Consider the following 57,671-nt stretch of genomic DNA (forward strand, 5'->3'; position numbering starts at 1 on the left):
CACCCCGTAGAACCTGAACTCTTGCTGATCGTTTGCTCAGCCACAAATTGGCCAATCTGAACCGAGACCTGACCTTCCGAACTCAGCCCGTGCTCATCGGTCACGCGATAGGTGAAACTGTCTTCGCCAACATAGCCATCACCCGCCGTGAAGCTGTAACTGCCATCCGCATTCACCGTCACCGCACCATTGGCAGGGCCTTCAACAAGCTCGAAGCTCAGTCCGTCTCCATCGACGTCAACGCCATGCAATTGATGTGTGATCGTGCCAGCTTCCGGAAGCGTGATGCGACCATCGCGAATGATTGGCGCATTGTTTTCGGTCCCGTCGAGCGAGATATCGCCATCGGCGAAGGATGCCGTTTCCATATCGACAAGGGTGTCGCTGCCATCGTCGCCGTCCTCGGCATTGATATCACGGATGATCCAACTGCCGTCTTCTCGCTGGGTGACATCGTAATCGGCAAGGTTACCGGCATAGAGCGCTGTATCATTGCCCGCTCCGCCAACAAGGCGGTCGTATCCGCCATTGCCTGTCAGGGTATCATTACCATCACCACCGGTCAGGGTGTTGGCGACTGTGTCACCAATGAGGGTATCGTTATGAGATGATCCCAGAATATCTTCGATAGAATCATAGCTATCACCTTCTGCATCGCCGTCTGATCCTGTGCCTGCTTCAAGATCGGCGATGACGCCAAGCTGAGAATTTTCATACGAAGCCGTATCCCGATCAGCGCCACCTGCCAGGTGATCAGCCCCAGCACCACCTGACAGAGTATCGCGCCCTTTGCCACCGGTCAGAGTATTGTCGTTTTCATCACCGGTAAGCTTGTCATTGAAATCCGAACCAATCAGGTTCTCGATATCAATGAGTTCATCGCCCTCCGCATGACCATCCACAGCAAGACCGGCCGCGAGATCAATCGTCACCGATTTGGTTGAGGTCGCATAACTGACAGTATCTTCACCCTCTCCGCCATCAAGGCGGTCTGCCCCCGCCGCACCGTCAAGTGTATCGCTGCCGGCGCCGCCAATCAGGGTGTTTTCGCCAACATCACCGCGCAGATTGTCATCATGATCGCTGCCAATGACATTTTCGATATTGCTGAGCGTATCATTGGTGATGACATCGTCCGCCCCATCGGTTCCCGCAACGGTATGCGATGCATGACCGCCACTGGCCTCATCATTGGTCAGATCAACGTCAACCGCGGCATCACTGCCACTATAATCAACCGTATCAGATCCACTGCCGCCATCAATGGCATCTGCGCCCACACCACCGATCAGGGTGTCATCACCTGCGCCACCACTGAGGACATGATCGCCATCTGTTGCGCGCAAGATGTCATTGCCTGCCCCACCGTCAAATTCAGTTTGCGCACCATAGCGAATGGTTTGCGTCGCCGTGACCGAATTGCCCGCCGCATCCGTTACAGTAAAGTCAAAGCTGTCTTCACCGTCATAAGCCGGATCAGTCGCGACATAGCTGAAGCTGCCATCGGCATTGAAGGTTACTGTTCCGTGCGCGGGTTCGGCTTCAAGGAGATAACTGATCGCATCCTGATCAATGTCAACTGCGCGCACCTGTCCTGTGATGGTGCCGTCCTCAAGCAGATCGGCGATGCCGTCTGCGGCAACTGGTGCATTGTTTTGCGAACCATCCAGATAGATGGTTTTGTCCGCGAACTCGATCTTTTCTATCCCGGTCAGGTAATCGATACCCTCGTCAACGCCGTCTTCGGTATTGAGGTCCCTAACGGACCATTCGTAATCACCATCGGCATCTTCATTGCGGGTGATTTCATAGTCCGATGCATTGCCATCAAATATCGCCGTGTCATGCCCCGAGCCGCCCAGAAGCGTATCATTGCCTTCCCCGCCCTGAAGGCTGTTATCGGAAGCGTCACCTTCAAGCAAATCGCCCCAGGCAGAGCCTTCAAGGTTTTCGATATTGCTCAGAACGTCATTGACCGAGTCAGCACCGCCCAAACCAAGCTGGGTCTGGAATACCGGGTCCTCATGAAGCGTTGCCACCAACCCGTCATTGCCAATCAATCCACCAACAACATCAAGCCCGGCGTCCCAATCATGGCTGGCCACCGGCACCGCATTGGCATAGACCACAAGCTTACCGGTATCGCGGTTGTATCCAATGTTGAAGCTGGTTAGCTCGTCAAACTTGCCCTCAAAGCCAAAGCTTTCGGCAATCGAGCCATCGGCATTAACGATCTCAAGAACCTTCTTTTCGGCATCATCGCCAAGATACAATCGGACATGCTGGGCGTTGTCTGGCAGGGATGCAGACGCACTTGTCCCGCCGGTCGTCAAAATCGCCCATGCATCGCCCTCAATCCCGTGATCAAGTACGACATTCATCACCTGCCAGCCGCTATCGCCGCCAAGCTCGGTATAGATCGCCGCATTGTCTGACTTGAACACGGCCTTGGCATCGCCATTGCTGCCATCTTCGGCAATCAGGCGCACAGTGCCAGATGCCGACTGCGCATCAAAAGCAGTCTGCTCATGATAGGCAATCCCGCCCCCCCGCGTGAGGCTGACATCAACGCCCTTGTAGGACCCGGCATAGGAAACGGTATCTGATCCGCCCGCCCCATCAATCTTATCACCGCCATAGGCCCCGATCAGGGTATTATCACCATCATTACCGCGCAGATCATCGTCAAAGAAACTGCCCGTAACGTTTTCGATGCTTTCGATCTTGTCCGGACCACCGGCACCGGCGACCGCATTCAGCACAAGGTCAACCGTCACCCCGCCTGCAGCCGTGATAAAGGATGCGGTATCATTGCCCGCACCGCCGCGAAGGGTATCCTTCCCGTCCCCACCGACCAGAACATCATCACCATCCCCACCATCAAGGATGTCATCGCCATCGCCGCCCAAAAGAACGTCATCACCGTCCCGCCCCAAAAGGGTATCGGCACCATCATTGCCCCAGATCAGGTTGTCCTGATCATCGCCCGCCAAAACGTCGTCATGACCGGAACCATCAAGATGCTCGAAATTGCTGATAACATCGCCTTGGGCATCGCCGCCCGATGCGGTTCCATTGGCAAGATCAACATTCACACCGGCGTCAGAGCCATAATATGAAAGCGTATCTTCACCGGCACCGCCATCAAGCGTATCGGCCCCAGCACCGCCTTCGAAAACGTTCTCGCCATCGTCACCGGTCAGAACGTCATTATGGGCCGATCCAGTCAGATCTTCGACATTGCTAATTATGTCGCCGGCCGCATCACCGCCCGATGCCGTCGCACTGCCAAGATCAACATTCACCCCGCTGGTTGAGGCCGCATAACTGACCATGTCAAAGCCGTCGCCGCCATCCATGGTGTCTGCGCCTGCTCCGCCAATGAATGTGTCATGGCCGTCTTCACCGGTCAGGTAATCATTCCCGGCCGCGCCATCGATGGTGTCGTTACCTGCCCCGCCATAAATGACGTTAAAGGCATCATCCCCACGCAGATCATCGCCCGCTTCGGAACCGATCAGACCTTCGAAATTGGCAATAACATCACCCTCGGCAGCGCCGCCTGATGCCGTATTGGCGCCCAGATCGACCGACACCCCTTCCCACGATCCCGCATAGGACAGGTAATCGCCCCCGGCACCCCCATCAAGCGTATCCGCCCCGGCACCGCCAAGTATCACGTCATTACCCGAACCACCCGTGATCGTATCGTCGCCTTCACGTCCCATGACGCGAATGGCACCCGAACCCGATGCATGGAAATGGTCGTTTCCTGATCCTCCCATGGCGGCCTCGATATTCGCCTCCGCAAGATCGAAATCAACCGACTGGTCAGTTTCAAAGACAATGATATCATCACCGTCACCACCATTAATCTCGTCAAGTTCGTCGGCGACGATGGTGTCATCACCTGCACCTGCATTCAGCGTATCGGCCCCACCTGCACCGATCAGAACATCATCACCAGCACCACCAATAAAGGTATCTGCCCCATCACCACCAATCGCGACTTCAACCTCACTCGCCCCCATATCAAGTGAAATTGCACTGTTACTCGAATTGATAACGACGTCATTACCATCGCCGCCCGCAACAGTATCTTCACCATCGACAAACAGGATGTCACTACCAGCCCCGCCAATCAGGGTATCCTCACCGTCACTGCCAATCAGCCAGTCATTCCCGTCGCCACCGGTCAAGGTGTCGTTACCAGCACCACCATCGACGAAACCGCTTTCTGCACCAAGGGTTAGAACATCATCGCCAAGCGTACCCAGCTGCACCGATGCGTCTGTGTCGGCATTGACCGAAACAGTTCCGTCATCGTTCACGCGGAAACCATATTGGGAATAGGAAAAGGCAACATCGCCAACATCACGGAAGCTGCCATCCGCCATGGTCATCTGGGCAACACCGGCAAGGATATTACCTTCGACCGTTTCATTGCTCTCTTCCGGGGTCAGATCAATCGATGCAATCCCGGCTTCGGACAGGCTTTTAAGCTCGCCGTCCTCAGCATCCCCGTCACCATCCAGATCCTGCCAGACTTTGAAATCAACAAACCGTTCGTCATTGGCATCAAGAACACCGTCATCATTGCTGTCAAAGACGGTTTTGAGTGCTTCAAGGTCGGTTTGCGCATTCTCATCAAGCAGCGTGAAGTTCAGTTCTTCCCCGCGGTCAATGGCGCCGTCACTGTCCAAATCAATCGCCAAAAGGCCGTCATCGGCAGATGCCCAGCCAACCTTTTCCCGATATCCATCACCATCGATGTCGTAGAATGCGTTGCTGCCTTCTTCAGAAATCAGTTCGATACCATCACCATCTAAATCTAAGACAACTGGCTTCCCTCCAGGACCAGTACCAGGATGATGGTCTCTTCTGTCCCCTTCTTGCCAACCGCCAGTGTCAACCGGATCAGGGTGATGATCTCTTCTGTCCCCTTCTTTCCAACCAACTTGTTGTCCCGTTCCAGGATGATGATCTCTCCTATCCCCTTCCTGCCACCCCCCATCCGAAGCGCCGTCATCAGATGAGCTTCCTCCATTTCCATTTACCAATTCTCTCAGCTGATCACCATAATCAGAAACAACGTACACCCCACCCTCAACAACGTCGGTTACGCCTGCACCGACAGAACCCGTATAAGTTCCATCGTAATTTCCAAAAACTGCTCCTGCGATCCCTGGCACACCGCTAGGAACGCCGACCCCTACTCCATAATTCGGGTCTACGCTAATGCCCCCGAATCCAAGATTAAGCTCGGCAGCTCCATACCCACTTAGCCCAAAAGGCGCAGTTCCTTGTGCAAAAACGCCAAATTCAAAACCAATATTTTCGAAGTCTACACCTAAGTACCCACCGACGAATGAAACTTGTCCATATGCACCTACTGCACCAACTGGTCCGAGTTCTCCTACTTTACTCTCGGTGTAGTCACGAAGATCACTTAATGATTCCGAGAACTCGCCTACTGCATCTCGCAAGTTATCTCGAACATCATCAATCGCCGAACCAAAGTCCTCACTTAATCCGGACAAACGATCTCGAACAGATTTATTAACACTTGACATAAATACACCCTATAAATTTCATTTACTTAAAATATAAATAGATAATCCAGATTGCATTATTGTATTTGCAGCATCATAGTTCCCACATGAAATATAATAATTATACCGATTTGTAACAATTTCACTAAACACACAAAACATAAAACACCACCCTGAAATACAGACAATTGGTATCAAAAACAAACCAAAATAATTTTCAAATATAATTGCATACGCCATAATAGATGCAGAAAACAAAAATATAATAAAACTCCATATCTTAAAAGACGTAACAGATCTTTTCGTTATTTTCATTTGAAACTACCTTTCCCGAAGAGCCTCATCGCCGCACTTCATCACGGGCAATAGCAAGAACTCGATAATCCGCCGATTAACGGTTTTGACCTCGATAGATGCCGCCATCCCGGGCGTCAGTTTGACCATGCGGCCGTCAGCAAAGATTTCGGAAGTCTGAAGGGTCGCACGCACCTCATAGACCAACCCCAAATCTTCGTCCTGAATAGCATCGCGCGAAATGCTTTTGACCTTGCCGTCGATCTTGCCGTAGCGGGTGAAGGGGAAACTGTCGATCTTGAACCGCGTCCTGCTCTGTCGCGACAAAACCGGCATCCTTGTTTTGCACCTTGGCGACGGCCTTAAGCTCCACATCATCGGGCACCACCACCATCAGGCTTTCGGCAGGTGAAACAACACCACGCACGGTATGGAGGGTAAGCTGCTGGATCGTGCCACTGACGGGCGCGCGCAATTGGTGTCGGTTTTGACGGCTTTCGGCTTTGCGAAGTGCAATGACCGCCGTTTCAAACTTGTTGCGGGCATCAAGAAGTTCTTCGAGTGTTTGCTGTTTGGTTTGTGCAATCAGGTTCTCGCGGTCTTTCTCGGCTGCCATGATCGACGCGTCGGCTTCTTCAAGGCGGTTGCGATAAATCTCAAGATTGCTTTTGGTTTCGATCAGCTGTTGCTTGACTTCAAGCCAGACCGGCTTGGTACTGATGCCATCCGACACAAGCCCGGAAAGCGATCCTTCACGTACGGTCGCCATCGGCAGAAGCTGAGCGCATCTCCTGCCAAGACCAGTTATCTGCTTGTGCCTGATTGCGCCCCGCAAAAGACATCCCCACCCTGCGCGCAAAGCCCCCTGCATCTGCGCATTAATGAATATTAATGCATAAAGCCCGCAGCCACTGCAATCAAAGATAGATTACATCATTTATTTGCGCTTTATGATATTTATTCGAAGCGCAATAACCCCGACTTATGACAACGCGTGAGCACGCGCGGATACCTATATATGTCGCGTCAGGTAGAAAATCGTTTTTTGGAAAAATTGTCACGTGCTAGAGAAGATGACATTCGCTACGCCGTGAAATCAACCACTTGGCACGTTCGTTTGCCAGATAAGTTGGCATCGATTGTCACATAAGGTGACAAAAATCTGCAGAATTGACAGAAAAGATGACATTTACCGACAGGCCATTTGACCTAACAGCTCTAAGCTTGCGAACAAGATTATTCACTCGATCAAGATACACCTGAAGTCGTTGACATTAGTCAATGTCGGGCCCGTTGTAATAAGGGCAGATATTTGATCGAAAGCACTGTAGGAATCGTGGTTCTGAAGGTACCAATGCAGATCAACGTTACACTCAACTGCCTTACGCCAACTGCTTTCATCAATCAGCGCGCCTGCATTATCTTCGCTCCCATCAATCCCGTCAGTATCAATTGCTAGGGCGGAGAGCCCGGCTTGCCCACGAAATTGCATCATCAGTGATAACAAGAACTCGCTATTCCTTCCGCCACGGCCACCTTCACCTGATACCGTTACACTGGTTTCCCCCCCTGACAGCAACACACATGGCTTAGGCACAGGTTGATCATGACGCAGCACTTGCTGCGCAATCCCGGCATGCATGATCGCTATTTCCCGCGCTTCGCCTTCGATGGCATCACCGAGAATTATCGGCGCCACCCCCAATTCGCGCGCAACCGATGCGGCCGCCAGTAAACTGGCCTGCGGCGTAGTTAGCATCACCAACTCGCTATTGGTAAAGCACGGGTCTTTTGACGAAACCGTTGGGTTCTGTTCCGAAGAAAGCAGACCGCGCACCTCGTCCGAAAGGTTGATGCCATAAGCATCAATAATCCTTAGTGCATCGGAACCTGTTGTATCATCAGGCACTGTCGGGCCCGAGGCAATGATGCTCGGGTCATCTCCCGGAACATCAGACACCAGATAGGTAATCATTCTGGCTTTTCCGGCAGCGGCAGCCAATCGTCCGCCCTTGACGCCGGAAAGATGTTTTCGCACACAATTCATTTCTGAAATCGTCGCGCCACTGCGGAGTAAAGCATTCCCGATTTGCTGTTTTTCAGAAAACTTAATACCCTCGGCTGGCATCGCCAGAAGCGATGATCCGCCCCCGGAAATCATACATACAATCAGATCATCTTTTGTTGCCGAAGAAACAAGTTCCAGAACCCGTTTCGCTGCCACGCGCCCGGCCTCATTCGGAACGGGGTGCCCGGCTTCGACAATTTCGACATACTGGCAGGGAACAGCATGGCCGTATCGGGTAATCACCAGACCGCCCACTTCGCCCTTCCAATATCTTTCAAACGCTTGGGCCATTTTCGCCGATGCTTTTCCAGCTCCGATGACAATCGTCCGTCCCTTCGGCTTTTCCGGCAGATGATCGGCCATACATTGCGTGGGATCAGCTGCGGTTAAAGCAGCATCCATCATGCGCAGAAGTTTTTCACGCGCTGTCATCAATATGTTCCTTGGTGAATTGGTGTCGCAGTTACGCCCGAAACGGACCTTCGATACCCGCTTTACGCAACTTCGAGATGGTCCTGTTTGCATTCAGCACAAATTGTTCTGAGACCTCGGCCGAGGTCTCAGTACGTCGCGCATGTTTCAAACTGCCAAGCTGCTCCAACGAGCCTAGCAAAGCACGCAGATCTCCGATCAGAGCATCCAGCGTTTCGGTATCAGCAACCAACCCGGACAATTGCGAGGAAGAAACAGCACCCACACCAGGAACACCCATAACACCGAGATCAGTATAACCTTGGGGCAGCGTACCCCTAACATTGGAAACCGATTTTTCAAGCAAAAGACCAAATATCTGGTCTACCGCCTGCTTTCCACCAGCCACTCGCGACGGATGATCTGTATCCGCCGCAGCATGCGGCAGCAAAAGAAGCTTGCCTTTATGATGCGTCTCCAGCGGAAGATACGGCACCATCGGGCCAGAAACATCTCCTTGTTCGTTCAAGAACAAATCAGCATCGATAGCAGCGTAACGGACGGCACCACTTGCAAGCGCCTGATCAAGGGCAGCCGCATCAACCAGTTCACCGCGGTCGAAATTGACCAAAACGGCGCCCGGGGCTAATACGTTCAAAACCTCGGCATTGATCAGATGGGCGTTGGCGTAAGTTCCTGCATCGGCATCGAAGGCCCCCAACCCAACATGCGGGGTCAAGACATCTGCGCCGCGTGCGGCATCAAGAATGGTCGGGGCATAAACGAAGCCTTCCGCTTCGATCCATTTTTTATGACGCTCACGAGCGTAAATGCGGACCTCCATGCCAAAGCTACGCCCCAATTTCGCGACTTCACGCCCAATATTGCCGTAGCCTATAACACCAAGAACGCATCCTTCCAGTTTGCTGGTAGGGAAATCCTTAAGGTTTTTTCCCGTGTCAAAGGTCTTGGCAACAACCCTTTCGTGCAAGGTATCGAGATCAATATCAGGCACCGTACGCAGCAGTGCTTTAAACACCATTTGGGCAGTGGCCCGGCTGTTAATGCCGGGAGTATTCATCAGAACACCAGTCCCGCCATCACCATTTCCACCACCCCAGCAAAGAGCCCCCATATTGCCGGTACCCGCGCCAATCCGCACGCCACCACGTGGGAAAGATGCCTTGGCCGGGATAAAGGTCGCCGCTGCAATCAGGGCATCAAAGTTGCCCGCTTCAGTGATCGCTATAATCTCATCTTCGGTCGAGATGTTGGGCCGATAGTAGAAATGAATTTTCCCGTCATCAATGACACCTTCAACCGCATCACTTACCGGATGAAAAACGCCACCTTTGGCCACGATGTATTCAGCAACCTCGGAACAATCCGGTACGCCCTGATCATCAAACTTCAAACCGACCAGATCGGCAATCAGCACTTTGAAACCATTATTTTGCGTCGCGGGATTTTGGGAGGAAACGTCTTTGCTCATAAATTCCAACTTTTGTTCAAAGGTTCGGCTTGGTGTGATTAGGCTTGGCTTAGAAGCGGTTGACCCGAAATGGCTCAAGGTTAATCGATGGCGCCTGCTCGGAAGCCATTTCGGCGACGATTTTTCCGGTCACGGCACCGGCAATCAATCCCTGATGACCATGCCCGAACGCATAAATTACATTTCGATGACGCGGTGATCTATCAATCACTGGAATACTGTCAGGTGTTCCTGGGCGGTGCCCCATCCAGCGTTTGACATTTCGGGTTTCAAGCTTGGGGAACATGTTTTCCGCAAGTTTCATCAAAATGTCTGCGCGCTTCATGTTTGCCGGTGCATCAAGCCCCGCAAATTCCACCGTCCCTGCCAGGCGCAAGCCTTCTTCCATTGGGGATGCGACAAATTTCCGGTCTGCAGAAATCGTCTGAATTCGAAGGCCGGTATCGGCCTCTGGAAGCATCACGTGATAACCGCGTTCACTTTCAAAAGGAACACGATCACCAATCTTGGCTGCCAGTTTTCCAGACCAAGCCCCCGCAGCCAACACAAACTTGTCGGCCTCATAAATTCCCTGATCCGTCTGAATCGCACGCGGGCCTTCCGGGCCAATGATAAAGCCTTGTGCTTTGGCTCGAATGAAACGAGCGCCCTTACGGGCTGCATTTTCCGCAAGCTTCGCAACAAGCCGCCCCGGATTGGGACATTGTCCCTGTTCAGGCAAGTAAAGCGCGCTTTTGAAGACAGATGACAATGCGGGTTCGAGCTCTCTTATTTCTCCGGCATTAAGAAGATCCACCTGAACGCCATGTCGCCGGCGAAGATCGGTACTATAGGTGCTGTTGCGTGCACCATTTTCTGTTTCATATACGAACAATTGCCCCCGCTTTTGCAGTAGCTCTTCGCATCCTGCCTCACGGACCAGCGGTTCGTAACATTCAAATGTGTAACGATGCAGGTCTCGCATCGCCTGTGAAATCTCTTCAACACGCCACTTGCGACTGGCCGCCACAAAACGCAGCAACCAGGGCAGGGCGTGGGGTAGATATGCAAGACGCACGAACAACGGTCCCTCGGGGTCAAGGAGCCATTTGGGAACACTTTTGAGCAAACCCGGCATTGAGTTTGGAATACAGGAACCTGGGCAAATACCCCCTGCATTGCCATAGGAACACTGGTCTTCCGATCCCGGCAATGCCGGGTCAATTACATCAACAGCGTATCCTTGCTTAAGCAGATAATTGGCTGTGCAACTGCCAATAATACCCGCACCAATGACGATAACCCGTTCAGAATTGCTCATGGTCTTGCATACCTGTTCACAGAACGCTTAGGCGATTGGTTGGCCGGCACGGAATGCCGGAAGTGCCTGGGAGACCGCCTGCTGCAGCATGCGGAAGTCAGACAGGAACGCCATGAAACGGTACCCCATTTCACGCATTTCCACGCCATACTCGACAGACCCGCAATGGATGCCTGGAATGACGTCCGTTTTCTTGCAGGTTTCAGCAATGTATTTGATTGCGTCATAAACCTTCGGGAAACGCGGATCGAAGCCAGCACTTTCGCCCATACTCAACGACAGATCGGACGGACCAACGAAGATCGCGTCGAGTTCCGGCGTTTTGAGGATATCTTCAAGATTATTGACGGCTTCTTCGGTCTCGATCATCGCCATCGTAATGATGGTCTTGTTGGCTTCCTTAATGTAATCGGAACCACCATAAAGAGATGCACGAAGGGGACCGGCACTGCGGGTACCGACCGGAGCATAACGGCATGCTTTGACAAAAGCTTCTGCCTCGGCGCGGGTATTTACCATCGGGCAAATCACACCATAAGCACCGGCATCAAGAACCTTGCCGATAATGGCCGGATCGTTCCACGGCACACGCACCATTGGCGTGGTGTTCGTGGTTGAAATTGCCTGCAGCATCGGCAGCGCATCGACATAATCGGTAGCACCGTGCTGAAGGTCGATCGTCAGAGCGTCCCAGCCCTGTTGAGCCATCAGTTCAGCAGATACAGAAGACGGAATACCAAGCCAGCCGGTAATGACTTCGCCACCTTCGGACCAGATTGTTTTTACACGATTTTCACGCATGGAAATTCTCCTTTTACGAATTCAAAATGAGGTCAGCGGCCTTCTCGGCCATTGCAATCGTTGTAATGTTTGTGTTGGCGCTGATAATCGAGGGCATGGAAGAAGCATCCACCACCCGAAGACCGGAAACACCCCGCACACGGCACTTTGCATCCAGAACAGCCATCGGATCGTCATCGCGCCCCATCCGGCAGGTTCCTGAAACATGCCAGCCCGACCAGACTGACTCTCGAACCCAGTCGGCAATCACGTCATCATCACGGATCATTTGACGAATACTGTCACCGGTCCCAAACTTGTGCCTCAACAAGGTTTCCCGGAAGAAAGGCGCATAGTCGAACAGGAAGGAGGCCGTCCCCGTTTTCATCCAGTTGGAAAACTTCCGCACGCTTAATGCACGTGCCTCGTCGGTGTAACCGGCAAGAAACCACGTATTGACGTGCGCATTAACCTTTGGAGATTGGGCAATCCGGTACAACCGTTTGAACCCGTCGACAAGACGCGAAAGATCGCGAGAATCTGACACCAAATTCAAATCGACCAGTGGCTCATCTTCGGCATTGGGAGTCTTCAGTTTAACTGTCCCGGTCGAGTAGGACTTGTTCACACAAACATTCAACGCGCCCATCGCCTTCCCAAGGGGATGCCAACCAGCACGGTTAACCGGCATGATGAACATATCCCCCTTCGGACAATCATCGATGTTCGATGAGTAACGGGTCCCAAGGAAGATGTGACGCCGCTGCCCCGGTCGCAGACGCGCGCTTTTGCGGAAATGTGCGCCGAATGCAAGATGCGGGTGATCGGTCAGATTTTCTCCAACACCCGGCAAATCAACAACCGGCTTGATGCCCAGTTTCTGCAACTGATTGCCCGGACCGATACCTGCACGCATCAGGATGGCTGGTGAATGCAATGCCCCGGCAGAAACAATCACTTCATAGGCAGAATACGAGTTCACAACACCATTAAGACGAACCTTCACACCGGTGACCGCGTTGCCTTCAACGATCAGACTTTCGACGAACGCGCCCGAGAAAATGTGCAGGTTTTCGCGCGCACGTACTTTTTCGGTCAGGTAACCAACCGCAGTCGAGACCCTGCGGTCATTTTCATTCGACAACGGCATGGGATAAGAACCATCCTCGGTCCCACCGTTATAGTCTTCGCCATAAGGTAGCTCGTCCTTTACCGCGTCGAGAACCGATTTGGTAAAGCCCGCCCATTCTTTGGGGAACACACGACGGATCGGGATTGGCCCCTTGTCGTTATGCATTTCCCCGCCGAAATCCTGATCGCGTTCAAGTTTCTTGAGATAGGGGAAAAACCCATCCCATCCCCAACCGGTCGCGCCAAGTTTTTCCCATTCGTCATAGTCGGTCGGCAGGCCACGTACAGCAAACTGTCCGTTGATGCTTGAACCGCCACCCATGACTTTCGCCTGTTCCAGCTTCGAGGTCTTTGCAACCGTCGAGTTCTGTTTGGGCGAACGGGTATAGACACGAAGCTTTTCCCAGTGGAAACGCGGATCGAAATAAGACAGACCCGGATAGCTGTCAGAAATGACATCTGGAACGGCGTCCGGTGGGGTATCTGGCCCTGCTTCGAACAGGGCAACCTGTTTGGTCCCTGTTTCTGACAGGCGGCTCGCAAGGACGGCTCCGGCAGAGCCGCCTCCCACGATTATGAAATCGTATTTCATGATTTTCGTCACCTATAATCAGGCGTAATTGACCCAAACCGCTTTCTGGCGCATGAATTCCTGGAAGCCTTCGCGTCCCATGTCCTTGCCAAAACCGGATCCCTTGAACCCGCCTGCGGTATAGGTGAATTCCGGACCACGGCCATGTTGGTTCACAAAGACCATTCCGGCCTCAATACCGTCAGCTGCTTTCAGTGCTTTCTGCAGGTTGGTGGTATGGACACTTGCCGCGAGGCCATAAACCGGGTGCTGCGACTTGGAAATGCCTTCTTCAAGATCGTCAAAGGTTTCAAATGTCGCTACCGGACCAAAGAATTCATCCGTAAAGCCGACATTGTCATAGGAAACATTCTCAAGCAGGGTCGGCGCATAGAAACAGCCTGAATTGCTCTCAAGACCGTTGCCCCCCTGAACAATGCTGCCCCCTTGGGCGACGGTCTGCTGTACCAAACCATCAATACGATCGAACTGTTTGCGGCTGATAATCGGTGCAAAATCGGTGTTTGCATCCCATGTCGGCCCAGGCTTGATCGCCTTCATAATATCAACGATACGCTCACGCAGTTCATCAGCAATCGAACGCTCTACAATCAGGCGTGAACCAAGGGTGCAGACCTGACCTGCATTAACCATAAAGGCACCTGCAACACGCTTGGCGACGGCATCCATTTCACCGGCGTCAGCAAGAACAAGCTGCGGGCTTTTGCCACCAAGTTCGAGCGTGACCGGCTTGATACCCGACTGTGCTGCAAGCGACATGATCGCAGCACCGGTCTGTGTCGAGCCAGTAAAGGAAATCATCTTGATATCAGGATGCTTGACGATCGCCGCACCGGTCGTATGACCCAAACCATTAACTACGTTGAGAAGACCACCAGGAACACCAGCTTTCGCAGCCAGATCGGCGAGCGCGAGCAAACTATGCGGCGTCAGTTCCGAGGTTTTCATGACAATCGCATTGCCCGCAGCCAAAGCTGCAGCAAATTTCCACGTCGCCGTAATCATCGGGAAGTTCCACGGAACAATTGCTCCGACAATTCCGTAAGGTTCGAAGTCGAGATAGCTCAGGGTATTTTCCTGAGTCGCCGTTACAGAACCCTCAACCTTGTCGCAGAATTCCGCAAAATATCTGATCACGCCGGCGGTTCTGACAGCGTCGCCACCGACCGTCATCGAGACAAGTCGACTTGACCCCATTGCCTCGAGCTTACCGAGATATTCGGCATTTTCTTCAACCAAATCAGCGAACTTCATAAGAACGGCCGTACGTTCACGCGGCGCAATCCCTGCCCAGTTGCTCTCGACAAGGGCTTTTTTGGCTGCCGCAACGGACTGTTCGACAGCGGCATCACCGCCATCGGTAATGGTCCCCATCGGCTGAAGGTCAGAGGGGCGAAGGACTTCAATTTCTTCGCCTGCGAGTTCAACGAACTTGCCGCCGATATGATGACCAGAAGGTACTTTGATTTCGCTCGGATCGAATGTGAAACTCATAGTAGATATCCTTTCGAACCAAAAAGGGTTCGTTAGTAGTGGCTTCGTCTTGCGCAACACGTTCGGTGCAGACGCGGCTTCCCGATCTGTCGAGAAACTCGATCAGTTCAACGGTACTGAATAAGGTGATGCAAACCTGCTCGGACTTGGCCTTTTATTCGGCTTGCTCGGATTGTTTTGCTTCAAGAAACGGCCTGAGCAAATCTGCAGAATCATGGAACCGTTCGACAAAACTTTTCAGTCGCGGGTGCTTTGGATGGAGAAGAACCTCCGATGGCGGGCCCTGCTCAGCGATGACACCCTGATCCAGGAACACAACGCGGTCGGCGACTTCATACGCAAACCCGATTTCGTGGGTAACGATCACCATGGTCATGCCGGTCTCAGCCAGGCTTTCCATAGCTTTCATTACTTCGCCAACCAACTCCGGATCCAGAGCGGAGGTCGGTTCATCAAACAGCATCACTTTGGGATCCATCGCCATGCCACGTGCGATGGCAACACGCTGTTGCTGACCACCCGAAAGCTGGCGAGGGTATTTGTTCCCGTGCTCAGCAAGCCCCATCGAAGCAAGAAGTTCTTCAGCACGCTCTCTTGCCTGCTTTTTATCTTGCTTCTTGACGGTAACAGGGCCCTCCATGATGTTTTCGATCGCAGTCATATGAGGAAACAGGTTGAACTGCTGGAACACCATGCCGGTTTTCGAACGAATACGGTTGACCTCTGCTTTGGGAATTTCCATATGCCCGTTGCCGCTTTCCTCGGCATGAAACAGAACGTCACCATCGATCACAATGCTTCCGCTGCTTGGCTGGTTCAGCAGATTGATGCAGCGCAGTAACGATGTCTTGCCTGAACCGCTGCTGCCAATCAGCACAACAACTTCACCCTCGGCAACCTCGAGATCGACGCCAAACAGAACCTGTTTGGCTCCGTATTTCAAACAGATGTCATCAAGGCGGAGGAAGTCGCGTTTTTCCCCTGTTTTCGTCTTGGGTGCAGTTTTTCCGTGTGGGGCGCTATTCATTTTACATTCATCCCACTTTGTTCGAGTTTACGGGCAAGCAAGGTCAGCGGCACAAGAAGGATCAGGAACATAGCACCGATGGCGGTGTAGATTTCCATGGGGCGATAGGTAAAGCTACTGATATAGCTTGCTTGATAGAGAAGATCGGGCACCGTGATGATTGAAAGCAGGGTCGTGTTCTTCATCTGGATAATCGATTGCCCTGCAAGAGGCGGGATCATCCGACGCAATGCCTGTGGCAGAATTACACGGAACATGCGCTGCTTATAGGACATGCCCAGCGCGGTTGCTGCATCAGTCTGCCCGGGATCAATGGACTGAATACCTGCACGCAGAATCTCGGCGTAAAAGGATGCTACATAACAGCTCAGACCAATAAAACCGGCCCATCCCTTGGTAATGTTAATACCAAGGAAAATCGGCAACGCGAAATAGACCCAAAGCAGGATCACCAAAAGGGGAATATTTCGGAAGAATTCGACATAGATGCGTCCAAGAAATGCCAGAATCCTTGAAGAACTGAGCTGCATCAAACCAACTATCAGACCGATCAGAAGGCCGGCAGCAATCGTGATTACCGTGTAATAAAGGGTAATCAGCAAGCCTTCCCAGATCAGGTGCGCGTTGTTTGTCACAACGGAAAAATCGAACATGTTTATCCTTTCCGGCGCAGATAACTGCACCCGGTTGGCAACAAATAGTCACGGAGGGTCGCGGCGACGCTTTTTGGTGGCGCAAGGGAGCGAACAACGTCGCCGCGACGAGGTATTTATTAGAAGGAGAAGCCTTCCGGCAGCAATTTGCTGAGATCAATGCCACGAGCAGTCCATGCGTCACGCAATTTGCTCTGTGCGAGACCAAGTGAACGCTGCTGCTGGATCCAGTTCGTTAGCACATTGATATAACCGGCATTTCCCGGCTGGCGCGCTACGGCGAGAGTTGCCGGGTTACGCAACATCGGCTCCGGGATTGATACTTTTCCAATACCCTGCTGTGCAATCTGCGCTGCATCGAAAACCGAGAAAACCACGGCATCGGCACGACCGGTTTGAAGCTCCATAATCGCAAGGTTACGGTCTTCAACAGGAACGACAGTGGCATTCGGCAGAAGGTTCTCTGCAACAACCTGCATCGTGCTCCCTTTTTGGACAACAACCTGCTTTTCAGGATTGTTCAGCTCTTCCCAGTTGGTAACTTCTTTGCCTTCCGGTGTCAGAACAGCCCATGCATCAATGAAAAGTGGCTCCCAAAGATAATCAACGACCATCCCGCGTTGCGGGTTCGGGTTCACGCCAATCGCGATATCAAGCTTACCCGACTGGAAATCAGCAGCGAGGTTTCCCCAGGTCGTTTCAACCAGTTCAGCCTCAACGCCAAGCGTTGCTGCAATTTCCTTGAGAAACTCGACATAGAAACCGCCCCATTCGCCGGTTTCACGGTCTTTGATATAGCCGGGCTCTTCACCGGTCATAACCGGTACCTTCAGAACGCCGATTTCACGAATTTGGTTTAACACTGCCGAAGGATTATCATCAGCCGAGGCAACCGATGGAGTACTCGCGATTGCAAGGCCCACGAACAAGGTCGCAAGAAAATTGCGAAAGTTTAATTTCAGCCCTGATAGTTTCATGTTATTTATCCTCTTGATCATAGAGTGTGCCTAACGGCACAGGAATCCGAGAGAGAGTGGCTCCTCTTTCTCGAACAAGATGGTCGCAGTCGAGGTTATGAAGGCTTTGCCTTCGACCTCGACTACCATCTCCTCCTTCTGTCCGGCATTGCTGCCGCCAGAATACCTTGCGGTGAATTCAACACCGAAGAGGTTGTGTGCGTGATACGCATCGTTTTTATTAAGCTTTCCTTGACTCACCAACTGCATGTAGCGTGCTGATGTCCCCGTCCCACACGGGGAGCGGTCAAATTTGTTACGTTCCAGAACCAGAAAGTGCGTACTGCTCGCCGGACTATCCTCACGATAGAACAGCACACTTGGTGCTGGCCGCCCCTCATATTGCGGACGACCACTGATCACTTTTTTAATTTCAGCTTTCAGACGCGCGCCAACAGCCAGAAGATCCGAAACATTGTTCGGATCAAGATCAAGCCCCATTGAACTGGCATCAACAAGGGCGTACCACATTCCGCCATATATAAGGTCGGCCTTGACGTCGCCATACTCACCAAAGGGAATGGACAGCCCCTCATCGCCCCAAAAACAAGGGACATTCCTTAGACGCACCGATAAAAGCTCGCCATCATCGCCCCAAGCCAAATAGGCAGTAACAATCCCCGCTGGCGTTTCAAGCGTAAAACTGTCCCCGTGTTCAGGGGTCAACTGTCCCGTGAAGGCCAGGGTCTTGGCATAGCCGATCGTTCCATGCCCGCACATATCAAGGTACACATAAGATGAGATAAAGAAGGCGCCAAAGTCTGCGACTTTCGACGGCACCGGAACCAAACCGACCATGGCCGCATGACCACGCGGCTCCTGTAACAAGCCCCCGCGTAATTCATCATGATGTGCGCGGAAATAGTCGCGCTGTTCACGAACAGTCTCACCTTCCAGGCGTGGAACACCAGAAAGCACAACCCGGGTCGGGTGCCCGGCAGTATGACTATCGATGACGTTAAAAGCACTCGCAATCACAGTCATGAAGCAGCATCCTCGAAAGACTCACGAACGGTGTCACGTGTCGTCTTCCAAATTTTACTGATAATCTCTCTCGTCAATTGCTTCGCAGCAACGCCATCACCTTCAATGATCGCATCATAAATCCTACGCGTGTCATCAAGAGTAAGATCCAGAATACCCTGCCTTTGTGAGTAGGCATGGAAGCGATAGCGTAAGGCCTGCTTGTCCAAACTCTCCAGCAACCTGATCAATGTCTTATTGTCAGCCGTGCGGTAGGTCAGCATCGACCCCTCGACATCTGTCAGAAAGAATGCGTGGGCATCGCCATCTTTTTGTGCCTGTTCAAGACGCTTGAACAGGTCATTAAACTTTGCCTTTTCCTCTGGCGCATCAGCCAGTGCCGCTTGCTCAGCGGCAAGCCCCTCCAGCTCAATACGGCACAAAGAAAGCTCGTCAAAGTCTCGCACCGACAGCGGCGACACCCAAATGCCTTTACGTGGCTCTCGTACAATAAGCCCGTCCTGCGCCAACATACGAATGGCCTCCCTGACAGGAGAACGGCTTACCCCGTGCCTCTCAACCAATTCCTCTTCGGTCAGCCGCTGCATCGGGCGCAACCGACCAAAAATAATATCGGCCTCAAGAAGGCTCGCGAGATTGTCCGAAATGGACGCTGATAAATTTTGATTTTGCACTAGCATGATGTGCACAGTGTACTGTATACAATCGACATGTCAATCGTTTGAATTTGAGAAGTGCAAAATGAGGCAAACAAGCACGCCCCTCTTTGCAAACTCTGCCCTCAAACGACAAAACCGGGGGAAAGCCTCGGTGCACGCCACCAAAATCTACGGAGACTTTAATGTTTACTGAAAAGCTAGAACTACTGATTGACGGAGTGTGGTGCCAAGGAAGTAGCGGTGAAACCACCGAACTTCGCAATCCGGCAAATGACGAGGTTCTTGGTAACTTGCCAAAAGCAACAATCGCCGATCTGGACCGCGCCTTGGACGCGTCAGAAAGGGGATTTGCAGTATGGAAAGAAATGACCGCCATGCAGCGCTGGGCCATTATGGACAAGGCCGCAGCCCTTATTGAAGAGCGCAAAGACGATATCGCACGCACCTTGACACTTGAAAACGGCAAAGCTCTTGCCGAAGCAACCGGTGAAGTCCAGTTTGCAGCTGATGCGACTCGCTGGTACGCAGAAGAAGGCAAACGCGCCTATGGCCGCATCATCCCAGCACGCATGCCCGGCGTCCGTCAAATGGTATATAAAGAACCCGTCGGCCCCGTCGCCGCATTTGCGGCCTGGAACTTCCCCAGCAGTAACGTCATCCGTAAAATTGCCGGCGCCCTTGGTGCTGGCTGCTCGGTTATCCTCAAACCGTCTGACGAGACTCCGGGAACTGCAATTGCGATTGGTCGCTGCTTCCAGGACGCAGGTGTACCTGCTGGCGTAATCGGCATTGTCTTTGGCGATGCTTCGGAAATCTCCCAGCACCTGATCGCATCCCCCATCCCGCGCAAAGTATCCCTGACCGGGTCCACCCCGGTTGGCAAACTGCTTCAGCGTCAATCTGCCGAGGGCCTTAAGCGTTGCACGATGGAACTGGGCGGCCATGCACCGGTTATCGTTTATGATGATGCCGACCTTGAAAAGGCACTCGACGCACTCGTAACCTTCAAGTTCCGCAATGGCGGTCAGGTCTGCACTTCTCCGACTCGTTTCTACGTGCAGAAAGGCATTTATCAGGCTTTCGTTGATGGCTTCGTCGAACGAACCAAGAAGCTTAAAGTCGGCAATGGGTTGGAAGAAGGCATTCAGATGGGCCCAATGATTGCTCCGCGTCGCCTTGATGTGATGGATGAATTTGTCGAAGACGCCCAAGCCAAGGGCGCCAAGGTGCTTGTTGGCGGCAGCCGCATGGACCAGTCGGGATACTTCTATGCTCCGACAGTTCTTGCTGATGTTCCCGATGATGCGATGATTATGAATGAAGAGCCGTTTGGCCCCCTTGCACCTATCACAAGCTTCACAGATTTCGAAGATGTGATTTCCCGGGCAAACAGCCTCGAATTCGGTCTCGCTTCATTCGTCTTCACCAAAGACCTTACCAAGGCGTCGAAGACCGAAAGCGCACTGAATGCTGGACTGGTTGGCGTCAATCATCTGATGGTTTCAACTCCGGAAACCCCGTTTGGCGGTGTAAACGCATCAGGATACGGATCGGAAAGCGGAATCGAGGGCCTCGATGCCTTCCTGCGCACCAAATTCGTTACCGAAGCACAAGTCGAATAACCAACCCGTCTTACTGTCCTGACTACAAAGGCACTCTGACATACCAGAGTGCCTTTTTTCTTTTACGGAAGCACACGCCATATCCCGAAATTATGACAATTCTGGATGGCAAGTAATTCTTACTGATTTTGAGCGGAAAGATGGGGAGCGATGGAGCAGTGATTACATTCTGCAAAAACTGCTCCACTGTCACGTTACGCAAAAGGTGGCAATAGGTTCAATGAATTCAGCCACTTAATATTTCCGATTGTCTGACAAGATGACATTGTGAAACTTCTCACTGAAACCTGCCGGTAATGCGGAAATTAACGCATTGCATTTGGCAACCAAGTTACCATCTGCGGAAACACCGTGATGATCAAAATCAACACAATAAGCAGAAGGAAATAGGGCAAGGTTGCGCGCGCGATAAACAGGATATTCCTGCGTGTAAGGCTTTGCAGAACAAACAGGTTAAATCCAACCGGTGGTGTAATTTGGGCAGCTTCGATCAGGATAATCAGAAAGATTCCAAACCAGACAAGATTAATGCCCGCACTTTCCACAAGCGGCAACACAACAGAAGACGTTAGGACAATGATCGAAATCCCTTCCAGGAAGCAGCCCATCACCAAAACCAGCGCCCCCAGAACCGCAAGCAGTGCATAAGGTGAAAGGTCCAGACCGGCAACCCACTCGGCAAGGGCCCCTGGAAGGTTGATATAGGCAATGGCGATCGAAAGGCAGGATGCCGCTGCAATGATCATCGCGATCATGCACGATGTCTGCATCGCAGCCATAATACCACTTTTGATATTTCCCCAATCAAGGGTGCGATAGAATAATGACAGCGCCAAAGCACCAATCACCCCAACCGCAGCCGCTTCGGTCGGTGTTGCAACACCGCCGTAAATCGAACCGATAACCATCAGGATCAGACCGATGGATGGCACTAGACTGACCAGTGCCTTGAGTTTTACCACAAGGCTGCTTGCCGGATCTGGCTTGGGCATATCGTTACTGAAAATGACGGAACGCAGTACCACGTACCCCATATAAAGGCATACGAGCGTGAGTCCGGGCACAACACCAGCCATAAACAACTGGGCGATGGATTGCTCCGCGGTTACACCATAGACGATCATCACGATCGACGGTGGAATCAGAAGCCCCATGGTACCAGATCCCGCAAGCGTACCAATCGTATCCTTGATGGGATAATTACGCTTCTCAAGCTCGGGAACACTTAGACGGCCGATTGTTGCACAGGTCACAGCAGACGATCCGGTAATGGCTGCCATCACCGCACAGCCTAGCACGTTAACATGAAGCAAGCCGCCCGGAAGGCGTCCAACCCACGGTGCAAGACCACGAAACATGTCACGCGACATATTTGACCGAAAAAGAATTTCCCCCATCCAGACGAACAACGGCAGAGAAGCAAGTTCCCATCCCCAACTGCTATCCCACAATGTAGATGCAATCAAAGATCCGGTTGGGGCCGGCGTAAACAACGCCATCATTGCTATGCCTGAAACTAACAGGGTAACTGAGACCCACAGGCCCGAAGCAAGAAAGCCGAAAACGAGTGCGGCAAGCGTCAAAGAGGCAACAAATGTATCCATGATCCATCAATCCTCAGGCGTTTCGTCAGAGCTTAGGGTCGAGTCATAAGACGGTCTTCTGCCACAAAGGATCAAAATCAGTTCGTCAAGAATTGCGATGGCGAAAATGACAACACCACTGCTTACCATAAGCTGTGGAATCCAGAACGGTACCGCCAGTAATCCCGGGCTAATGTCATGGTATTCATAAGACATCCCGACAAGATCGATCAGATAACAACTGAGGAACAGAACGGCCGATCCGGCAACGAGACAATTGAAAACTTCAATAATGCGACGCGGCCTTCCCTTCAATCGGTCAAACGTCAATGTGATCCTGACATGGCCGCCCGATTTAAAGGTATGCGCCAGACCAAGGAATGTTGCTGTAGCCATGAAGAAGCCTGCCAATTCGGTGGCATCAAACGTAACACCAGCAAATCGACAGGCCAGTTGCACAAGAATACTTCCCGCGATTGCCGCAATAGCCAACGCAGCAGCAGCGCCCGAGATTTTATAGACAGTGTCAAGCACATGACGAAGCATCTTGAATTCCTTGGTCTGGATTTAGACGTTAGTCCTGAGACTTGCGATAGGCTTCGTAAACAGCAAGTTCTTCGTCAGTGGCATTCTGCTGCCACTCGCTGATCAGCTCGTCTCCAACTTTGGAAATGGCCTCCAAAATGTCTTCGGGTGCTTTGGCAAGTTTCATGCCGTGATCGGCAAGCATCTGAGCACGTTCTTCACCGGCCTGCTGAGCCATCTCCCAACCGCGTTTCGTTGCTTTCTCGCCTTCTTCCAAAACAATCTTCTGAACGTCTTCAGGAAGCTGACGAAACGCACGCTGGTTGACAATAATCGCGTTTTTCTGATGCAACGTTCCGGTATAGGTGAACACATCAAGGAAGTCCCAGACTTGGACATCCGTACCGGTCTGAGCAGATGTCCAAAGGGAGTCAATCATGTTTGTCGCAAATGCCTGTGGCACTTCGGCAAATGGAAGAATGATTGCTTCTGCGCCCAATCCGGCACCAAGACGCTGGGTCTGTTGCGAATAGATGCGTAGTTTCAACCCTTTGACGTCATCAAGCGATTTGAGCTCATTTTGGGTATAAAAACCCTGTCCTGGCCAAGCGACATAGGTCAGAACCTGCATACCGTTCTTGCCAAACAATTTCGCAAAGTAAGGTTTTTGGGCTTCCATCAATTCCCAGGCTTCGTCGAAATTGTTTGCCACGCCTGGGATATTATCCAGGTTATAGATTTCCGCCTCATTGCCATACGAACTCAATCGTACTTCGCCGATCTGCACCTGTCCGGACTGCACTGCGCGTTTGGTGGAATCAAGTTTGATCAGACTACCGTTGGAACGCAGGTCAATTTTTAGTTCACCGTTGGTCCGTTCTTCAACGGAATCGATAAACTGGCGGATATTCTGGGTAAAGAAACTGCTCTCCGGGTACCCAGATGCCATAATCCAGTTGGTTTCTGCTACAGCAGGAACGGACGTTCCTAATCCAAGAAGCGTCAAGCCGATAGCCATAAAGGCATTTTTGCGAAGCATCGATATCTCCTCATGTTAGCAGCACATTCGATGTTCAGGGGTCGTTAAGGCAATTCTTTCCAAAAGGGATCTTTGTATTATGTACCTTTTTTGTGCTGCAAGGGTTCCCTGATAGCCACACCTGACATGGCTTCGACTGAGAGTACTCGCTGCACTCACACTGCAAAAAACAAGAAACCGAACGCCTTTGTTAAGAATTTATTGTCCTAAAATTGCCCATACGACCAAAATGAACGTCACTGCGTGAGCGCGCAAAACAACGGTTCTTACCGCATTGCGTCCGACGGATTTAAACGCGCAAATCCACCGGTTAACTGTTGCGGCAATAAAAAAAATGAAAACAAGGATTTCAAGGTGTAGATTTAAAGCACTAACGGCCCCGTCAATTCACAGCTTCTACTTGTTTCTAGACTTTTGAAGTTGTGTGACTTCTGTTGACCAACTTTAAGGTGCAGCAGCACTCTCTCTCTAACCATTTAGGAAAGACGGCTTAACGAGAAGATTTTCGTTTTCCAGCAACGCGGCACACTGAGAAAACAAAAAAATCCGGAAACCCAGGCTAAACGCGAGCATTTTTAGCGTTTTGAAAATGACGTATACACATCAGCCATCTGTCGACCAGTTTTCAGAGACAATCCACTGGCAAAAATTCGAAATGATCCCGACGCGCTTATGTGCACGCGGAACGATCAGATAAAATCCCGGGATATCTTCGGATTCCATATTGGACAAAGCGTCCAAGCCGAATGGTGCGACCAAACGACCTTCTGTAAGATCTTCCATGGCATCAAGCTTGGAAATCAGGCCAACCCCCATCCCCGAAATTGCAGCACGACGCATAGTAGCAGCATCCTGAAATTCAATCTCGCCAGCAAGCTCATGTGAAGTCATTCCCAGATGGCGCAAGACACTGTCCCACAGCGTTCTGGCAAGAACCGGATGAAGTAACGTGTGTCTCGCAAGATCTTCAGGGGTCTTGATCACATCGGCCAAACGTGGCGCACAACAGATGATTTTTGGGTCCTGCACTAGAAGTGTGGTGTCATATTCCTTCCAATTGCCAAACCCCCACTCGATGGAGACATCGACCTCATCGGCCGCGAAGTCACGCATCTTGACCATGGTAGTCAGGCGGATATCTGCGCCGGGCATCTGATCACGAAAACGTTCCAACCGCTCCATCAAGTAACGGGTGGCGAAATACGGACTAACATTGATATTGATACGATTACGATAAGTCGAGTTGGTAATACGACGCACGCCTTCGGTGAATTCGTCAAAACCAGCTTCAATAAAATGGGAAAGGACAACAGCCTGTTCTGTGGGTTCAATCACACGCCCTTTGCGTTCGAACAATTGAACATGAAGAATGTCTTCAAGCAATTTGATCTGCTGGCTGACCGCCTGCGGTGTGACAAGCAGTTCATCAGCAGCACTTCGGAAACTCCCTTGGCGCATTACAGCCCAGAAAACGCGCAACGCGTTTAGCGGCGGCAATCGTACACTTTGCCCCGTCATATCAGACTCTCCACACAGGAATTTTGTTTGGTGTTCATATTGCCTAACCTCGAAAAGGCCCCCCAAGTCCCGCTGGAGCTTCTCACATCTTTCACACTGCTACTTTCCCAACGAAGGTACGACTTTCAAACACTTGCTCGTAACCAACTTCGGAAATAATCAACAATCGTATACCCACATAGGTTATCTGCTCAGATACACCAAGGTCATTGCATATGTGCTTCGCAACACCAACCTGAGACACCGCTCGCCAACAAAAAGTTAGAGATTTTTGGGCAATCTCCAACATTACGGATACCACCAGTCATGCTTACGTCGGAATGGTCACCGCACCAGTAAAAAAGATCATTTCAAGTAGCATGTTTATTCTGGAACTATCCTATTTGACTTCGAGCTTGGAGACAGCATCGTCGATACGTTTGATCGCTTCTTCCAATACCAGGTCAGACGTCGCGGTTGAAATTCGGAAGAAAGGCGACAAACCATACGCCGAGCCCGGAACCGATGCAACATAGCCTTCTTTAAGAAGATAATTGGTAACTTCAAGGTCATCAGACAGCACTGCACCGCCTGGGGTTTTAGCACCGATCAGACCTTCACAAGAAATAAAGGCGTAGAATGCACCTTCTGGTGCCTCAATATGGAGACCGTTGATTTTGTTGATGCCCTTAACAACAAGGTCGCGGCGACGTTCAAACGCCTTGCGGAATGTCGCGACGCCATCTTGCGGACCATCAAGTGCCGCAATCGCGGCGGATTGCGCGATTGAGCAGACCGACGTTATCGACTGACTCTGCACGGTTGCCATGGCCTTGATCAGAGTCTGCGGACCTGCTGCATAACCAACACGCCAGCCGGTCATGGCATAGGCCTTGGACACACCGTTCACGATCAAAGCCCGGTCTTTCAGGTTCGGGCACCCCTTTGCGAAGGAAATGAATTCGCGATCATCAAACAAAATGTGCTCGTAGATTTCATCTGACAATACCAATACATTGGGATGGCGCTCCAAAACTTCGCCAAGCGCGCGGAGCTCCGCAGCAGAATAGACAGCACCTGACGGGTTGCCCGGCATATTAAGGAACAACCACTTGGTTTTGGGGGTTATGACCTCTTCAAGGATTTCAGGGGTCAGTCGGAAACCGGTTTCGCTCGGGCATTGCGGAACAACGGGCGTGCCCCCCAATAGCTTTACCATTTCAGGGTATGACACGAAATACGGAGCAGGAAGGATCGCCTCATCGCCATCTTCAAGCGTTGCCATTAATGCGTTGAAAATGATCTGCTTGGCTCCATTGGAGACAATGACTTCGTCGATACTGTAATCAAGACCGTTTTCACGGCTGAACTTGCGACAGATCGATTCACGAAGTTCCGGCATACCAAGAGCTGCTGTATAAAGCGTATTGCCATCAAGTGCAGCCTTGTGTGCTGCATCGATCACGTGTTTCGGGGTCGGGAAATCCGGCTCACCAAGACCGAGATCGATAACATCGATACCTGATGCCCTAAGCGACTTGGCGGCCTGCGAAACAGCCATGGAGGCCGACGGTTTTACAACCGACAAACGGCTTGCAAGATAACTCATTTCTGTTCCCCGGTGATGTAACCTTTTTTAATATCCGCTTCGCGGTCGCTTAATGGACGATCTTTAGGGTTGCCAAATCCACCGCCACCTGGGAGCTCCAAAATCAGCTTCCGACCAGCCGGCACGTGCTGCCAGCCTTTCGGGCGCAATTTGGTACCATCATCAAGTTTGACAACGCCCGGTGCCCCCGGCTCGCCCCCATCACGGCCACGTGCCGGGGTCGAAATACGGTCAAACATGGCCGAAAAATCAAACTCATGACCTTCGGCCGGTGCGATTTCAATAATTTGGCCCAGGCCCCCGCGGTACTGACCATCACCGCCTGAATCCGGACGCAGCTCCTTACGCCAAACGACAATCGGGCCAGTGTGCTCGGTTGCCTCGATCGGCATGGTATGGACACCGGATGGGAATGCAGTTGCTGACAGGCCATCAAGGGTCGGGCGGGCGCCCATACCCCCGGAATTGAACATCAGAACTTCTGAATGGCGACCTTCGCGACCTTCCTGCGGACGGACGGAGATATGAATATTCCAAAGCGCTGCTGCGCCTTCTGCCTGAATTTTGCCTGGCATTGCTTTTGCCATGCCACCAAGCACAAGGTCAGGAACCATATGACCAATCACATGACGCAGGGATACCGGTGCCGGTCGTTGTGCATTCAGGATGTTGGTCGGCGAACTGACGGTAAAAGCAGCAAGCGACGCAGAGTTGTTCGGAATATCTGGTGCGACGACGCATTTTACGGCGTAGCACGCATAAGCCTTGGTGTAGATCATGGGCACGTTGATGCCCCATTTGCTCATGCCCGACGAACCAGCAAAATCGACGTTAATAACGTCATCGGAAATCGTGATCTTGCTTGCAAGCAGGATCTGGTCGTCATAGCCGTCGGTGATCATTTCATTTGACCACTCGCCTTTAGGCAGAGATGCAATACGTTCCATCATCGCCGCGTGGGTACGCGAGAAGATAAACTCCCCCAACGTGTCCAGATTATCAAGCCCGATTTCATCAAGCATCTCAACAAGGCGCTTGTGGCCGACATCGTTACATGCTGCCAGCGAATAGAAGTCGCCAATCACCTGATTTGGCTCACGAACATTGAGACGCAGGATCTTGAGAAGGTCCATGTTCACATTGCCGCGTTCGGCAAATTTCATAATCGGGATCTGGATACCTTCTTCGTACACAGATTTTCCATCTGCGCCAAAGCCACGACCGCCAACATCGACCACGTGGGCTGTACACGCAAAGAAGCCGATCAACTCCCCATTTTTGAAAGACGGCGAGACCATCGTTATGTCGTGCAGGTGACCCGTTCCTTTCCATGGATCGTTGGTGACATAGGTGTCACCTTCAAACATGTTTTCTCGCGGAATTTCTGCAATAAACTGAAGAACTGCTTCAGCCATGGTGTTGACGTGACCGGGCGTACCAGTCACTGCCTGTGCCAACATCTTACCTTTGGGGTCAAAGACACCCGCCGAAAGGTCCCCTGCCTCACGAACCGATGTCGAGAAGGCCGTGCGCAGTAAAGTCAGTGCCTGTTCCTCAACAACCGAAATCAGGCGGTTCCACATGACCTGCATACGTATTTCGTTGATGTTGCTCATGCTGCAAGTCCTTTCCGCACAAGAAGAATGGTACCGTCATGCTGAATGACGGCATTGAATGGCGAGGTCACAACTGTTGACGTTTCTTGTTCGACAATGACGGCAGGGCCGGCGACGCTATCACCAGGTTTAAGGTCCGAGCGCTCGACGATTGCGGTGTCGCAGAATTCACCACTGACCGGATCAAACACATTGCGTGATTCCGTGGCCGGAACCTCGGTGCCGACAGAAACGAGAGAAACGGTTTCGGGTTCAACCTGAACTTCCTGGGCTTTCACAGACCAAGTCACGAATTCAATCTCGGGACCTTCGACAGCCCGCCCAAAGAACTCCGCGTATTTTTCACAGAATGCATCAGCGATCATGGCCGCATCGTCGGCGGTGAAGTCACGATCCGGCAACGATACCGGGATCTCCCAGCCCTGACCGACATATCGCATGAACGCAGTGACTTCGCGGTCAACCGGCCCAGAGGTACCCGCCCGGGTAAATCCTTCGGCAGTAGTCTTGAGTTCGCCAAGCATCGCATTGAGCGCAGATGCGTCAAATTTCGATAGACGCATGATCTGCGACGACAGTGCTTCGTAGCCAAACGGCGCCTTCAGGAAACCAATTGCCGATCCAACACCGGCACCATTAGGGATCAAGCAGCTATCGACATTCAACTTTTCACAAAGTCGAGCAGCGTGAAGTGGTGCTGCGCCACCGAAAGCAATCATGGTGTTGTCGGAGATGTTCTTGCCATTCTCGACCGCATGCACACGGGCCGCATTAGCCATGTTTTCATCAACAACTTCACTGATGCCAAACGCAGCACCATCGGCCGTTAGCCCCAGTTTAGAACCAACCTCTGTAACAATCGCCTCCGATGCACTATCGGTCGAAAGTTTGATTTTGCCGCCGGCAAAGTTGTCCGGATCCAGTTTGCCCAATACAAGATCAGCATCGGTAATCGCTGGGCGCTCGCCACCGCGCTGATAACACGCAGGACCGGGTTCGGAGCCTGCCGATTCAGGACCGGCCTGGATACGCCCCATCGCATCCACCCACGCAAGCGATCCGCCTCCGGCACCGATTTCAATCATCTCAATAACCGGAATAGAGATCGGCATCCCCGACCCTTTGCAGAATCGATAAGTTCTGGCGACCTCAAAGGTTCGTGCCGTATGGGGTACAAAGTCTTCAATCAAACAGATTTTGGCTGTTGTGCCGCCCATATCGTATGAAACAACATGGTTGATATCGAAACGCCGCGCGATATCCGCTGCAAATATCGCCCCGCCTGCAGGCCCGGATTCAACCAGTCGAACCGGGAATTCCGCTGCGGTTTCCACAGAAACCAGACCGCCACCGGAATGGATCATGAAGACCGAACATTTGGCCCCCATTTCCTTGAGACGATCTTGCAGACGGATCAGGTAATCCTGCATCTGCGGGCGCACATAGGCATTTGCACAGACTGTGTTGAAACGTTCGAATTCGCGCATCTGCGGGGAGACTTCAGACGAAATTGAAATCGGCACAGATACTTTACGTTCAAGAATTTCCCGTGCCTGACGTTCATGCGCAGGATTCATGTAAGAATGTATAAAGCCGATCGCCACTGCCCCAAAATCGCCTTCTACGATTTTGTCAGCAATTTTTTCGAGGCGGGCGATATCAAGCGGAGCGAGTTCTTTGCCCTCAGCACTGATTCGACCTGTTACAGTGAAACGGTCCTCACGCGGAATAAGCGGGGTCGGCAGAACCAAATCAAGGTCATACTGCTCGAAGCGGTTTTCCGTCCGCATTTCGATTACGTCACGAAAACCTTCGGTCGTGATAAGGGCTGTCTTTGCGCCACGACGTTCGATTAGCGCGTTGGTCGCAAGCGTCGTCCCGTGAATGATCAGATCAATATCTGATATCGAGATCCCCGCATCGGCGGTCACGATTTCGATCCCGTCGAGAATTGCCTGTTCTGGCGCGGTGTAGTTGGTCAGCACTTTTGTTGAAAAGAGTGCACCTCTGACATCCAGTGCGATATCGGTAAAAGTCCCGCCGATATCTGCTCCTAAACGAATTTCCTGACTGTTGCTCATGCTTTTTCCTTTGCAGCGAGTGCTGACTGACGCATCTGGGTCAATGTTTGCCTTGGCGTAAGCGCCTCCGGCGAAATGTTAAGATCAAGAAGGGCACCGGTTTTTGACGCTTTTGCACGTTCAAAGGCGGCGGCAAAATCGTCGGTCGTTTCAACGCGCTCTGCGTGATAACCATACGACTGTGCCAGTTTGACAAAGTCCGGATTTTCCATCGTCGTGCCAGAAACGCGGGCCGGATAGTGGCGCTCCTGATGGGCACGAATGGTGCCGTAAACACCGTTGTTCAACAGAAGAATGATCGGCTGAGCACCGGCCTGCATTGCTGTACCGAGTTCCTGGCAGTTCATCTGAAAATCGCCATCACCGGCGAAACAGACGACCGTACGATCAGGGAAAGCAACTTTGGCAGAAACAGCAGCCGGGACGCCATACCCCATTGCACCTGACTGCGGTGCAAGAAGGCGTGCCTTGGTTCCGAATTTAAAGAACTTGTTCGGCCATACGGTAAAGTTGCCCGCACCATTGGTCAGAATGACGTCATCGGGCAACACATCACGCAGGTATGCCGTGACTTTACCCATGTCGACTGGCGAGGGCAGGTCTGGTAGCTCGAAGCTTGCTTCAAATGCAGCCCGCGCATTTTCGCGCCATTCTGCCCACCCACCGGAAACGGGTGAAAGTTCTTTAGCAAAGGCGTTCGGGCCTGAATGAATGCCAAGGAATGGCTGATAAATCTTGCCGATTTCCAGATCTGAGCCATGAACGTGAATGAGCTTCTGGGTCGGGACCGGGACGGAAAGCAGGGTATAGCCATCCGTGGTGTTTTCCCCAAAGCGCACATTCAGCGCCAAAATCACATCCGCATCTGTCAGCAAATTCCGCACGTGCGGAGGCATTCCAACGCCTGCTTCGCCACAGAACACATTCGAAAAGTTGTCGAACTGGTCCTGATAACGGAAAGCTGAAATGACCGGAATATCGGACTCCTCGGCGAATGCCTGCAGCGTCTTGGCACCAGCTTCCTGCCAGTTACATCCCCCAATCAAAATCAACGGGCGCTTGGCCGACGACAGAATGTCACGTGCCTTGGCAACGGCTGCTGAAGTCGGGGCTGCCTCGGAAATTTCTGCAGCATGGGTCAATGCAGCCTTGTCGGTCAGCGACGTCAGCATGTCTTCGGGAAGGGCGATAACAACCGGCCCCGGGCGCCCCGTTATCGCAACAGTCCATGCGCGGGCCAGGATTTCAGGGATGCGTTCGACATCATCGATTTCAACCGCCCATTTGGCGACAGTCCCGAAAGCAGCCTTATAGTCGACTTCCTGAAACGCTTCGCGACCCTTCATGTCGGTTCCGACCTGGCCAACGAACAGGATCATCGGTGCACTGTCCTGCATGGCAGTATGAACACCGATGGATGCGTTGGTTGCACCCGGTCCACGCGTGACAAAACAGATACCAGGGCTCCCCGTCAGCTTGCCATAGGCCGCCGCCATAAAAGCAGCACCGCCTTCGTTGCGACAAAGGACATAGTCAAGTTTGCCAACTGTATCGTGTAGCGCATCAAGAACCGCCAGGTAGCTTTCGCCTGGCACACCAAAGCTCTTTACTGCGCCAAGAGCCATCAGGCTTTCGACCAAAAGCTGTCCGCCATTACGTTCCATTATTCAATCCTGTAAACTCGAATGTTATGTCCGATATTCCGACACGGGAAATGCAGGTTCTTTTCGTCAATTCCGCTGCGCGGCCGACAATTTATTGGCAAGCGCCGTTGCCATTTCGGCGAATGATTCCTGTTTCGGATCAATCACGGTAATATTCACCCCCAATGGGGAAACTTCCGCACCCAGTTGCTTTGCAAAGGCTTTGGTTGCTTCACGAACCGTGTTCGATACCAATGGATTGGCTTCTTCCTGCGGCAAAATCATCACCACATCCCCATGCCCCTTGCTGATCATTGACGGCAGCAAGGAATGAGTCAGTTGCAGCGGTGCGGAAAGATTGACCTCAAGCCCCATATCGATATCGGCCTCGCTCAGCCCCAGAAATGTCTCCTTGGTCGGCCAGCGCAAAGCCGCATGGACGAGCACATCAATTGACAAGTCCCGCGAGACGGCTCGAACCTCATCGCGATCGGTCAGATCAATTGCAAGCGGCATCACCCCGAAATCAGCCCGAAGCATATCCAGGACCGATCGATCCCGGCCAAGGGCAAAGGTCCGCCAGCCTGTTTCAGCCAAGGCAATTGCGATTGCTCGCCCAATGCCGCGCGTCGCCCCTGTTACCAGCGCTGATTTCATCTACCGTTCCTCCAGATTTTCGAGAATGATGCACCGCGCCGGAGGTCGGCAAAATCAAGAAAATCCGAGTTTAGACAAGTTATCTTTGAGCTTGATGACATCTGACGATAGAGGTTTGCCAAAAACAGAATTCGCACAAACCACTGATATCAAAACAATTTCTAGGAGAAATTAGCTTTATTCCCCGGCAAAGACATATGCCGTCTTAACCGCTGTATAGAAATCCATCGCAATTGGTCCTTGTTCACGGCTTCCCATACTGGATGACTTACGACCGCCGAACGGAATATCGTAGTCAACGCCTGCCGTCGGAAGGTTGACCATCACCATCCGCCCGCAGATTTACGACGAAATTCCGTGGTATACTTAAGCGACGTGATGCAAATACCCGTCGACAAACAAAACGGTGTGTCATTGGCAACGGCCAATGCTTCGTCAAAGTCGTCAACTTTAATCACCGAGGCACAAGGCCCAAAGATTTCCTCGCGTGCAGACAGCATTTCGTTATCTGCACCGACAAACAACGCCTGGGCTTGGAAATAACAGCTCCGGTCTAGTTGCCGGTCACCGATCACATCGCCCCCCGTCCGAGCGCGCAAGATCGACATAACTGAGGTTCCCCGACAACTGGGTGGACGACACGACCGGTCCGTTCTGCGTTGGGATCCCCAATCCGCAATGCCTTCATCGGGGTTTTGTGCTCCGTAACCCCGACTTATGACAACGCGCGAGCACGCGCGGACACCTATATATGTCGCGTCAGGTAGAAAATCGTTTTTTTGGAAAAGTGGTAGGCCCGGAGGGACTTGAACCCCCAACCAGACCGTTATGAGCGGTCGGCTCTAACCAATTGAGCTACGGGCCCCCAAGACAAAAGTCCGGGTAAAGAAAAGACCGCACCAGATGTCTGGTGCGGTCCCGAAAACTAGCGATTTTCAAGCCAAGGTCAAGCCCGAACGTCGCGTGATTTCTTAATAATCCAGGAACGAACGCAGTTTGCGCGAGCGCGACGGATGCTTGAGCTTGCGCAGCGCTTTTGCTTCGATCTGACGGATACGTTCGCGGGTCACAGAGAACTGCTGGCCAACCTCTTCGAGGGTATGGTCGGTGTTCATGCCAATCCCGAAACGCATACGCAGAACACGTTCCTCACGCGGGGTGAGCGATGCCAGAACCCGTGTGGTCGTTTCACGCAGGTTGGCCTGGATCGCGGCATCCAGCGGCTGAACGGCGTTCTTGTCTTCGATGAAATCGCCCAGATGGCTGTCTTCCTCGTCCCCGATCGGGGTTTCGAGCGAGATCGGCTCCTTGGCGATTTTCAGAACCTTGCGGACCTTTTCAAGCGGCATCTGCAGTTTTTCAGCCAGCTCTTCCGGAGTCGGTTCGCGGCCGATTTCATGCAGCATCTGGCGCGAGGTTCGCACCAGCTTGTTGATGGTCTCTATCATGTGAACCGGAATACGGATCGTGCGAGCCTGGTCGGCAATAGAACGCGTGATCGCCTGACGGATCCACCAGGTCGCATAGGTCGAGAATTTATACCCACGGCGGTATTCGAATTTGTCCACCGCCTTCATCAGGCCGATATTGCCTTCCTGAATCAGGTCAAGGAACTGAAGACCACGGTTGGTATATTTCTTGGCGATCGAGATCACGAGACGCAGGTTGGCCTCGATCATTTCCTTTTTCGCACGTCCAGCTTCACGTTCGCCCTTGTTGACCACGCCGTAAACGCGGCGGAATTCGCCAATCGGAAGGCCGACTTCTGCCGAAACACCACCAACGCCTTCGCGCAGGTTGGCGATTTCTTCGGAATAGCGTTCAACAAAGTTTTTCCAGCCTTTGCCCGGCAAGCCACCAACGCGTTCCATCCAGTTCGGGTCAAGTTCATGGCCCTGATACTGCTTGATGAAGTCCGGACGCTTGATCTTGCAACGGTCGGCAAAGCGCAGAAGCTTGCCTTCAAGGCCGAGCAAACGGTTGTTCAAACCGGTCAGATGATCAAGAAGTTCTTCAATGCGGAAGTTGTTCAGGTGAACATCTTCCATCAGATCGACCATCTCGTTCTTGAGCTTGTTATAGCGCTTCTCGGTTGCTGCCGGAACGGCTTCACCCTTATTGAGCGCCACCAGGCGCTGTTCCTGCGCCTTGTGCAATTTCTCATAGGTCTTGGCGATCAGCTCGAACTTCTCGAGAACCTGCTCGGTCAGTTCCTCTTCCATTTTGGAAAGCGAAACATTGACCTGCTCGTTCTCGTCATCATCGTCGTCTTCGCCGTTGCCCTCGCCTTCTTCGCCTTCGGATTTCTCGGACTCGTCGTCGTCTTCGTCCTCGTCTTCCTCCGCCTCATCGGTGAGGCCTGCGGGGGTCTCGGTTTCGGCTTCTTCATCGTCGTCGTCATTGGCCGATTCAAAGCTTTCGACATCGGCTTCTGCGTCGACCTCGGTATCTTCTTCCTCTTCGCCCTCGGCCGCGGCAATTTCCGCTTCCGGGCCACCGCCATAGGTGGTCTCGAGGTCAATGACATCACGCAGCAAAAGTTCGCCAGCCTGAAGCTGATCATGCCAGTTCACAATCGCACGAATGGTCAGCGGGGATTCGCAAATCCCGCCAATCATCATATCGCGACCGGCTTCAATACGTTTGGCAATGGCGATTTCGCCTTCGCGCGACAGCAGTTCAACACTGCCCATTTCGCGCAGATACATACGTACCGGGTCATCGGTCCGCCCAACATCCTCTTCGGAGATGTTGCCACGCGGATCGGCTTCGGCATCGTCGCTGTCATCATTGTCGTCGGCTTCGTCGCCATCGATAACGTTGATGCCCATCTCGTTGAGATTGCTCATCACGTCTTCGATCTGCTCCGAGGAGAAATGCTCGGATGGCAGGGCCGCGTTCAACTCATCGACCGAGATGTGGCCTTTCTCCTTGCCTTTGGCAATGAGCTTTTTAATGGCCGCTTTATATGTATCGAGAAGAGGTCCGTCTGCGTTTTCAGAAGAGTTCTTTTTCTCTTCAGCGTTCGAAGTCTTAGACGACATCTATTCCCCGTTTCCCGCTGGGTACGTTCGTACCGTTGTTGTCCCAAGCGCCGTGTCTTTCAGCGCAAATCACAAATAGCCCGATCGCCGACCCAGATCACACATTGATCCAGAATCAGTCGTCGAGCTTAAACACTTTCTCCCGGCGTCGAGCGAGATCTTCTCGGCGATGAGAAAATCTCTCCCACTCTTCCTCGCTGGTATCTGCTGCCAACTGTCGGACGGCGTATTTTGCCTCTTCGTCCTCCAGGGAGCTTACAGCCATGGAAAAAACCTGCTTCCAACCCGTCAGGGCCCGTTCAAGCGGCGTTTCGGGCTTGGCGAAAGCAGCGTGCGCGATTACTTCCGCACGAACCACCCGCAAAACTGTCTCTGACAGCCCGTCGCGCTCCAAATGGGCCTTGATCGTTTCGCAATCAAGTCCAGGATCATCGTCAAGCAGCTTTAAGACGGCCCGACGAAGATTGTCAAGCGCGGAGTCTGCACAACTATAGATTCCGAGCTGTTCACCGATCTCGTCATGCAAGGCAGGATGATTGATCAGCGTCAGCAAAAGAATGGAGTCCTGCAGGTCGCGCTTCTTTTGCATGGGCGGTCGCGACATGCCCGGCACCGCTTTACCGGCCGGACCCCAGAAATGGTCATTTTTTCCGCGCTTGCCACCCCAGGCGGCTTTTTTATTTTGAAAACCACCTGAATATCCCGACCGATTTGCTGCCTTGCCGCCCCGATCACCCTTGAACAGTTTCCAGATACGATCCCGAAACATCGCATTATATTGTGACCGCACCGCTTCATCAGCGATCACGGATATCCGCTGATTGATCGTAGCTTCGAGTGCCGCCCGTCGTTCGGGGGTATCGATCTTGTGCGTCCCCACATCCATGCGCCAAACGAGTTCGGCCAATGGCACTGCGTGATCAATGATCTTGCTAAAACTGTTAAAGCCATCCGGGGCCGCCATCAGGCTATCTGGGTCCTCGCCTTCGGGCAGGATGGAAAACAGCAGTGACTTGCCCGGACGCAGGATCGGCAAAGCGCGTTCGGCCGCACGCACAGCCGCACGTTTCCCGGCGTCATCCCCGTCCAGACACAGGATCGGCTCGTTGGTCATTTTCCAAAGCTCACCGATCTGTTCTTCTGTCACAGCTGTGCCAAGCGGGGCCACCGCCCCGCGAAAGCCCGCACGATGCAGGGCAATCACATCCATATAGCCTTCGGTGACAATGATCGGCGCGTCCTGGCGCGATGCTTCACGCGCCTGCGGCAGGCCATACAGCAACCGCCCCTTGTGAAACAGCGGGGTGTCCGGGCTGTTGAGGTATTTCGGCTTGCCATCACCCATGACGCGACCGCCAAAGGCCACCACCCGTCCGCGACGATCCAGGATCGGGAACATCACCCTGCCCCGGAACCGGTCATAGCTTTGCCGGCCGCTATCTTCGGGCTCAATCAGAAGCCCGGCCTCTACCATCAGCTTTTCGTCGATCTCTTCGCGTTTAAGGGCTGCCTTCAGCGCCCCGCGATTATCCGGGGCATAGCCCAGCCGGAACTCGCCCATCGTCTGATCATCCAGACCGCGCTGACGGAAGTAATCCAACCCTTCCTTGCCTTCAGGCATGCGCAACATGCGTTCGAAAAACGCGCAGGCTGCTTCCATGACCTCGTAAAGGGTTTTGGCCTTCTGTTCGCGTTCCTGGGCTTCGCGCGACTGTTTGGGGACATCCATACCGACCTGATTGGCCAGCACCTCGACCGCCTCGACAAAGGTCAAGCCTCTGGTATTCATCACAAAACTGATGACGTCGCCGTGCGCCCCGCAGCCAAAGCAGTGATAGAAACCCTTTTGCTCATTGACCGTAAAGGACGGGGATTTTTCAGAATGGAACGGGCACAGTCCGGAATATTCCCGGCCGCGTTTGATCAGCTTCACCGATGACCCGACGACATCCGCCAGTCCCACCCGTGCCCGCAGGTCGTCAAGAAACGACTGGGGAAAGCTCATGTGTGCCCCGTTCCCGTAGTGTCACAGCGTGGCGCTGCGACTGTGTTGATTGGTCCCTGCCCCATCCCTGATGCTTGTTTGTTGTTGTGTATCAGGTCTTGGGACGACGAAAGCCGGACGATTTTACACGCCCGGCTTCCAAATTACAGTGCGCTGTTGCGATTAACCCAACAGTTTCTTGGCAACACCGCCGGCTTTGCCGAAATCCATCGTGCCGCTGTACTTCTCGCGAAGGGCTGCCATGGTGCGGCCCATATCTTTAAGGCAGGTCGCACCGATATCCGAAACGGTGCCGCGCACGGCCTCTTCGATTTCGTCGTCAGACAGCTGGGCTGGCAGAAACTTTTCGATCACTTCGATCTCTTTGGCTTCCTGCTCGGCCAGTTCCGGGCGGTTGCCCTTGGTGTACATTTCAATGCTTTCACGGCGCTGCTTTACCATCGCCTGAAGCAGATTGATGATCTCGTCATCTGAAATGCCGTCCGTGTTGCCATCGCTCCGTGCGGCAATATCGCGTTCCTTCAGTGCTGCCAGAATGAGGCGCACGGTGGTTACGGAGCAGGCATCCTTTTCAAGGACGGCCTTCTTCAAAGCGTCATTAAGCTGCGATCGCAGCATGGCTCATCTCTGATTCTGTGGAAGAAAGGAGCGAACATACCGCAAAACGGCATTTGACGCAAAGAAAACGTTAACGACTAAACTATTGATTTTATTAATAAAATAAAAGTTTAGATGCGTCCTTGACATGCCATGGCGACTCCCGTAGACATCCGCCAATTTGCCTGCCGGGATCACGCTTTGCCCCGCTTTCCGCACACCTTGCTGACACCCTTTGTGCCGTCGGCTGATTTTGCTGGAAACCACTTGGCGCGTCTGCATGGCCGGTATGCAGGTTAAAAGCAGCCGTTTTTGTCGGCCTGCGCAGAAATATTATATATAAAAAGACTCCATGTTTCACCGTGGAAAAACCGAAAGGACATTTGCCAATGTCAGCGCCCACGCACACCCCGCCACCTGGTGCTTCTGCCGTTCTGGTTCTTGCAGATGGTTCAGTTTTTTGGGGACGCGGCGTCGGGGCCCGAGGAGAGGTCGTTGGTGAAGTCTGCTTCAACACTTCGATCACGGGCTATCAGGAAATCATGACCGACCCGTCTTATGCCGGTCAGATGATTACCTTCACCTTCCCCCATATCGGCAATGTCGGCACCAACGACGAAGATATCGAAAACGCCAAACCGGTCGCCCTTGGCTGCATCCTGCGCCAGGACATAACCGATCCGTCAAGCTACCGTGCCCGGAAACACTTCAACGACTGGCTGGCCGAACATGGCCGGATCGGGATCGCCGGTGTCGATACCCGCCGCCTGACCAAACGCATCCGGACCGAAGGCGCGCCAAATGGCGTGATCTGCCACAGTGCGGATGGCACCTTTGATATCCCGGCCCTGATTGCCAAGGCCAATGACTGGCCGGGCCTTGAAGGCATGGACCTTGCCAAGGACAACAGCTGCACCACCGGTTACGACTGGGACGAGGCCCTTTGGACGCGCGAAGGCGGATACGGCAAGGTCGGCAATGCCAAGCACCATGTCGTCGCCATCGACTACGGCGTAAAGCGCAACATTCTGCGCAACCTCGCAAGCCTTGATTGCAAGGTCTCGGTCGTTCCGGCAACCACTTCGGCTGATGAAATCCTGGCGATGAACCCGGATGGCGTCTTCCTGTCAAACGGTCCCGGGGATCCGGCGGCAACTGGCGAATACGCAGTGCCGACCATCAAGACCCTAATCGACAGCGGCAAGCCCGTCTTCGGGATTTGCCTGGGTCATCAGATGATGGCGCTCGCCCTTGGCGCGAAAACCTTGAAAATGGATGTCGGCCATCGCGGTGCCAACCACCCGGTCAAGGACACCACCACCGGGATTGTCGAAATCACGTCTCAAAACCACGGCTTTGTCGTCGACAAGGACAGCCTTCCCGACAATGTCGAAGCAACGCACTTCTCGCTGTTTGATGGATCGCTTGCGGGTCTTCGCCTGAAAGACAAGCCGGTCTTTGCGGTTCAGTATCACCCCGAAGCATCACCGGGGCCGCATGACAGCCACTACCTGTTCAAACGTTTCGTTGGTCTGATCGAGGACGCAAAAGCCTGACCCGATAATCAGGACACGCCCAAGATTACGCGATTAACGGACTTAAACGAGGCGGTGCTGCAATCGCGCCTGCCCTTGCGAAAAGCGGAAAACGACATGCCGAAACGTACAGATATAAAATCAATCCTCATCGTCGGTGCTGGCCCGATTGTTATTGGTCAGGCTTGCGAGTTTGACTATTCCGGAGCCCAGGCCTGCAAGGCCCTGAAGGAAGAAGGCTACCGCGTCATTCTGGTCAACTCGAACCCGGCGACCATCATGACCGACCCGAACCTGGCCGATGCGACTTATATCGAGCCGATCAAACCGGACATGGTTGCCAAAATCATCGAAAAGGAACGCCCGGACGCGATCCTGCCGACCATGGGTGGCCAGACGGCCCTTAACACGGCCCTTGCCCTGCATGATGACGGCACGCTTGAGAAATACGGTGTCGAGATGATTGGCGCGAAAAAGCACGTCATCGAAAAGGCCGAAGACCGCCAGCTGTTCCGTGAAGCCATGGACAAGATCGGTCTTGAGAGTGCGCGCTCGGCCATGGTCCGCACATTTGAAGATGCGGTCAAGGCACTCGAAGTCACCGGTCTTCCGGCGATTATCCGCCCAAGCTTCACCCTTGGTGGCGAAGGCGGCGGCATTGCCTATAACCGTGAAGAGTTCGAACAGATCGTGCGCAATGGTCTGGCGATCTCGCCAACCCATGAAGTGCTGATCGAAGAATCCATTCTCGGCTGGAAAGAGTATGAGATGGAAGTCGTCCGCGACAATGCGGATAACTGCATCATCATCTGCTCGATTGAAAACGTCGATCCGATGGGCATTCATACCGGGGACTCGATCACTGTTGCCCCGGCTTTGACCCTGACCGACAAAGAATACCAGATCATGCGCGACGCATCGCTTGCCGTGCTGCGCGAAATCGGTGTGGATACCGGCGGCTCGAACGTTCAGTTCGCGGTCAACCCGGATGATGGCCGTCTGATCGTCATTGAAATGAACCCGCGGGTGTCGCGGTCCTCGGCCCTGGCATCCAAGGCGACCGGCTTCCCGATTGCCAAGATCGCTGCCAAGCTTGCGGTTGGCTATACGCTTGATGAGCTTGATAACGACATCACCGGTGTCACCCCGGCCTCGTTCGAACCGACCATTGACTATGTCGTCACCAAGATCCCGCGCTTCACCTTTGAAAAGTTCCCGGGCGCCAAGCCGCTTCTGGGCACTGCGATGAAATCTGTCGGTGAAGCCATGTCGATTGGTGGCTGCTTTGCCGAAAGCCTTCAGAAAGGTCTGCGTTCGATGGAGACCGGGCTTACCGGCCTTAACGAAGTCAAGATTGAAGGCGCCCCGGACAAGGGTGCAATCCGCGCCAAGCTGACGCAGCCGATCCCGTTCCGCGTGCTGTATGCGGCGCAGGCCTTCCGTCATGGCCTCACCCTTGAAGAAATCCAGGGCGCGACAAAGTTCGACCCTTGGTACCTCAAGCAAATCGAAATGCTGGTCGCCGAAGAAGAAAAAGTCCGTACCAACGGCATTCCGAGCGACAAGCAGGAACTCCTGCGCCTCAAGAAACTTGGCTTCTCGGATGCACGCCTTGCCGAGTTGGCGGGCAAGGACGAAGATGCTGTCCGTGCGGATCGTCAGGCCCTTGGCCTGCGTCCGGTTTACAAGCGCATCGATACGTGCGCGGCCGAGTTTCCGTCGCGCACTTCATACATGTATTCCATGTATGAAGGCGATGGCTTCTTCGAACCGGAAAACGAAGCCGAAGTCACCGATCGCAAGAAAGTCATCATTCTCGGTGGCGGCCCGAACCGTATCGGTCAGGGCATCGAGTTTGATTACTGCTGTGTACACGCGGCCTATGCCCTTCGCGAAGCAGGTATCGAAGCCATCATGGTCAACTGCAACCCGGAAACGGTTTCGACTGACTATGACACCTCGGATCGTCTGTATTTCGAGCCGTTGACCGCCGAAGACGTGATCGAGCTTTGCCAGCTTGAACAAAGCAATGGCGAGCTGCTTGGCGTGATTGTTCAGTATGGCGGGCAGACCCCGCTGAAGCTTTCCGCAGCCCTTGAAACAGCAGGCATTCCGATCCTCGGCACCAGCCCGGACAGCATTGACCTTGCCGAAGACCGCGACCGGTTCCAGGAACTGATCAACAAGCTTGGCATGAAGCAACCGGCCAACGGCATCGCCCGTTCGGTCGACGAAGCGGTCAAGATCGCCGAAAGCATCGGTTATCCGATCGTCATCCGCCCAAGCTATGTTCTGGGTGGCCGCGCGATGGAAATCGTGCACACCACCGAGGATCTTCTGCGCTACATGCACGAAGCGGTTCAGGTCTCTGGCAAAAGCCCGGTTCTGATCGACAGCTTCCTGCTTGATGCGATTGAAATTGACGCCGATGCAGTGTCAGACGGCGAAAACGTCTTTGTCGCCGGCATCATGCAACACATCGAAGAAGCCGGTATCCATTCCGGGGACTCGGCCTGCTCGCTGCCGCCCTATTCGCTTGATGACGCCATGATCGAACGCCTCAAGGCCCAGACCGTTGAGCTGGCCAAGGCGCTTGACGTGGTCGGCTTGATGAACGTTCAGTTCGCAATCAAGGATGACGTGATCTATCTGATCGAAGTCAACCCGCGTGCATCACGTACCGTACCGTTTGTTGCCAAGGCAACCGGCAACCCGATTGCAAAAATCGGTGCCCGGATCATGGCCGGTGAAAAGCTTTCTGATTTCGACATCAACGAGGGCCCGTTTGACCATATCGCGGTCAAGGAAGCTGTCCTGCCGTTTAACCGTTTCCCGGGTGTCGACACCCTGCTTGGCCCGGAAATGCGTTCAACCGGCGAAGTCATGGGTCTTGATACCGATTTCGGTCGCGCCTTTGCCAAGGCACAGATGGCAGCCGGTCATACCCTGCCACTTGAAGGCAAGGTGTTCATTTCGGTCAAAAACTATGACAAACCCGCCGCTGTTCAACTGGCGCGCGACGCCATTGCACTTGGTTTTGGCGTGGTTGCGACCCATGGCACGGCACAAGCTCTTGAAAAAGAAGGGCTGGACGTCACCCCGGTCAATAAGGTACAGGAAGGACGTCCCCATATTGTGGACATGATGAAGAACGGCGATATCAAGTTGGTGTTCAACACCACCGAGAGCAAACAGGCCGTGGTCGACAGTTTCTCGATCCGTCGCACGGCGCTTACCGATGACATCCCGTACTACACCACTGTCGCCGGTGCCCGCGCTACCTTGCGCGCCATCGACAACCTGAAACGCGGCGCACTTGCAGTCCGGCCCGTTCAGGAATATCTTGGGGACAAGTACTAAGGTTCTTACCCGAACCTGATGGAAGAATTCAGACCGCCCGGCGGGATGCCGGGCGGTTGATTTTGTAGTATCGACCGCTAATAAGAATAGGCTGTGAGCGCGATGGAAAAAGTACCAATGACCCCCCAGGGGCATCAGCGTCTCGAAGAAGAACTGAAGCATCGCAAGTCCGTCGAACGTCTTGAAATCATCAAGGCCATCGCGGATGCCCGCGAGCATGGCGATCTTTCGGAAAATGCCGAATACCATGCCGCACGCGAACGCCAAAGTTTCTGCGAAGGTCGTATTGCCGAGCTCGAAGACGTCCTGAGCCGCTCCGAAGTCATCGACGTGCCGTCATTGGCCGGCGATGTCGTTAAGTTCGGTGCCAAGGTTGAGCTTGTCGACGAAGACACCGACGAGGAAACCACCTATCAGGTGGTCGGTCCGATCGAAGCCGACATCAATGCCGGCCGTATCTCGACCACATCCCCGATCGGTCGCGCCCTGATTGGCAAGTCGGTCGGTGACTCTGTCGAAGTCACCGTACCAGGCGGCACCAAAAGCTATGAAATTCTGAAGGTCGATTTTTCCTGACCCGGAAATAACTGATCAGCATCAGGGCCCGGGAAATTCCCCGGGCCCTTTTCGTTTCAGAATTTCATCCGAGATGCAGACATAGAAAAAGCCGCGCATATGCCCGGCTTTTTCATTGGTTGGAACGCCTATGCCGCTTTATTCGGATTTGGCCAACTGATCAAGGACCGCCTCAACATTGCGGTTAAGATCGGTTGCCTCAGACCCAAGATGGTCTGCACTTCCAAGCAGCTCTGTCGCAGTATTTCCTGTCTGATCGGTAAGTTCGGACAATTGGTGGATCAGATCCGAAAGGTCTCTGGTCGCATCCACCGTGACATTCAGGCTTTGCGCAATTTCGCGGGTCGCACCTTGCTGCTGGTCCATGGTTGCCGAAATCGTCGCGGCAACTTCAACCAGATCACCGATGGTTTCCGAAACCCCGTTGACCGCCGAAACAGAATCCCCGGTTGCGGATTGAATTTCCGAGATCTGCTGGGCAATCTCGTCAGTCGCCCGTGCGGTCTGGTTGGCAAGGTTCTTGACCTCGTTTGCCACAACGGCAAAGCCTTTGCCTGCTTCCCCGGCACGCGCCGCCTCAATCGTGGCATTCAGGGCCAGAAGGTTGGTCTGGGATGCGATATCGGTAATCAGGTTGACCACCTCACCGATTTTCTCCGCCGCATTTGACAGCCATTCAATCCGCTCACTCGCCGTCGAGGAACGCGATACTGCGTTATCCGTGATTTCACGCGCACGAACGATCTGACGCGAAATCTCGTCCGCGGATGCATTGATCTCTTCAACGGCTGATGCCGCCGACTGAACGTTTCGCGAAGTTTCTTCCGAAGCATGCACAGCCCCGCTAGACGCCTCACGGCCGGTACGGGCGCGATCATCAAGAAGCTGAGCCCGCTGTTGAAGCTGAACGGATTCTGCGTCAACCGCCCCGGCAGATTTCCCGATCATCGAGGTGATCTGTTCGGCCAGTTCACGTTTGAAGTTGTTGCGTTCGATATTGCGCTGTTCACGCAGCTGTTCGTTCTGGGCCAGAAGATCCTGCGCTGCTTTCGCGGCATCCTCAGCTTCACTGCGCGCTGTTTCGGCATTTGCCAGCGTCGCATACAGGCTTTTGCAAGACCAGATCAGAACGCCTGCCTCGACAATCACCACAACCGCATGCAGCACCACCCGGAAGAAATCAGCACCATCCGGGAACACCCAGTACGGGACGACAAAGTTCAAAACCAGGTGATGCAGGGCGATCACGCCGCTCACAACGACAATCGTTCGCCAGCAGACCAGCGCGCCAGCCACAGCCAGGGCTGCAAAGAAATACATGTGAATATCGATCTGCCATTCATGGCCACGGAAGGCATAGACCAGCACCGCGACCTGCAAAATCATGGCAGAGGAAACAATAAACCGCGAAATTTGAGCCTGCGACCCTGCGACGCGACAAACCGCAAACGCAATGGCGGCAAAAACCGCGCTGGCGATCAGCGGAGAGATGGCGTCATTGCTGGCAAAATAACCGGCAACCGCGCTCAGCGGAATATGCACCGCCAGAATGACAAACAATGTCTTGATCGCGTTGGCACGAATTTCAAGTAACTTTTCCATAGGTGTCCACCCAAATATCAGAAGGCTTTATTATTTTCTTCCGCATCGAAACAGGCCGATGCGACAAGCGGCGACAAAGTAAACAAGGCGCCGAAATCTCCGGCTTCGGGCACCGCGCCGTCATCGCGAACAACGACAGCCATATGTCCAAAGCCCCCAAATCTCGCAACGCGACCACCGGAAGCCCCGACCCGTTCGAGGATTTCCTCTTCACTCATGGAAAACGGAAACACCATTCCGACCCCAGAAAGGGAGTCCGAAGGACGATAAGACAGAATCACCAGCAACATCACACCGGCAACCGCAAACAGGATGGTCGGCAGAATCCCGCTCCAACCGTCTTCCTCAACGGGTTGAACTGGGCTGGCTTTGATATCTTTTTGAAACGCTTCCAATTATTATCCCAAGAGATAGATAATATCCCATTCGTATAGGTAGTGATTACTTATGCCCTTGAGACGTTGCTGACAAGGGCCGTCGTCCATACGTTTAGAAACCGGCACTTGGCACACTCGCCACGTGACCCCGCCAAATGCCTGTTTTTCAGTCTGTTTTACGACCTGGACCCGATTTGGATCACAGTTTCTGTGCGATGCATGGCTCCATTGCCAGACAGGCATAGCGCGCATGCAACATGTATAGGTTTTGGACGTGATGCCTCCCCCTGACCCTTGCAAGGATCACCAAACAAATAAACCGGCGCGAAAAAAGCGCCGGTTTTGCTGTCTCGATCAGGAATGTCAGGTCAGGTGTCGGGGGTCTTTGATCGATCTGCGATCAATCGTCAACGTCGATATCGATCGGAACACCCGGCATGTTCTTTGCCGTACGAATCGACAGGGCCGATTTAACGTGGTTGACGTTTTCGGCAACGGTCAGTTCAGTGGTCAGGAACTTCTGATACTCGTCCCAGCTATGGGAAACGATCTTGAGCAGGAAGTCCATTTCACCGGCCACCATGTGGCATTCTCGGACCTCCGGCCATTCTGCCGCACGGGCTTCGAACGCCCGCAAGTCATGCTCGGCCTGGCTTGCCAACCCAACCATCGCAAACACGGTTACATTATAACCAAGTGCCTGGGCATCAACTTCGGCATGATAACCCTGAATGAAGCCGGTTTCTTCGAGTGCGCGCACACGACGCAAACAGGGGGGCGCTGAAATACCTGCACGGCGTGCAAGTTCCACATTGGTCATGCGGCCATCTTCCTGCAGATCGCGCAAAATTCTGCGGTCGATCTTGTCGAGTTTGACCCGTTGCATTTATTCCTCGATTCTGTGCGCGAAAGTTACCCCGATTGAAACAATATTACAGCGAGGCAAGTTGCTGGCAATAATATAATCGAGGCAAGAATGCAATCGTGTGCTTGGATGCCGTAACTGAAAACCCTGAAAAATCCTGTTTTTGGCTGCTAATCTATCCGGATCCTGCCGGGCAAAGTGCGCACACTGATACGTTCCAAATTCCAGCCGTTGAAAACGTGCAATTTCAACTTGCCGCAAATCGGCATCGTAACGCGCAAACTTTTCCTCTGGCGGTTGCGTCTTTTGCGGTCTCCCCATATGTTCGACGTCAGTTTTTTACTCATCTCGGACATATACAGACACCATGGCTCAGGAACATCAGACCAAAGTCCTCATCATCGGCTCCGGCCCTGCCGGTTACACTGCTGCGATCTATGCTGCGCGCGCCAACCTTGAACCCATGATGGTCATGGGCCTTCAGCCGGGCGGCCAGTTGACGATCACCACCGATGTCGAAAACTATCCGGGCTTTGCCGATGTCATTCAGGGTCCGTGGTTGATGGATCAGATGAAAGCCCAGGCCGAACATGTCGGCACCAAAATGGTGCATGACCTGATCACCGAGGTCGATTTCTCCAAACGTCCGTTCGTTTGCAAGGGCGACTCTGGCGATACCTATATCGCCGAAACCGTCATCATTTCGACCGGTGCACAGGCCCGCTGGTTGGGTCTTCCGGGCGAAGAGAAATTCAATGGTCGTGGCGTTTCAGCCTGTGCGACCTGTGACGGCTTCTTCTATCGCAACAAGCCGGTCACTGTTGTCGGCGGCGGCAACACTGCCGTTGAAGAGGCCCTTTACCTTGCAGGTATCTGCTCCAAGGTCACCCTGATCCACCGCCGCGATGAACTGCGTGCGGAAAAGATGCTGCAGGAACGGCTTCTCAAGCATGAGAAGATCGAGGTTGTCTGGGACAGTGTCGTTGAAGACATTCTGGGCGGCGACGGTCCGATGGATGGTGTTGAAGCGGTGCGTGTGCGCAACGTCAAAACCGACGCACTGCTGGATATCCCGGCGGATGGCTTCTTTGTAGCCATTGGTCATGACCCGGCCACCGCCGTCTTCAAGGAACAGGTCGAAATGGATGACGAGAACTATATCCTCGTCAAGCCGGGCACGACCCTGACCAATGTCGAAGGCGTTTATGCTGCAGGCGATGTCACCGACAAGGTTTACCGTCAGGCGGTCACAGCGGCCGGAATGGGCTGCATGGCCGCCCTTGAAGCCGAAAAATTCATTGCAGAGCAAGAAGCCTGATCTTTCGGCCCAGGATGATCTGAATGACAAAAGGGGATGCTTCCGGCATCCCCTTTTTTAATGGCTCCAACCTGGCGCGATCCCGCTACCAGCCTCAGATTGATCGAAAATCGCAACACGCTTAGCCAATTGCTTTAAAATGTCTTCTTGCAGAAAACGCCACAGGCCTCATATTGATTGAATAATCATGCACTTGGTCAAAGCCTGTGACGCACTTAATAGTGTGGAAACCAAATTGGCCATAAAAGAAGAGAACCATTATCAGGGGTCTGGCGCATCGACCGTGCGCTGGTGATATCTAGGAGCAGGTCTATGGACTGGGACAAGCTGCGTGTTTTTCACGCTGTTGCCGAAGCCGGGAGCTTCACACACGCAGGGGAAAACCTTAATCTGAGCCAGTCGGCCGTCAGTCGACAGATCAGCGCACTTGAAGAAAGCGTGAAAGTCCCGCTTTTCCATCGACACGCGCGTGGCCTGATCCTGACTGAACAGGGTGAGTTGCTCTATCGTACGGCACATGACGTTTTTGCCAAACTGTCCATGGCCGAGGCCCGCATTCGTGAATCAAAAGAACGTCCGAGTGGCCCGCTTAAGGTCACGACAACGGTTGCCTTCGGATCGACTTGGCTGACCCCACGTATCAACGAATTCCTGGAACGCTATCCGGAAATCGAACTGTCGCTGGTGCTGAATGACGAGGAACTCGATCTTGCGATGCGCGAGGCCGATGTTGCCATCCGTATGCAGCCACCTCGTCAGGCCGACCTTGTCCAGCGCCAGTTGATGACGCTGCGCTACCACGTTTTTGCATCGCCCGAATACATCAAACAATTCGGCATGCCCAAAACCCCCGAAGAACTCAAGGATCACCGCCTGATCATCTATGGTGCCGATGCCCGCCCACCGGTTTCGAACGTCAACTGGATGATGGCAACGGCCCAGCAGTTCAAACCGGACATGCGCCCGATCCTGAAACTGAACAACATTTATGGTATTTTCCGCGCGACCGAGTCCGGACTGGGCATTTCCGCCCTGCCTGATTACCTGTTGCCCTCCAACAGCAATCTGGTGCGTATTCTGCCAGAACTCGAAGGCCCAAGCTTCGATGCCTATTTTGTCTACCCGGAAGAACTGCGTCATTCCAAACGCATCGCTGTATTCCGCGACTTCCTGATCGAGGAAATATCAAAGGTCAAGGCGAAGGCAGCAGCGGCAGCAAGTGCAGCCGCCGAAAAATAGGCACACACGCCAAATCACCAAAACTGATCAAACAGCCCGGCCATGTCGGGCTGTTTTCATTTGTGGCAGTAAACGCGGATCACTACCCGCCTCAAATTTTGCCTTGTGATGCAGCCCGGAAATTTCAACCACCAAAGCGCGATTTTAACAAAAGACAATATACACCTAAGCGCGTAACGCGGTAACTGTGCCATAATGTCTTAAAATTGCTGACATTTTATTGTCATGCGTCTGATGCATGGTTGATTTGCCATTATTCAATTTTAAATCCACTCGCAGGCCACCTATATTCACATCATAGGTTGTGAGCAGCCGCACAAGGCGAGACAGCTCCGACTTCCTTGATCTTGGACGATCCGTCTGCCGGAACGATATCCGGTTCGGGAATCTCCCAAAGATTCCCTACGTCTCCCAGACGTAAGCCTCCCTGTTGATCTTGCCGGTAGCTTCCCCGCTACCGGCATTTTTTTGTGCTCATGCACAATCGATCCAGCCTCTCAAAAGTGATCCAATTGAAAATAGTACGATCACATCTTAATTTATTCGTTTATTTTCAATGGTTTACTTCGTTATTTCGGGCTCTTGAAGATTTATGCAGAAAATGCATGGCTGAAAAAGCAATTTGGCAGTGGTCATTATTGTCAAAAACGCTATCTTTCCTCTCGAACCGCAGCGGCAAACGCCGCACCGCGGTACAGAGTTTTCTCCCTGACCGATTATGTCGGTCTTTAGCCGGACGCCCTGTCCGGCTTACCCAGGGCCCTGTGAAGGGTCCTACGTCTCCCAGACGTGAAGCCTCCCTGATAAACTTGCCGGGCACATTTGTTGCCCGGCTTTTTTTTTTGCTTTATCCCTCACCCACCTCCCCACCCAGTGGCCTCGCACGCAGCTGTGATCACCCGTCATCGGATCGCGACTTGGCAAGCGGCGCTTGTCGCTCCACTATGGAGACACTCAATGTGTCCATAAAAGACACCTTCTGAATGATCGGGACACCGGCATCATGAAAAGCACTCTAAGTGCCTTCCTGTTTGGCAAGAATGCCAACAGCCATCTTCCTGAACGCGTGCAAAGCGCGATTGAAAAGCAGCAGTATGAAAGCGAAAAGCTGATCGGCTGGGTACAGCTGTTGCTGGTGACGATTTTTGCAAGCCTCTATGCCATCTCTCCCAAGACCGCAATGTCCGATGGCATCCACCCCGTACCCTGGGCGCTTGGGCTTTATTATCTGTTTACCCTCAAACGCTTGGCGCTGACCTATCGCAACAAATTGACCGACTGGTTTCTGACCCTTTCGGTCATTGCCGATATCGGGCTGTTGATGGTTCTGATCTGGAGTTTTCATATCCAGTACATGCAACCGGCCAGCTTCTATCTTAAAGCGCCAACCGTCCTTTACGTCTTCATCTTCATATCACTGCGCAGCCTGCGCTTTGATCCGCGCTATATCCTGATTGCCGGCGGGGCAGCTGCGGCAGGCTGGATCATCCTGACAGGCTACGTCATCTGGTCAGAGGACGGCAAAAGCATGATCACGCGTGATTATGTGACCTATTTGACCTCAAATGCGATTCTCATCGGGGCCGAAATCGACAAGATCATTGCCATCGTTCTGGTCACAGCCGTTCTCACCATTGCGGTGATGCGCGCCAAACGTTCTTTTATTCGCGCCGTAACCGATGAAATCGCCGCACGCGATCTTTCGCGCTTTGTCTCCCCCGAAATTGCCGATCGCATCACCCATGCCGAACAACAGATCCGCCCGGGTGACGGTGAAGCAGTCAACGCGACAGTGATGTTCACCGACATCGAAGGCTTTTCATCAATCTCTGAAAAACTCGCGCCAAAAGAACTGGCCACCATGCTCAATGAGTATTTCACCGAGACCAATGCTTTGATCTCGCATTTTGGCGGGGTGATCACCCAGTTTGAAGGCGATGCAATGCTGATCACCTTTAACGCTGTGACACCTGATAGCGACCATGCGCTCAATGCCGTGCGCACGGCCCTTGCCATCCAGGATCTCGCAGAACGCCGTATCTACTGCCATGGTCAACACCTCAAGACGCGCTGCGGCATCAATTCCGGTGAAATTGTCATTGGTGCTGTTGGCTCTGAAAGTCGTTTGACCTTCACCGTGCATGGCGACAACGTCAATATCGCCTCGCGGCTCGAATCGCTAAACAAACAGTTTGGCACCTATATTCTTGCCACCGAGGACACCGTCAATGCGTGCGGCAATCATGATGACATCCCGGCATGGGAACCGCGCGGGGACGTAACCGTGCGCGGGCGCGAACAACCGACAAAGATCTTTTCCCTGTCGCCATTGAAAAGTTCTGTATCTGTTTCTGATCATCACACCCAAAGCCCCGCGGCATCTCGCAACTGATAAGCCAATATCCCCATCCTTATCCGCAGCTCGGGACAAATTAAAAGCCCGGGGAGCTGGAAGCTCGCCCGGGCTTTGGGGACAGATGGTCTTGGGGAGACCTGCCGGATGCGCTGCCTTGCCCGTGGGGTACATGACGCTTTTGGGGGAGGTAAAGCGTCTTTTTTCGGGCATCAATGCATCGTGAGGGAGAGCACGACATCGATGTTTTCGCATCCGACAATTAGCAATATGCCTTTGAAATGCGGCTCAAAAATCGGTGATTGGTGACCTTTTTGGGGGCAAATTGGGGCAATTGCGGCATATGAAACCTGCCCTGTGGACGACAGCCGAAAACCGGACAAAAAAGTGGGGCGGGATAAAACCCGCCCCAATCGATTCGGGGTCATCATGGTCTTGGGGAGACCAAGTCAGCCGGGGTATTTCAGGTGGGGGAACAACCTGAAACCATTCGGGCCAGTATCGTGAGGGGGGACAAAGACTGCTGACCACGTCCTCGACTGACAGTTAGGAATATGCCGATAAATCAAGGCGGGAAAACAGGTCACATTAGGCCATTTCAGGGCGAATTGTGTTCCAATAAAGGCACCACAAAAGCAACCCATTGATTTCATTGGATTGGATGAAGGTGTCACCAATCACAATGCTGGAACCACTTAATTTATTGATCACCGGGGCCGAAGCCATTTCACTGCCTTCGCGCAGGTTTGCACCATTTCTGGAACCAGCAATCAAAGCAGCAGATTCGAAATAACCCTACTTTTCGTCATAGAATTACCCTATCGAAAAATATTGAACATTCTATTGGTGTAATTTGGCTGCATCTGTCATCTTCCTGTTAACGCAAAGGAAAACAAAACCCGCTTGGACTGAAAGCGGCGAAAGGAGATAAATCATGCAGATCGATATCGGCATCAATGAATCCAACCGCACCGCAATCGCCGACGGGCTTGGCCGCGTTCTGGCAGACAGCTATGCCCTGTATCTCAAGACCCATAACTTCCACTGGAATGTAACGGGTCCGATGTTCCAGACCCTGCACACGATGTTTGAAGAACAGTACACCGAGCTGGCGACCGCGATTGACGAGATCGCAGAACGTATCCGTTCTCTGGGCGCCTACGCCCCGGCCAGCTTCTCGGCTTACGGCGAACTGACGGCGATCAAGGAAGAAAAAGGCGTTCCCGCTGCCAAGGACATGATCGCCCAGCTGGTCGAGGGCCATGAAACCGTGATCAAGACCGCGCGTTCGCTCTATCCCATTTGCGATAGCTCGGACGATGACGCCACCGCCGACCTTCTGACTGCGCGTATTCAGGTCCACGAAAAAACCGCCTGGATGCTGCGCTCCCTTCTTGAAGGCTAAGCACTTCTTTCTCGCGTCCCCAACGCAAAACGGCCCGGATTTCTCCGGGCCGTTTTTATATATGTGCGTCACAAGGACACCACACCCCTGCGACGCACGATGCCTGTAACCGGGAAAGGAGCAACCCGGTCACCGGGCTGAAAGCAATGATCACTTGCTATGTTTGGCAATCGCCGCACGCGCCGCAGCAACGATGGCAGCACCGTCGACGCCTTTGTCATTCATTTCGGCAATCCAGCGATCAATCACTTCATCAGCCTTGTCGGCGAACTTCGCAGTTTCCTCAGCAGACAGCGTGACCAATTCACCCGACTTGGCAAAGATCTCTTCACCGCGCGGTTCAATCGCATCCCATGCCTCGCCGATGTCTTGGGCGATATTCGAGCCGGAATTATCATCGATAACCTTCTTCAGATCATCCGGCAGCGCCTCGTAGCGATCCTTGTTCATCGCAAACATGAAGACCAGCGTGCCAAACCGAACTCCCTGATCACCTTCGATGGCGTATTTGGTCATGTCCGGGATCTTGAACGGAATGGCAACCTCATGCGGGATCAATGCACCATCCACGACACCAAGTGACAAGGCCTGTGGCAGATCCGGAACCGGCATGCTGACAGGTTGCGCACCCCAGCTTTCAAGCATCCATGCGCCCGTACGCGAAGGTGCACGGAGCTTCATGCCCTCGACATCCGCAAGGCTTTCGATTTTCTTCTCGGTGGTAAAGATCGCCTGTCCGGTATGAACATGGATCAGCAGCGGCTTGATATCATCGAAGTCCTGCGACAGGTGCTCTTCATAGATATCCTGAATGGCCATGTTGGTAATGGCCGCACTGCCGGTATGAACAAACGGCAGCTCAAACACCTCGCTGCGTGGATAGACACCTGGTGTGTACCCAAGTGCGCTCCAGCCCAGATCAACCGCACCATCGCGGATATGGCTGTAAAGTTCGGTCGGCTTGCCGCCCAGCGCCATTGCCGGATAGATCTCGATCTTGATACGACCGTCAGATTGCTCCTCGATCCGCTTGGCCCACGGCTCAAGGAACTTGGCCTGTGCCGTTGCCTTGGGTCCCAGCACATGTTCCAGCACAAAGGTGAATTCGGGTTCGGCCTGCGCGGAAAGCGCACTTGCCAAACAGCCAGCAGCGACTGCTGCCGATACAAACAGGCGTTTTAACATTTTCAACCTCAGACGTTTTCCCTGAAATGCGCCCGATACCCTCGCCCGCTTGGCACGGTTTTCCTGCGATGAACTGGTATCTTGCGCTGATCTCTCTCGACGCCGGCTCCGGCAGCGCATGAAACGCTCCGGAAGCCTGCATTTATTTACCGGCTTATGTATTCGCGGCCAGTGCGCGGTCAATCAGACGCCGTGCACGCACACCGCCCGCATCAATATTGAAGTTCAAAAGCTTCCGCTCCGGATGACGCAGCATATTGGCCTGCTGGCCCTCGACCACTTCAAGATCCTCGTAAAACACCTTGGCCTGCGCATCTTTGATGTTTTGGGTCAGACCGTTATCATCGATGTCAAAGTTGCGCACCATGCCCCAATAATAGCGGCACGTGGTTTCTGTTTCCGGCGTCATGCAGTTCACGACAATGCCAGTGACACCTTTGGATCGGTCACCTTGCTGCGCACCGGTACCGGCAAGCGCAACCCCGACATCAATCATGACATTGGACGGCAGGGTAAAGGTACAAATTTGCCAGCGGTCACAGACTTCCTTCGATTTCAGGTTATTTGCCCAAAACGGCGGCGGTACGATATTTTCCATCCAGCGTTCGACGGTAACGCTTTCATCATCGGACCGCGTCTGGGGCAGGCTTTCAGTGATCTCAAGCTGACCGATGCTGGACGGATGCACATAGGTTTCGTGGCTCAGATCCATCAGGTTATCGACCAGAAGCTCGTAACCGCATTTCACGTCATAGGTGCCGCCATCAAAGACCCAGCCTTCCTCTGACGCGTGCGGGATATCAGGCACCAGTGCCTCGTCGGCCTTTTCCTTATCGCCGATCCAGACCCAGACAAAACGGTCCTTCTCGACCACCGGATAAGCCCGAACACAGGCTTCCGGGTGAATACTTTGCTGGTTTGGCATGTGAACACATGCCCCTTCACCATCAAATTCAAGGCCGTGATAGCCGCAAACCAACCGATCGCCTTCTACATAGCCCTGGCTTAGCGGCAGAAGACGGTGCGGGCAGCTGTCCTCAAGTGCGACCAGTGACCGGTCGGCACGGCGATACAAAACGACATTTTCATTGCAGATCGTGCGCGCGACAGGGGTGCGACCAATTTCGCCATCCCAGCCTGCGACGTACCAGAAGTTACGCAGGAACATTGTTCTCTCCCTTGGCGTCATGCCAAAACGCTTACGTCGAGGTGGAATTCGATCCACCCAGCTTTTTGTTATGTTTCTAACCGTAATCAAATTGGATCCAATTTGGCAAGATGCTTTTTTAATAATTCGAACTGAACTATGATCGCCCGACAATCACCAAAACGGAAACCGGCATGAGCAAACACGGCCAACGCGTCCTGATTACCTTGCGAAAAATGATCGCCAACGGGGAACTTCCGCCCGGCGAAAGGGTTGCCGAAATTCCGATTGCTGAACGGCTTGGCGTATCGCGCACACCGGTCCGGATTGCTTTTCGAACGCTTGAACAGGAAGGCCTGCTACGCAAGGGCGACCGTCGCGGCTATACCGTGCGCGCCATCACCCCGACCGAAATTGCCGACGCCATCGAAGTACGCGGCGTCCTTGAAGGCCTTGCCGCCCGCATTGCCAGTGAACGCGGCATTTCACCGCAGGCGCGCAATCATCTGATTGACTGCCTTTCCCTCGGAGACGCCCTGTTTTCCAAGGGATACCTGACCGATGAGGACATGGAAGCGTATCATGATTTCAACATGCGCTTTCACGACACCATCATCGAATCGAGCCGTAACATCGCGATCGAGGACGCCCTGTCACGCAACAACCACCTGCCCTTTGCATCGGTATCCTCCATCGCCTTTAATCGCGATGACATGACCGGCGAATTCCGCCGATTCAATTTCAGCCATATGCAGCATCACATTATTTTTGATGCCATCGACAACGGTCAGGGCGCCCGCGCCGAAGCACTGATGCGTGAACATGCCAACGCAGCACTCCGCTATACGCAAATCCTTGGTCCAACACAGGATATGCCGGAAAACTTTACCATCATCGAACGCGAAGACGACGCATAACGCACCCCGCCTCTCATTTTCCTGTCCCATCAGGTTTGACAAAATTGGATCCAATTGATCTAATCTGGATCCAGTCAAGCCCACAGACAAACACACCCGGAGCTAATACGGGGGCCTGGGAAGGAAAATCGCCATGCCTGAAGTTACTGTTCAACAGGTCCATGACCTGACCGACCGCATACGCGGTTTTGATCTTGTTGCCGCTAACGGCACAAGCCTGCCGCCCGCTGAACCGGGCGCCCATATCAAACTCACCGTCACCGATACGTCCGGCCAGCCCGTCAAACGGTCCTATTCCATCATCAATCCCGGTGAACCCGACCTGTACCGCATCGCTGTGCTCCGCGAAGAGGACGGCGAAGGTGGATCGCTTTACATGCATCAAAAGGTCAAAACCGGTGATGTCATTGAAATCGACCTACCGCAAAACGACTTCCCGCTGGCCGATGCGGCGGCCAAAACCATCCTGATCGCAGGCGGTATTGGCATCACACCGATCCTTGCCATGGCGACCGCGTTGCAGAAGGCCGGAACGGATTTTGTCCTGCATTATGCCAGCCGCAACCATGCCGACATGGCCCTGATGACAGAGGTGCTTGATGCCGCCAACGGCCGCTGCACGCTTTATTTCGATGGCGGCGAAGCATCACGCAGCATGCCTTTGCCAAGCATCCTTGGCACGCCAGAAGCTGGCAAACATGTTTATGTCTGCGGTCCGGGTGGCCTGATTGATGCCGTGCTTGATACGGCCCGCCGCAATCGCTGGGCGTCGGAGAACGTGCATTATGAACGCTTCACCACCCCCGCCGCCCAACTTGACG

Annotated in this window: 44 protein-coding genes and 1 tRNA gene (1 of these 45 running past the window's edge); 10 read left to right on the forward strand and 35 right to left on the reverse strand. The window is 53.2% G+C overall.

The window, feature by feature from the left end; all coding sequences use genetic code 11:
* From HED22_RS06615 to HED22_RS06685, 15 genes are all read right to left on the reverse strand, one after another.
* On the reverse strand, positions 1-4,715 hold a 4,715-nt coding region (locus HED22_RS06615), incomplete at its 3' end, for an S-layer family protein (protein ID WP_167720429.1).
* Between the two features lie 116 nt (positions 4,716-4,831).
* Positions 4,832-5,053, reverse strand: coding sequence for a hypothetical protein (locus HED22_RS06620; RefSeq protein WP_167720431.1), 222 nt, complete (start codon positions 5,051-5,053; stop codon positions 4,832-4,834).
* Between the two features lie 820 nt (positions 5,054-5,873).
* Entirely contained in the window at positions 5,874-6,059 is a 186-nt protein-coding gene (locus HED22_RS06625; protein ID WP_167720433.1) for a hypothetical protein, read from the reverse strand.
* A complete protein-coding gene (locus HED22_RS06630; RefSeq protein ID WP_167720435.1) occupies positions 6,043-6,615 on the reverse strand; it encodes an HlyD family efflux transporter periplasmic adaptor subunit in 573 nt (190 codons plus the stop codon). Before HED22_RS06630 ends, HED22_RS06625 begins: the two co-directional genes overlap by 17 nt.
* Positions 6,616-7,086: 471 nt before the next feature.
* The gene (locus HED22_RS06635) at positions 7,087-8,346 is read right to left on the reverse strand and encodes a glycerate kinase (RefSeq protein ID WP_175581153.1); all 1,260 of its coding nucleotides are present in this window, start codon (positions 8,344-8,346) and stop codon (positions 7,087-7,089) included.
* 31 nt (positions 8,347-8,377) lie between these two features.
* On the reverse strand, positions 8,378-9,817 hold the full coding sequence (locus HED22_RS06640; protein ID WP_167720437.1) for a D-isomer specific 2-hydroxyacid dehydrogenase family protein: 1,440 nt from the start codon (positions 9,815-9,817) through the stop codon (positions 8,378-8,380).
* 49 nt (positions 9,818-9,866) lie between these two features.
* Positions 9,867-11,117, reverse strand: a complete 1,251-nt coding sequence (locus HED22_RS06645) for an FAD-binding oxidoreductase (protein WP_167720438.1) — start codon at positions 11,115-11,117, stop codon at positions 9,867-9,869.
* A 27-nt stretch (positions 11,118-11,144) separates the two neighbouring features.
* Complete coding sequence (locus HED22_RS06650) at positions 11,145-11,918, reverse strand: HpcH/HpaI aldolase/citrate lyase family protein (protein WP_167720440.1); 774 nt, start codon at positions 11,916-11,918, stop codon at positions 11,145-11,147.
* Between the two features lie 13 nt (positions 11,919-11,931).
* Positions 11,932-13,620: a GMC family oxidoreductase gene (locus HED22_RS06655; RefSeq protein WP_167720442.1), complete on the reverse strand. Its 1,689-nt coding sequence runs from the start codon at positions 13,618-13,620 to the stop codon at positions 11,932-11,934.
* Between the two features lie 18 nt (positions 13,621-13,638).
* The gene (locus tag HED22_RS06660) at positions 13,639-15,114 is read right to left on the reverse strand and encodes an aldehyde dehydrogenase (RefSeq protein ID WP_167720444.1); all 1,476 of its coding nucleotides are present in this window, start codon (positions 15,112-15,114) and stop codon (positions 13,639-13,641) included.
* Positions 15,115-15,268: 154 nt separating this feature from the next.
* Complete coding sequence (locus HED22_RS06665; protein WP_167720446.1) at positions 15,269-16,141, reverse strand: amino acid ABC transporter ATP-binding protein; 873 nt, start codon at positions 16,139-16,141, stop codon at positions 15,269-15,271.
* Positions 16,138-16,794, reverse strand: a complete 657-nt coding sequence (locus HED22_RS06670; RefSeq protein WP_167720448.1) for an amino acid ABC transporter permease — start codon at positions 16,792-16,794, stop codon at positions 16,138-16,140. Before HED22_RS06670 ends, HED22_RS06665 begins: the two co-directional genes overlap by 4 nt.
* Before the next feature lie 119 nt (positions 16,795-16,913).
* The gene (locus HED22_RS06675) at positions 16,914-17,612 is read right to left on the reverse strand and encodes a transporter substrate-binding domain-containing protein (protein ID WP_217701866.1); all 699 of its coding nucleotides are present in this window, start codon (positions 17,610-17,612) and stop codon (positions 16,914-16,916) included.
* Positions 17,613-17,801: 189 nt separating this feature from the next.
* Positions 17,802-18,794: a proline racemase family protein gene (locus HED22_RS06680; protein WP_167720452.1), complete on the reverse strand. Its 993-nt coding sequence runs from the start codon at positions 18,792-18,794 to the stop codon at positions 17,802-17,804.
* On the reverse strand, positions 18,791-19,474 hold the full coding sequence (locus tag HED22_RS06685) for a GntR family transcriptional regulator (protein WP_167720454.1): 684 nt from the start codon (positions 19,472-19,474) through the stop codon (positions 18,791-18,793). Before HED22_RS06685 ends, HED22_RS06680 begins: the two co-directional genes overlap by 4 nt.
* Before the next feature lie 161 nt (positions 19,475-19,635).
* On the opposite strand from HED22_RS06685, the gene HED22_RS06690 reads away from it, so the two are divergent.
* The gene (locus HED22_RS06690; protein ID WP_167720456.1) at positions 19,636-21,075 is read left to right on the forward strand and encodes an NAD-dependent succinate-semialdehyde dehydrogenase; all 1,440 of its coding nucleotides are present in this window, start codon (positions 19,636-19,638) and stop codon (positions 21,073-21,075) included.
* A 305-nt stretch (positions 21,076-21,380) separates the two neighbouring features.
* Here the strand turns inward: HED22_RS06690 and HED22_RS06695 are convergent, their stop codons facing one another.
* From HED22_RS06695 to HED22_RS06760, 15 genes are all read right to left on the reverse strand, one after another.
* Positions 21,381-22,679 carry a TRAP transporter large permease gene (locus tag HED22_RS06695; protein ID WP_167720458.1) on the reverse strand — a complete coding sequence of 433 codons (1,299 nt, stop codon included), beginning with the start codon at positions 22,677-22,679 and terminating at the stop codon, positions 21,381-21,383.
* Positions 22,680-22,685: 6 nt separating this feature from the next.
* Positions 22,686-23,192, reverse strand: a complete 507-nt coding sequence (locus HED22_RS06700; protein WP_167720460.1) for a TRAP transporter small permease — start codon at positions 23,190-23,192, stop codon at positions 22,686-22,688.
* Between the two features lie 40 nt (positions 23,193-23,232).
* A complete protein-coding gene (locus HED22_RS06705; protein ID WP_167720462.1) occupies positions 23,233-24,222 on the reverse strand; it encodes a TRAP transporter substrate-binding protein in 990 nt (329 codons plus the stop codon).
* 603 nt (positions 24,223-24,825) lie between these two features.
* The gene (locus HED22_RS06710) at positions 24,826-25,740 is read right to left on the reverse strand and encodes a LysR substrate-binding domain-containing protein (protein WP_167720465.1); all 915 of its coding nucleotides are present in this window, start codon (positions 25,738-25,740) and stop codon (positions 24,826-24,828) included.
* Positions 25,741-26,119: 379 nt separating this feature from the next.
* On the reverse strand, positions 26,120-27,328 hold the full coding sequence (locus HED22_RS06715; RefSeq protein WP_167720467.1) for a pyridoxal phosphate-dependent aminotransferase: 1,209 nt from the start codon (positions 27,326-27,328) through the stop codon (positions 26,120-26,122).
* Positions 27,325-28,944 (reverse strand): hydantoinase B/oxoprolinase family protein, encoded by a 1,620-nt coding sequence (locus HED22_RS06720; protein WP_167720469.1) that lies wholly within the window; start codon positions 28,942-28,944, stop codon positions 27,325-27,327. Before HED22_RS06720 ends, HED22_RS06715 begins: the two co-directional genes overlap by 4 nt.
* The gene (locus tag HED22_RS06725; RefSeq protein WP_167720471.1) at positions 28,941-31,025 is read right to left on the reverse strand and encodes a hydantoinase/oxoprolinase family protein; all 2,085 of its coding nucleotides are present in this window, start codon (positions 31,023-31,025) and stop codon (positions 28,941-28,943) included. Before HED22_RS06725 ends, HED22_RS06720 begins: the two co-directional genes overlap by 4 nt.
* Positions 31,022-32,689: a thiamine pyrophosphate-binding protein gene (locus HED22_RS06730; protein WP_167720473.1), complete on the reverse strand. Its 1,668-nt coding sequence runs from the start codon at positions 32,687-32,689 to the stop codon at positions 31,022-31,024. The genes HED22_RS06725 and HED22_RS06730 overlap by 4 nt, the downstream gene beginning before the upstream one ends.
* 66 nt (positions 32,690-32,755) lie before the next feature.
* Positions 32,756-33,325: an SDR family oxidoreductase gene (locus HED22_RS06735; RefSeq protein ID WP_167720475.1), complete on the reverse strand. Its 570-nt coding sequence runs from the start codon at positions 33,323-33,325 to the stop codon at positions 32,756-32,758.
* A gap of 177 nt (positions 33,326-33,502) precedes the next feature.
* Complete coding sequence (locus HED22_RS19580; protein WP_217701867.1) at positions 33,503-33,649, reverse strand: aldehyde dehydrogenase family protein; 147 nt, start codon at positions 33,647-33,649, stop codon at positions 33,503-33,505.
* A complete protein-coding gene (locus HED22_RS19585; protein ID WP_217701868.1) occupies positions 33,649-33,933 on the reverse strand; it encodes an aldehyde dehydrogenase family protein in 285 nt (94 codons plus the stop codon). Before HED22_RS19585 ends, HED22_RS19580 begins: the two co-directional genes overlap by 1 nt.
* Positions 33,934-34,113: 180 nt before the next feature.
* Positions 34,114-34,190 (reverse strand) — tRNA-Ile (locus tag HED22_RS06745).
* Between the two features lie 106 nt (positions 34,191-34,296).
* Positions 34,297-36,369, reverse strand: a complete 2,073-nt coding sequence (rpoD, locus tag HED22_RS06750; protein WP_167720477.1) for an RNA polymerase sigma factor RpoD — start codon at positions 36,367-36,369, stop codon at positions 34,297-34,299.
* A gap of 115 nt (positions 36,370-36,484) precedes the next feature.
* Complete coding sequence (dnaG, locus tag HED22_RS06755; protein WP_167720479.1) at positions 36,485-38,374, reverse strand: DNA primase; 1,890 nt, start codon at positions 38,372-38,374, stop codon at positions 36,485-36,487.
* Positions 38,375-38,536: 162 nt separating this feature from the next.
* Positions 38,537-38,992, reverse strand: a complete 456-nt coding sequence (locus tag HED22_RS06760) for a GatB/YqeY domain-containing protein (protein ID WP_167720481.1) — start codon at positions 38,990-38,992, stop codon at positions 38,537-38,539.
* Between the two features lie 368 nt (positions 38,993-39,360).
* Between HED22_RS06760 and carA the strand changes: the two genes are divergently transcribed.
* The 3 genes from carA to greA all read left to right on the forward strand — a co-directional run bounded on the left by carA (position 39,361) and on the right by greA (position 44,442).
* Positions 39,361-40,527, forward strand: coding sequence for a glutamine-hydrolyzing carbamoyl-phosphate synthase small subunit (gene carA, locus HED22_RS06765; RefSeq protein WP_167720483.1), 1,167 nt, complete (start codon positions 39,361-39,363; stop codon positions 40,525-40,527).
* Between the two features lie 96 nt (positions 40,528-40,623).
* On the forward strand, positions 40,624-43,866 hold the full coding sequence (gene carB, locus HED22_RS06770; protein ID WP_167720485.1) for a carbamoyl-phosphate synthase large subunit: 3,243 nt from the start codon (positions 40,624-40,626) through the stop codon (positions 43,864-43,866).
* 102 nt (positions 43,867-43,968) lie between these two features.
* The gene (gene greA, locus HED22_RS06775; RefSeq protein WP_167720488.1) at positions 43,969-44,442 is read left to right on the forward strand and encodes a transcription elongation factor GreA; all 474 of its coding nucleotides are present in this window, start codon (positions 43,969-43,971) and stop codon (positions 44,440-44,442) included.
* A 138-nt stretch (positions 44,443-44,580) separates the two neighbouring features.
* On the opposite strand, the gene HED22_RS06780 is transcribed toward greA, so the two are convergent.
* The 3 genes from HED22_RS06780 to HED22_RS06790 form a co-directional block, all read right to left on the reverse strand.
* Positions 44,581-46,044 carry a methyl-accepting chemotaxis protein gene (locus HED22_RS06780; protein ID WP_167720490.1) on the reverse strand — a complete coding sequence of 488 codons (1,464 nt, stop codon included), beginning with the start codon at positions 46,042-46,044 and terminating at the stop codon, positions 44,581-44,583.
* A gap of 17 nt (positions 46,045-46,061) precedes the next feature.
* Positions 46,062-46,439 carry a hypothetical protein gene (locus HED22_RS06785; RefSeq protein WP_167720492.1) on the reverse strand — a complete coding sequence of 126 codons (378 nt, stop codon included), beginning with the start codon at positions 46,437-46,439 and terminating at the stop codon, positions 46,062-46,064.
* Between the two features lie 382 nt (positions 46,440-46,821).
* On the reverse strand, positions 46,822-47,307 hold the full coding sequence (locus HED22_RS06790; protein ID WP_167720494.1) for an Lrp/AsnC family transcriptional regulator: 486 nt from the start codon (positions 47,305-47,307) through the stop codon (positions 46,822-46,824).
* A gap of 346 nt (positions 47,308-47,653) precedes the next feature.
* On the opposite strand from HED22_RS06790, the gene trxB reads away from it, so the two are divergent.
* The 4 genes from trxB to HED22_RS06810 all read left to right on the forward strand — a co-directional run bounded on the left by trxB (position 47,654) and on the right by HED22_RS06810 (position 53,601).
* Positions 47,654-48,604: a thioredoxin-disulfide reductase gene (gene trxB, locus HED22_RS06795; protein WP_167720496.1), complete on the forward strand. Its 951-nt coding sequence runs from the start codon at positions 47,654-47,656 to the stop codon at positions 48,602-48,604.
* Positions 48,605-48,916: 312 nt separating this feature from the next.
* Positions 48,917-49,843, forward strand: coding sequence for a LysR family transcriptional regulator (locus HED22_RS06800; RefSeq protein WP_167720497.1), 927 nt, complete (start codon positions 48,917-48,919; stop codon positions 49,841-49,843).
* A gap of 1,003 nt (positions 49,844-50,846) precedes the next feature.
* The gene (locus HED22_RS06805; RefSeq protein ID WP_167720499.1) at positions 50,847-52,235 is read left to right on the forward strand and encodes an adenylate/guanylate cyclase domain-containing protein; all 1,389 of its coding nucleotides are present in this window, start codon (positions 50,847-50,849) and stop codon (positions 52,233-52,235) included.
* A gap of 895 nt (positions 52,236-53,130) precedes the next feature.
* Entirely contained in the window at positions 53,131-53,601 is a 471-nt protein-coding gene (locus HED22_RS06810) for a Dps family protein (RefSeq protein ID WP_062956389.1), read from the forward strand.
* Between the two features lie 150 nt (positions 53,602-53,751).
* Here the strand turns inward: HED22_RS06810 and HED22_RS06815 are convergent, their stop codons facing one another.
* Positions 53,752-54,786, reverse strand: coding sequence for a TRAP transporter substrate-binding protein (locus HED22_RS06815; protein WP_167720501.1), 1,035 nt, complete (start codon positions 54,784-54,786; stop codon positions 53,752-53,754).
* A gap of 154 nt (positions 54,787-54,940) precedes the next feature.
* Positions 54,941-55,954, reverse strand: coding sequence for an aromatic ring-hydroxylating dioxygenase subunit alpha (locus HED22_RS06820; protein ID WP_167720503.1), 1,014 nt, complete (start codon positions 55,952-55,954; stop codon positions 54,941-54,943).
* 173 nt (positions 55,955-56,127) lie between these two features.
* Here HED22_RS06820 and HED22_RS06825 point away from each other — a divergent pair, with 173 nt between their 5' ends.
* Together HED22_RS06825 and HED22_RS06830 are read left to right on the forward strand one after the other, a co-directional pair.
* Positions 56,128-56,850, forward strand: a complete 723-nt coding sequence (locus HED22_RS06825) for a GntR family transcriptional regulator (protein ID WP_167720505.1) — start codon at positions 56,128-56,130, stop codon at positions 56,848-56,850.
* Between the two features lie 133 nt (positions 56,851-56,983).
* Positions 56,984-57,671 carry the 5' portion of a PDR/VanB family oxidoreductase gene (locus HED22_RS06830; RefSeq protein ID WP_175581154.1) on the forward strand. The gene runs 278 nt beyond the window's last position, so the window shows 688 of its 966 coding nt (coding positions 1-688); the start codon lies at positions 56,984-56,986; its stop codon lies beyond the right edge, outside the window.

The organism is Thalassospira sp. HF15, from assembly GCF_011806525.1.
GTDB lineage: Bacteria > Pseudomonadota > Alphaproteobacteria > Rhodospirillales > Thalassospiraceae > Thalassospira.

Coding starts and splice junctions, on each gene's coding strand:
- HED22_RS06620 (WP_167720431.1), bottom strand. CDS start 5,053: ATGGAAATGGAGGAAGCTCATCTGATGACGGCGCTTCGGATGGGGGGT.
- HED22_RS06630 (WP_167720435.1), bottom strand. CDS start 6,615: ATGGCGACCGTACGTGAAGGATCGCTTTCCGGGCTTGTGTCGGATGGC.
- HED22_RS06635 (WP_175581153.1), bottom strand. CDS start 8,346: ATGACAGCGCGTGAAAAACTTCTGCGCATGATGGATGCTGCTTTAACC.
- HED22_RS06640 (WP_167720437.1), bottom strand. CDS start 9,817: ATGAGCAAAGACGTTTCCTCCCAAAATCCCGCGACGCAAAATAATGGT.
- HED22_RS06645 (WP_167720438.1), bottom strand. CDS start 11,117: ATGAGCAATTCTGAACGGGTTATCGTCATTGGTGCGGGTATTATTGGC.
- HED22_RS06650 (WP_167720440.1), bottom strand. CDS start 11,918: ATGCGTGAAAATCGTGTAAAAACAATCTGGTCCGAAGGTGGCGAAGTC.
- HED22_RS06655 (WP_167720442.1), bottom strand. CDS start 13,620: ATGAAATACGATTTCATAATCGTGGGAGGCGGCTCTGCCGGAGCCGTC.
- HED22_RS06660 (WP_167720444.1), bottom strand. CDS start 15,114: ATGAGTTTCACATTCGATCCGAGCGAAATCAAAGTACCTTCTGGTCAT.
- HED22_RS06665 (WP_167720446.1), bottom strand. CDS start 16,141: ATGAATAGCGCCCCACACGGAAAAACTGCACCCAAGACGAAAACAGGG.
- HED22_RS06670 (WP_167720448.1), bottom strand. CDS start 16,794: ATGTTCGATTTTTCCGTTGTGACAAACAACGCGCACCTGATCTGGGAA.
- HED22_RS06675 (WP_217701866.1), bottom strand. CDS start 17,612: ATGACCGGTGAAGAGCCCGGCTATATCAAAGACCGTGAAACCGGCGAA.
- HED22_RS06680 (WP_167720452.1), bottom strand. CDS start 18,794: ATGACTGTGATTGCGAGTGCTTTTAACGTCATCGATAGTCATACTGCC.
- HED22_RS06685 (WP_167720454.1), bottom strand. CDS start 19,474: ATGCTAGTGCAAAATCAAAATTTATCAGCGTCCATTTCGGACAATCTC.
- HED22_RS06690 (WP_167720456.1), top strand. CDS start 19,636: ATGTTTACTGAAAAGCTAGAACTACTGATTGACGGAGTGTGGTGCCAA.
- HED22_RS06695 (WP_167720458.1), bottom strand. CDS start 22,679: ATGGATACATTTGTTGCCTCTTTGACGCTTGCCGCACTCGTTTTCGGC.
- HED22_RS06705 (WP_167720462.1), bottom strand. CDS start 24,222: ATGCTTCGCAAAAATGCCTTTATGGCTATCGGCTTGACGCTTCTTGGA.
- HED22_RS06710 (WP_167720465.1), bottom strand. CDS start 25,740: ATGACGGGGCAAAGTGTACGATTGCCGCCGCTAAACGCGTTGCGCGTT.
- HED22_RS06715 (WP_167720467.1), bottom strand. CDS start 27,328: ATGAGTTATCTTGCAAGCCGTTTGTCGGTTGTAAAACCGTCGGCCTCC.
- HED22_RS06720 (WP_167720469.1), bottom strand. CDS start 28,944: ATGAGCAACATCAACGAAATACGTATGCAGGTCATGTGGAACCGCCTG.
- HED22_RS06725 (WP_167720471.1), bottom strand. CDS start 31,025: ATGAGCAACAGTCAGGAAATTCGTTTAGGAGCAGATATCGGCGGGACT.
- HED22_RS06730 (WP_167720473.1), bottom strand. CDS start 32,689: ATGGAACGTAATGGCGGACAGCTTTTGGTCGAAAGCCTGATGGCTCTT.
- HED22_RS06735 (WP_167720475.1), bottom strand. CDS start 33,325: ATGAAATCAGCGCTGGTAACAGGGGCGACGCGCGGCATTGGGCGAGCA.
- HED22_RS19580 (WP_217701867.1), bottom strand. CDS start 33,649: ATGGTCAACCTTCCGACGGCAGGCGTTGACTACGATATTCCGTTCGGC.
- HED22_RS19585 (WP_217701868.1), bottom strand. CDS start 33,933: ATGTCGATCTTGCGCGCTCGGACGGGGGGCGATGTGATCGGTGACCGG.
- rpoD (WP_167720477.1), bottom strand. CDS start 36,369: ATGTCGTCTAAGACTTCGAACGCTGAAGAGAAAAAGAACTCTTCTGAA.
- dnaG (WP_167720479.1), bottom strand. CDS start 38,374: ATGAGCTTTCCCCAGTCGTTTCTTGACGACCTGCGGGCACGGGTGGGA.
- HED22_RS06760 (WP_167720481.1), bottom strand. CDS start 38,992: ATGCTGCGATCGCAGCTTAATGACGCTTTGAAGAAGGCCGTCCTTGAA.
- carA (WP_167720483.1), top strand. CDS start 39,361: ATGTCAGCGCCCACGCACACCCCGCCACCTGGTGCTTCTGCCGTTCTG.
- carB (WP_167720485.1), top strand. CDS start 40,624: ATGCCGAAACGTACAGATATAAAATCAATCCTCATCGTCGGTGCTGGC.
- greA (WP_167720488.1), top strand. CDS start 43,969: ATGGAAAAAGTACCAATGACCCCCCAGGGGCATCAGCGTCTCGAAGAA.
- HED22_RS06780 (WP_167720490.1), bottom strand. CDS start 46,044: ATGGAAAAGTTACTTGAAATTCGTGCCAACGCGATCAAGACATTGTTT.
- HED22_RS06790 (WP_167720494.1), bottom strand. CDS start 47,307: ATGCAACGGGTCAAACTCGACAAGATCGACCGCAGAATTTTGCGCGAT.
- trxB (WP_167720496.1), top strand. CDS start 47,654: ATGGCTCAGGAACATCAGACCAAAGTCCTCATCATCGGCTCCGGCCCT.
- HED22_RS06800 (WP_167720497.1), top strand. CDS start 48,917: ATGGACTGGGACAAGCTGCGTGTTTTTCACGCTGTTGCCGAAGCCGGG.
- HED22_RS06805 (WP_167720499.1), top strand. CDS start 50,847: ATGAAAAGCACTCTAAGTGCCTTCCTGTTTGGCAAGAATGCCAACAGC.
- HED22_RS06810 (WP_062956389.1), top strand. CDS start 53,131: ATGCAGATCGATATCGGCATCAATGAATCCAACCGCACCGCAATCGCC.
- HED22_RS06815 (WP_167720501.1), bottom strand. CDS start 54,786: ATGTTAAAACGCCTGTTTGTATCGGCAGCAGTCGCTGCTGGCTGTTTG.
- HED22_RS06820 (WP_167720503.1), bottom strand. CDS start 55,954: ATGTTCCTGCGTAACTTCTGGTACGTCGCAGGCTGGGATGGCGAAATT.
- HED22_RS06825 (WP_167720505.1), top strand. CDS start 56,128: ATGAGCAAACACGGCCAACGCGTCCTGATTACCTTGCGAAAAATGATC.